This window comes from Streptomyces radicis (assembly GCF_003626575.1).
Classification (GTDB): domain Bacteria; phylum Actinomycetota; class Actinomycetes; order Streptomycetales; family Streptomycetaceae; genus Streptomyces; species Streptomyces radicis.
The window spans coordinates 56,694-106,767 of record NZ_RBDY01000023.1 but is presented as its reverse complement, the minus strand read 5'-3'; the positions used below and the strand labels follow the sequence as shown (position 1 = coordinate 106,767).

The following is a 50,074-nucleotide window of genomic DNA, read 5'->3' as shown; positions in this document are numbered from 1 at the left end:
CGAACCTGAACCACCCCGGATCCAGCCACGCCTCCCCCGCCGTCTCCTTCACCACCACCAGATACCGCAACGCGTCCTTCGCCGACCGGATCCCACCCGCCGGCTTCACCCCCACACGCCGCCCAGAGACCACCAAGAAATCACGCACCGCCTCCAACATCAGCAGGGTCACCGGCAGCGTCGCCGCCGAAGGCACCTTGCCCGTCGAGGTCTTGATGAAGTCGGCCCCGGCCAGCATCGCAAGCCACGACGCGCGCCGGACGTTGTCATAGGTGACCAGCTCCCCCGTTTCCAGGATCACCTTCAGATGCGCGTCCCCACACGCCTCCCGCACCGCCACGATCTCCTCGAACACCGTCCGGTAGTCCCCCGCGAGAAACGCCCCGCGGTCGATCACCATGTCGATCTCCGTCGCCCCCGCGGCCACCGCCGAGCGCGTGTCGATCAGCTTCGCCTCGAGCGGCGCGCGCCCCGCCGGGAACGCCGTCGCCACCGACGCGACCCCCACCCCGCTGCCCCGCAGCGCGGCCACCGCGGTCGGGACCATGTCGGGATAGACACACACCGCCGCCACCTGCGGAACGCCAGGATCCGACGCGTCGGGATGGAGCGCCTTGGCGCACAACGACCGGACCTTCCCCGGCGTGTCCGCCCCCTCCAACGTCGTCAGATCGATCATCGAAATAGCCAGATCGATCGCGAACGCCTTCGAAGACGCCTTGATCGAACGCGTCGCCAACCCCGCCGCCCGCGCCTCCAACCCCACCGCGTCCACACCCGGCAGACCGTGGAGGTAGGAGCGCCAGGCGGCGCCCGTGGCGCCGGGTCCTGGTGAGAGTGCGATGTCAGGCACGGGAACCCCGCTTCTCGATAGCCATGTTGAGGATGAGCGCGACGACCAGGATGAGCCCTGTGACGACCATCTGGAAGAAGGAGCCGAGGCCCATCAGGTTGCAGAGGTTGCGCAGCACGGAGAGCAGCAGCACGGCCACGAACGTGCCCATGACGCCGCCCCGGCCGCCGAAGAGGTTGGTGCCGCCGAGGACGACGGCCGCGATGGCGTCGAGCTCGAGGCCGTCGAACGCGGTGGGCTGGCCGATGGTGAGCCTGCTGGTCAGCAGCACCCCGGCGAGGGCCGAGAGCATGCCGGAGATCGCGAAGACGGCGGTGATGACGCCGCGCACCGGCAGCCCGGAGAGCCGTGCGGCCTCCTTGTTGCTGCCGACGGCGTAGATGTACTCGCCGAACGTCGTGCCGCGCAGGACGAGGCCCGCCACGATGGCGATGCCGACGAAGATGAGACCGGCGATCGGTATGTAGCCGATGAAGCCGCCGCCGATCAGCTGGAACGTCTCGGAGGTGTCGGCGTTGGCCGGTTCGCCGTCCGTCAGCAGATAGGCGAGGCCGCGGATGGCGGTGAGCCCGGCGAGGGTGGTCATGAACGCGGGCAGCGACAGATAGGCGGAGAGGCCGCCCATGATCGCGCCGAAGCCCGCGCCCGCCGCCAGGCTGATCGCGATGGCGAGCACGAAGTGCATGTCGTTGTCGATCAGCAAGGCGACGGTCATGCCGCCGAACGCCGCGACGCTGCCCACGGACAGGTCGATCCCGGCGGTCAGGATGACCATGGTCATGCCGATGGCGACGATGCCGGTGAGCGCCGACTGCTGGAGCAGGTTCGACATGTTGCGCGTGGTCAGGAACTCGGGCGCGAGCACGGTGGCGACCGCGCACAGCGCCAGGAAGACCAGCACCAGGTTGAACTTGACGATCAGCTCGGCGCCCCGCCGCCCGGCGAGGTTTCTGCGGACCACGCCCTCCTGCCGCTCGTCGGTGGAGGTCGCGGTGGCGGTGGTGGTCATGCGGTCGCTCCTGGGTCGGAGGTGTCGGGGGCGCCCGGCGTCGTTCCCGTGATGACGGCGTGGGCGATGTCGTTCTCCGCGGTGGTGCGGGGGTCGAAGCAGGCGACGTTGCGGCCCTCGTGCAGGACCCACACGCGGTCGGCGTTGGCGGTCAGCTCGTTGAGCTCGCTGCTGGCCAGCAGGACGGCGACGCCGTCGTCGGCCAGGCGGCGGACCTGGCGGTAGAGGTCGGCCTTGGCGCCGACGTCGAGGCCGCGGGTCGGCTCGTCGAGCAGCAGGACCCGCACGCCGCCGCGGGTGATCCACTTGGCGAGGACGACCTTCTGCTGGTTGCCGCCGGAGAGTTGGCCCACGAGCTGCTCGGACGAGGCGTGGCGGACGCCGAGGTCGGCGAGCACGCCCGTGGCGCGGCGCCTTCCGGTGCGGCGGGGGGCCAGCCAGGGCGGGGTGCCCAGGGTGGTGATGCCCGCGTTGCGGCCGACGGAGAGGCCGAGCATGAGGCCCTGCTCCTTGCGGCTCTCCGGCACCAGGGCGATCCCGGCGCGCACGGCGGATGCCGGGCTGCGCAGGGCGAGGTCGCGGCCTTCGAGGCGGGCCGAGACGGTCGCCGACGCGTCGCCGAAGAGGGCCTTGAGCAGGGTGGTGCGGCCCGCGCCGCCGAGCCCGGCGAGGCCGACGATCTCCCCGGCGCGCACGTCGATGTCGCGCACGTCGATGAGGCCCTCGCGGTGCACGCGGCCGATCTCGAGCAGCGGCGGGCCCTCGGGGCGGGGGCGGTGGGTGGTGCGGACCAGCTCGCGGGCCTCGCCGATCATGGCGGCGACCAGCTGGTCGGCGGTGGTGTCCGCGATGTCGCGCACGGCGACGGTGCGGCCGTCGCGCAGCACGGTGGCGCGGTCGCCGATCTCCATCACCTCGTCCATGCGGTGGGAGATGTAGATGACGGAGCGGCCCTCCGCGGTGAGGGAACGGATCAGGTCCAGGACCTTGCGCAGGTCGTTCTCGCCGAGGGTGGCGGAGGGCTCGTCCATGACGATGATCCGCGCGTCGCTGGTGAGCGCCTTGGCGATGGCGGTCAACTGCTGGGCGGCGATGGGGAGCTCGCGAACCTTGGCGGTGACGGGGAAGTCTCCGCCGACGCGTTCGACCGCGGCCCTGGCCAGCTCGGCGCGGCGCCTGCCGCGGACGAGGGGGCCGTAGGAGGGGGTGCGGCCGAGGAGGAGGTTCTGGGCGACCGTGAGGTCGGGTATGAGGTCGAGCTCCTGGTAGATGACCGCGATCCCGGCGGCGAGCCCGGCCTGCGGGTTGGTGATGCGCACCGGCTCGCCGTCCACCAGGATCTCGCCCTCGTCCGGCTGGTAGGAGCCGGAGAGGATCTTCATCAACGTGCTCTTGCCCGCGCCGTTCTCGCCGAGCAGGCAGTGGGTCTCGCCGGGGCGCACGGTCAGCTCGGCGTGGTCGCACGCGAGCGTTCCCGGGAAGCGCTTGACGATGCCGCGCATGGTGAGCCGGGGTATGCCGGTGGGCGGCGCCTCCCGGGGCGCGGTGTCCGTGGTGCTCATGGCGCTCACGACTCCTCGCATGGGTCGGGGTGGAGCAGGTGGTCGGCGGTGTGGTCGTCGGTGACGAGGGTGTTGCACAGCCCGCTGGTCACCACGGCGCGGCACACCGCGTGCTTGGCGGCGCCCGAGACGACGGCGACGGCGACGGGCCGCCCGCGCAGGTCGTCGAGCGGCATGCCCAACGTGCGGGCGTCGAGCGCCGGGTCGACGATCCGCCCCGCGGCGTCGATGAAACGGCCCGCCACGTCCCCCACGGCGCCCGCGTCGGCGAGGCGCCGCAGGTCGGCGGCGTCGAGGTAGCCGGAGCCGACGAGCACCGAGTCGTTCCCTATGCCGCCGGGGCTGAACAGCGCGGTGTCCGCCGCCGACGCCTGGCCGAGCACCTCGGCCACGGCCGCGTCGTCCTCGAGCACCTGCCGCGTGGTCTCCTGCTCCACGATGGCGGGGGCTGGCAGCACGGTGACGGTGCCCTGGCCGAGGTGGGCGATGCGGCTCGCCATGTCCTGCGCGGAGCTGGGCCGCCTGGAGCGGCTGAGGCCGCCGTTTATCTGCACCACGTGCACGCCGTGGGCCCAGCCGGGGGTCAGGGCGCGGGCGAGGTGGTCGAGGGTGCGGCCCCACGAGACGCCGAGGAGGCGGGGCGAGGGGCGCAGCCTCGACAGGTAGTCGGCGCCCGCCTCGGCGACGCGGGCGCGCAGCTCCTCGTCGTTCTCCGTGGCGGCGCGGGCGACCACGACGGCGTCGCGCAGGCCGAACGTCTGGGTGAGCCGCTCCTCCAGGTGGTGCACGCGGGTCTTGGGGTGCACCACCTCGATGCGCACGATCCCGGCGTCGCGGGCCTCGTGGAGCAGGCGACCGACCTTCCAGCGCGTGAAGTGGAGCTGGGCGCCGATCTGTTCCTGGGTGAGGTTGCGCTCGTAGTAGAGGGTCGCGACCTGGTAGAGCAGGGCGTCGTCCGTGGGTCCGCTCATCGGGCGCCTCCTCTCGCGGCGGCGGGCGTGGGGGCGGGGGCGGCCTGGGGCGCCGCGCCCCTGGTGCGCTCGGGCGCGCTCAGGCGGTGGGCGACGGACCTGGTCGCGGCGGTCGCGGCCAGGTAGTCGGCGTAGCCGCGCTCGTGCAGGTCGCGGGTCGCGGGGTCGGGCTCGACCAGCTCGGCCGCGGGCGCGAACCCGGCGGCGGCGTCGGCGAGCGAGTCGGCGCCGCCGTCGATGCCCGCGGCGGCGATCACGGCGCAGGCGCGCAGGGTCAGGTTGTCGCCGCGGACCAGGTGGAGCGGGCGGCCGAGGACGTCGGCGGTGGTGCGCAGCCACAGGGGGTTGTGCCGTATCCCGCCGGAGATGAACACCTCGTCCACCGGGACGCCGCCCGCCACGAACGAGTCGAGCACCTGGCGCGTTCCATAGGCGACGCCCTCGACGGCGGCGCGGTAGACCTCCTCGGGCCTGGTGCCCGCGGTGAGCCCGAGGATCGCGCCGCGCAGCCTGGGGTCGCGCAGCGGGGTGCGGTTGCCCATGAAGTAGTCGAGGACCAGCAGGCCGTGCTCGCCCGGGGGCAGCGCGGTGGCGGAGGCGATCAGCCCTGGCAGCTCGGCGCGGGGGCGGCCGAGGAGCTGCTCGCCTACCCAGGTCAGCACGGATCCCGAGGTGACCTGGCCGCCCTCGACGAGCCAGCGGCCCGCGGTCAGCGCGTCGGGGTAGGGACCCCAGACGGTGGGCGGGAAGACGGGCTCGGCGATCTCGGTGACGAACGCGGTCGACGTGCCGGAGACCACCGAGACGCGCCCGGTGCGGGGGCCGCCCACGGCGAGCAGCGACAGATGGGCGTCGATGCCGCCTGAGGAGACGACGGCCTCGCCCTCGATGCCCAGCTCGGCGCGGGCGGCGGCCGCGACGGGGGCGATCGGGTCGCCCACCGCGACGACGCGCTCGGGGAGCTTGGCGCGCAGGTCGGGAACGCCGAGGTCGGCGTAGAGGTCGTCGGGGAGCCCGGCGCCGAGCGGGTCGTGGTTCCACTTGCAGACGGCGTTCATGCGCGAGGCCGCCCATGTGCCGGTGAGGCGGAACACCAGGTAGTCGACGGCCTCGGTGACGCGGTCCGCGGCGCGGTAGACGTGCGGCTCGTGCCCGGCCAGCCACATGGCCTTGGGGACCAGCCACTCCACGGCGTCGCCGCCGCCCGCGTACCGCAGCACCGGGTGCCCGGTCGCGGCGGTGCGTTCGGACTCGGCGCTGGCCCTCGAGTCCATCCACAGCAGCGCGGGGCGCAGCGGGCGGCCTTCGGCGTCGAGGACCGCGACGGTGGACGCGGTGGTCGCCACGGCGACGCCCGCCACGCGCGGCGACCCGGCGCGTGTGACGGCGGCGCGGGTGGCGTTCACCACGGCGCGCCACCAGTCGTCGGGGTCCTGCTCGGCCCAGCCGGGGTGGGGGTAACGCGTGGGGTAGCCGCTCTGGCCCTCGCCCAGGACCGTGCCGTCACCGGCGTAGAGCGCGACGCGGGCGCTCTCGGTGCCCAGGTCGATGGCGAGGAGGGCCTCGGGTGGGGTCATGGACGTTCTCCCGTGGGCTGGCGGTCTCCGTTGGGCAGGAAGAGCACCTTGGAGCTGAAGACGGACCGCTCGCCGAGCTGGTGCATGAGCCCGGGCAGGGCGTCGAGGCCCAGCTCGTGCGTGATCATGAACTTCCAGTGCAGCCGCCCGTCGCGCATCGCCTGGGCCGCGACACGCCACTCGTCACCCGGGAAGGGGGCGGAGAAGGAGTTCCACGCGCCGTGCAGGGAGACCTCGCGGCGCAGGAAGTTGCCGAACGACGGCTTGGGCAGGACCACGGGGTCGTGCGGTATGCCGATGAAGACGGCGTGGCCGTGCCGGGCGGCCAGGGAAACGGCCTGGTCGGCGGTGGCGGGGACGCCCGCGGACTCCACGATGACGTCGTAGCCCTCGCCCGCGAGCTCTCTCGCGCGCTCGGGCGTGGTGGCGGTGTGGGTGGCGCCCGCCTCGACGGCCATGGCGGCCTTCTGCTCGCTGACGTCGATGGACAGCACCTCGGCCGCGCCCGCGAGGCGCGCCCACTGGATGGCGAACAGGCCGATGGGCCCGGCGCCGATGACGGCGACGCGGTGGCCGGTGCGGAGCTTGGTGCGCCAGATGGCGTGCAGGGCGATCGCGGCCGGGTCGAGCATGGCGGCGGCGCGCGGGTCGAGGTCGGCGGGCAGCACCATCAGGTTCCCCGCGGGCACGGCGACGTACTCGGCGTAGGCGCCCGCGCGGCGGCTGCCGAAGTAGTCGTAGTCCTCGCACAGGCTGAAGTGGCCGCGGGAGCAGGAGGAGCAGCGGCGGCAGGGGATCAGCGGGGGGACGGCGACGAGGTCGCCCTCGGCGACCGTGCCGGCCGCGGCCAGCTCGGAGCCGAGGGCGACCACGTGCCCGGCGAACTCGTGGCCGCAGATCAGCGGCAGGTGGTAGGCGCCGCCTGGCCGCAGCATGCGGTTGAGGTCGGAGCCGCACACGCCGCAGGCGGCCACGCGGACCAGCGCCTCGCCGGGTCCCGGTGTGGGCACGGGCACCTGCTCGACGCGGATGTCCCCTGGGGCGTGCAGGACCGCGGCTCGCATGGTCTCCGACATGGTGGTGTGGTTCCTCTCGTGCGTGGGGTGGTGCTCGGCGACGGGCCGGGCGGGGGTCACTCGGCCGCGGCGAAGGTGGTGTCCGCGGTCAGGTCGGCGGCGTTGTCGGGGTCGACGAGGGCGGTGCCCGCGTCGATGGACTCCTCGACGTCCTCGCCTTCCGCGATGGCGACGGCGGTCTCGACGGCCCTCTCGGCCATGGCGACCGGGTCGTTGAGGGCGGTGGCCAGGTAGGGGCCGCCCTCGGCGATGGCGTCGACGGCCTCCATCAGGCCGTCGACCCCGGCGACCATGACGTCGTCGCGGCCGTTCTCGCGGAGCACCTGGAGGGCGCCAAGGGCCATGTCGTCGTTGTGGGCGTAGACGACCTCGACATCGGGATTGGTCTGGATCAGGTCCTGCATGGCGGTGACCGCCTCGGACCGGATGTAGTTGCAGTAGGGGCCCTCGACGATCTCGATGCCGCCCACGGCGTCGATCGCCTCGTGGAACCCGGCGCTGCGGTCGCGCGCCACGGCGCCGCCCGCGTCGCCCATGATCTCGACGACCTTGCCGCCGTCGTCGCCCATGGCCTCGGCGACGCGCTCGCCGACGATGCGGCCCATCTCCTCGTTGTCCCGGCCGACATAGGAGGTGGCGCCCTCGGGGACGGGCCGGTCAACGGTGACGACCTCGACGCCCGCGGCCTCGGCGGCGGCGAGCCCGGGCCTGACGCCCTGCGGGTCGACGGGGTTGACCAGGAGAACGTCGACACCGCGGGTGATGAGGTCCTGGATGTCGTTGTTCTGCTTGGTGACGTCGCCTCCGGCGTCGGACACGAACAGCTCGGCGCCCGCGGCCTCGGCCGCGTCCTCGGCGCCCCGGCTCAGCTGCACGTAGAACGGCGACTGCTGGGTCGCCTGGCTGAAGCCGATGGTCACCGACCCGTCCCCACCTGACCCACCGCCGTCGTTGTCGTCGCCACCGGGAGTGGTCGAAACGGAACAGGCCGCCATCGCCAAAAGCCCGGATATGGCGAAAGAGGCTCTCAAGCCGTGCTTGATACGCATATGACCCTCCACAAGTCGTCCTGGCGACGGACAGTAGGCAGCGGGAGGGGTCGAAGGCAACGGATGCGGATTTTTTTGCTCACCTGAGCAGAGGCTCGGGCCGCCGGGCCAAGCACGCCGAGAACCGGGCGGGGGTGGGGTGCCCTCCGGGCGGGGGGTGGGGGCCTTCTTTGGGAGACGGGGGGTGGGGCGAGCGGGCTGCCCTCCGGGCGGGAGAACCGGACATTGAGAAACGGGCGGCGGGGGCCGGGCGAGCGGGGTGCCCTCCCGGCGGGAGCATTGGGCATGAGACAACGGGACGTGGCGGCCGGGCAAGTGGCAGAACGCCCGGGCGCGAGGGGGCTGCCCTCCCGGCGGGAAACCGGGGGCCGGGCAAGCGGGGGAACGCTCACGTGCGGGGCCCTACCGGGCGGGGGCGGAAGGCTCTCGGAGACAGGCCACCGAAGGCCGAAGCAAGCGGGCGTCGACCGGCGGGCCCGGATCATCGTGGTCACCGGGGAGGGCGCGCGGACCGTGGTGGAGAGCCAGCGCATCCTGGACTCCCTGCACCGCGAGGCGCACGCCCTGCTCTGACGGGGCGTTCGGGCCGCCCCGGGTCAGGAGCGGCGGGCCAGGACCACGCGGGCTCGGGGGCTGCCGTCGGGGCGGGTGCCGAAGCCGGGGAGCGGCGCGGTGGTCACCGCGAAGCCCGCGCGGGTCAGCTCGGCCCGCACCCGGGAGAGCGGGAACGTCCGGTAGTACATGACGAACGGCGGGCGCCACACGGCGTTCCTGACCCGCATCGCCGCGTCGAAGCCCCACAGCGCCCAGTACGCCCGCGAGCCCACGCGGGGCGGGGCGCCCACGGGGAACGCGAAGAGGCCCCCGGGCCGCAGCGCCCCGTACGCCCGCGCGAACAGCACGGGCCGCTCCTCCGGCAGGAAGTGCCCGAACGCCCCGAAGCTGACCGCCAGATCGAACGACCGGCGGAACGGCAGCGACCTGGCGTCCGCCCGCACCCAGCCCACCGATGGCCCGCCGGGCGGCAGCGTCGCGGGCACCGCGGCCCTGGCCACCCCGAGCATGCCCGCGCTGAAGTCGACGCCGGTCACCTGCCGTTCGCACAGCCCCGCGAGCGCCGCGACGCCCGCGCCCGTGCCGCAGCAGATGTCGAGCCCCGAGGGGAAAGGGCCCAGCGGGCGCAGCGTTTCGGCCACCGCGTCGATGACGGCGTCCGGGGTCCTGAACGGGGTGAGGTCGAACTTGGGCGCGAGCAGGTCGTAGCCGTGCTCGGTGGAGGACAGTGCCTGCACGGCGAGTTCGCGGAGGGAGGGACCCTGCGGAGTGAACACGGAGCTCACAGTAGTCCGTGAACGCCACCCGGGGTTCACCCGTGTGTGGTTGGGTGGCCGGGGACTTGGAGGCGCCGGTGATCTGTCCGCACTGCAACGCGAGCCTGTTGTTCAAGCAGCGCACCGGGCGACGCTGCTCCCTGTGCGGCAAGCGGTTCGCCCTGGAGCCACGGGAGAGCGCGATCCGGCTCAACGACCGGCGCGTGCTCAAGGCCGTCGCGGCGCTCACCGACGAGGGGCGGCTGACCTGCACGGTCACCCAGCTGTGGTGGGCGCTGGCGCACGAGCCCGCGCGGGTGCCCGAAACGCTTCCCTGGCGCACTCCCGTTGCCCACCGCCGCACGCCCCCGCGCCCCCCGCACACGCCCCGGTGGTACACGCGTTGGGGCGCCTTCGGCCTGCTCTCCGGCGTCGCACTGTTGGTGATCGGGGTGCTCCAGGAGAACGGCCTGCTGACCACCGCCGCGGCGGCCGCGTTCGTCTTCGGGGTGGTGATGCGCGGCAGGCGGTGGAAGGGGCGCGCGCTCCGCGTCAGCCTGGCCAAGCGCCCCTGGGCGTCCACCTACACGAAAATGACGCGGGCCACCTTCGGGGCGCAGGTCGTCGCCCCGTGGAGGGCGGTCTATGGGCGGCTGCCCCAGGGGCTCGTCGACGATGACCACGAACCCGCGCGCACGCGGGCGCGCGAGCCGCGTTTCGCGCTGCTGTGTGAGGACGCGACCGTGACCACGTGCCTCGCCGTCAACGGCGCGCCCGAGCGGCACGGGCTCGCGCTCGTCGCGCGCGTGGCCGACGTGCCCGCGGGGCTGCCGGTCGTCGTCCTGCACGACGCGGGCGCGGGCGGCGTTCTCCACCCCACGCGGGTGCGCGACGCGCTGCCGGGGCGGCTTGTGGTCGACGCGGGGCTGCCGCCGCGCGCGGTCATGGACCGGCGCGGCGCGGCGGTGACACGGGCGGTCCCACCGGGGGCGAGCACCCTGCGGCTGCTGCGGGGCCTCGGGACGCTCGACGACGCGGAGCGGCGGTGGCTGGCCGGTGGGTGGCGCTCGCCGCTCGCCGCCCTGCCGCCCAAGGTGCTGCTCGCCGGGGTGGAACGGGCGGTCGCCGAGGCGGAGGCGGCGCTCGGCGGGCGCGGCCCCTCGGGGACGCGGTCCTCCGACCTGGGGTTCCTCGACTGGCCCCCGCCGCCGGTCACCGCAGCCGGGCCGTGACCGTCTTGGGCCGCTGGTACTCGTCGAGCGCGAGCACGCTCAGGTCCGTGCCCTGACCCGAGGCGCCGCGCCCGCCGTGCGGCAGCTCGGGGGTCTGCACGAGGTGGCAGTTGAGCCACGCCTCGCCCGCGTCGAGGCGGCCCGCCAGGTCGAGCCCGGTCGCCAGGTCGCGCGTCCAGACGCTTCCCGCCAGCGCCTGCGGAACGCCGTTCGCCAGGGCCAGCGCCTCCTCGACGCCCGCCGCGCGCTGCACGGTCAGCAGCGGGCCGAAGACCTCGTCGACCACGGCGGGGTCGTCGGGCGGCACGTCGGCGAGCAGCGTCGCGGGCCGCCAGTGCCCCTCGCGCTCCCTCGGACCCGGGGCCATGCGGGCGGCGCGCCGGACGCGGGCGGCCGACGCGCCGACGATGCGGTCCCAACGGGCGGCCTGGTCCGCGTTGTTGAGCGGCCCGAAGTCGCGGCCCGCGTGGCGGCGGGCCAAGGCGGCGGTCAGCCGGGCGACGGCGGTGGCGTAGTTCTCGGGGAGGGTGATGACGCGCGCGGGCGCGGCGCAGCTCTGCCCGGCGTTGTAGGTGACCGCGGCGGCGAGGTCGTCCCAGGTGTGCTCGGGGGCGTCGGGCAGGACGAGCGCCGGGCCGTTGCCGCCGAGTTCCAGGCTGACGCGGCGGGTCCCCGCGGCCGCCGCGACCCGGGCGCCCGCGGCGGCGCTCCCGGTGAACGCCACCATGTCAACGGGCGCCGCCACCAGCAGGCGCCCTGTCTCGCGGTCGCCTGGCAGCGCCACGAGCACCCCGGCGCCCAGCGCGTCGGCGGCGTGCTCGGCCAGCAGCGTGGCCGAGTCGGGGGTGGTCTCCGCGGGCTTGAGCACCACGGTGTTCCCCGCGGCCAGGGCGGGGGCGCAGCGCCAGGCGGCCATCATCAGCGGGTAGTTCCATGGAACGATCGCGGCGACGGTGCCGAGCGGCTCCCAGCGGACCCAGCTCTCGTGGCCCTCGACCAGGCGCCCTGCGGCGGGCGCCGTGCGCGCCCTCGCGGCCCCGGCGTAGAAGCGCAGCAGCTCGGCCGCCCCCGCCACCTCGGACTCCGCCTCGGCGCTCGGCTTCCCCGTGCCCGCGCGCTCGCGTTCGACGTAGTCGGCGGCGTGCGCGTCGACCAGCGACGCCAGCCGGTCAAGGCGCCTGGCGCGCTCCCCCGGGGTGTGCGCGCGCCACGCCGCGGCCGCCTCCCTGGCCGCGGCGACGGCGGCCCCGGTCTCGCGCTCGCGCCCGAGGACCGAGGTGCCGCGCGGGCGACCGGTGCGGGGGTCGGTCAGGGTGAGGGCGGGCGCGTGCGGCCCACGCGGGTCGGCCTTGGGTGCGTTCATCAGGGCTCCTGGGATCCTGAGGTGCTCATGTCCCTCAAGTCGGTGGCAGGTCGTGGGCGCGCAGCCACAGCTCAAGGGTCAGCAGCAGCCACACCTTGGAGCCGTGGCGCGGCAGCAGCGTTCCCCGGCGGCGGGTCCACTCGCGCACGGTGGCGGCGCGGAACAGGCCGCGGGCGCGCGCCTCGCGGCCGAGCAGCAGCTCGGCCGACAGGTCGCGCAGCGGCCCTTCGAGCCAGCGCTGCACGGGGACGCGCATGCCGCTCTTGGGGCGGTCCACCACGGTGTCGGGCAGCAGGTCGCGCACGGCCTCCTTGAGGACCCACTTCTCGACCGCGCCGCTGAGCTTGAGGCGCGGCGGGGTGGCGAACGCGTGGTCGATGACGCGGTGGTCGAACAGCGGGGCGCGGCCCTGGAGTTGGCGGGAGGCGGTGAGGCGTTCGACCTTGGTGAGGATGTGATGGGCGCCCTTGGTGCGGAGGTTGCAGTGCAGCAGCTGGTTGAGCAGGGCGTTCATGCGCCCCGGGCGCAGATAGGGGGCGACGAGGCGGCGCGGATGCGGCGCCTCGGCCAGCGCCTCGGCGGCCTCGGGCGTCAGCAGGCGCGGCAGGTCGGTGTAGCACTTGCGGTACGACCTGAGGTACGCCTCGGCGCGCGCGTCGCCGTCGCCGAGGGGGCCCACGGGGTCCGGGACGATCGCCGGGTCGGCGGGGTCGGCGGCGCGGTGCATCTCGAACACGAGCATCGGGAGGTTCTTGGGGCCGCCGAAGACCGGGTCGCCGCCCTCGCCGTTGAGGACGACGCGCAGCCCTTCGTCGGCCGCCGCCTCGGCGAGCATGAGGTTGGGCACGGTCAACGGGTCGCCCACCGGGGCGTCGAGGAGCGCGACCGTCTCGGCCAGCCGCTCGGCGACGGTGCGGCCCGGGACGGTCAGCACGCGGTGGCGGGTGTGGCAGTGGGCGGCGACCAGGCCCGAGTAGCCGAGCTCGTTGGGGAGTTCGGCCCCGAAGCTGATGGAGTAGGTGTGCACGGGGTGGGCGTGCCGCTTGGCGGCGATGGCCGTGACCAGGGAGCTGTCGATGCCGCCCGAGAGCAGCACGCCGACCGGCTCGGCCTCGGGCAGGCGGCAGGCGACGGCCTCATCGAGCAGGGCGCGCAGGCCCAGGACATGGGGCTCGGGGTCGTCGGCCGCGCGCCCCGAGGGGGGCGTCAGGCGCTCCTCCGGCTCCCAGTAGCTCTCATCGGTGGTCGAGCCGTCCGCGGCCAGCCGCAGCACGCGCCCGGGGAGCGCCTCGTGGACGCCGGTCAACAGCGTTTCGTCGCCCGGGAGATAGGCGAACGTGAGGAACGAGCGGACCGCGGCGAGGTTCAGGCCCGTGGCGAGCGCGGGCCAGCGGCGCAGCGCGCGGAGCGAGGTGGCGGCGGCCCAGCAGCCGTCCGCGCGGGCGTAGAAGGCGGTGCGCGCGCCCGCGTGGTCGCGGATCACCACCAGGTCGCCGCCCTCGACCACGAGCAGCGCGAACATGCCGTTCGCGGCGCGCAGCCCCGCCGCGCCGAGCCGCGCCCAGCAGCGCAGCAGCAGCTCGCCGTCCGCGCAGCCCGGCGGTGCCGGGGCCCCGGCGGCGGCGAGCGCGGCGCGCAGCTCGGCGGCGTTGTGCAGCGTGACCTCGCCCACGGCGGCGCGGCCCTCGGCGGTGAACGGGCCCGTGGCGTGGCCGGGTTCGCCGTCGAGCAGCGCGAGGGCCGAGCCATCCGGGGGCACGGTGGCGCCCATCGCGACGAGGTGGTCGCGCAGGCGGTCGGGCGGCGCTTCGCCCGCGCAGGCGCAGCAGCGGGGCATCAGCCGAAGTCCTCCGACCAGTCGGCGTCGGACGTGCCGGTCCAGGCGTCGACGACCAGCACGGCCCCGACGCCGCCGACGCCGCGTTCACCCCGCTCGCCGCGCTCCTCGGCGCGGTACTTGCGGCGCAGCCGCTCCTCCTCGTCGGGGGTGAGGCGGGTGGGCGGCAGCAGCCCGGGGCCGAGGGCGCCGGGGCCGCGCCCCGCGCGCAGCCGGGCGCCGGGGCCGGTGGCGGCGGCGGCGCGGTTGACGGTGACGCGGGCGCCCCCGTCCCACACGGTGCGGCCGTAGCCGATGTCGCGGCCGTACTCGACGCGGCCTTCGTCGTGGGTCCGCTTGACGAGCCGGTCGCCCAGCGGCTCGTCCGTGCCGGAGCCGCCCCGGTCGTCGCGCCAGCGCACGGACCCGTCGGGCGCGCGCGTGCGCCACTCACTGCGGCCTTCGTCGTAACGGCGGTGCACGGTGCCGTCGGCGAGCAGTTCGTCGGTGTAGGCGATCTCGCGGGGTCGCTTCGCCATGTCCATGGATCGGGTCCTCGGTGTCCTGGAAGTGCTCGGGCGGCTCGGGGAGTTGAGGTGGTCGTCGGCGGCGGAGCGGTCGGCGCGTGGGTCGGGGTCGGCGCGGGGGTCGGGTCACCGCGCGGGCCAGGTGAGGAAGCCGGTGTCGCGCGGGGCCTCCACTCCCCCGGGGGCGGCGCCCGGCGGTGGCGCGCCGCCGTCGCGCACCAGCCGGTGGAGGGTGCGCAGCAGATGGGCGGGGTTGACCGCGGCGACCTCGGCGTACCGGCCGCGCGCGAGCCAGCGCAGCTCGCGCCGGTCGAGCGACGCGGCGGGCAGCGCGGGCCCGGTGGCCCGGCCGCGGGTGAGGTGCAGGGACGCCGCGTGCCGCGGGGTGAGGCCGAGGGCGGCCACGCGGGGTGCGTCGGGGCCGAGTTGGGCCCTGACACGCCCCGGGAGCGCGGTGCCCTGGGCGCTGGCGTCGTGCAGCACGTGGACGACCGCGTCGGGGACGCGGCCGAGCGCGGCGGTCAGCCGGGGGTCCAACGGCAGGTCGTCGGCGGCGAGTACGGGGCAGGCTGCCTCCAGGTGCCAGTCGTTGGCCAGGAGCATGCGGGCGATGGCCGGGTCCTGGCACACCAGCAGCCGCGGCAACCCGTAGTCGTACAGGTCGGGTTCGGCGGGCGCGCCGCGTCTCGGCCGCCGGTGCGGGGGCGCGGCGAGCAGCCCCGGAACGTCGCCGAGCCGCCCGAGCGCGGCGGCGAACCGCCCGTGGCACAGCGGCGGCGCGAGCGTGAACGGCAGCCGCCGCGGCAGGAGATGGGCGGGCAGGAGAACGCGGCACAGCTCGAAGTAGAGCTGCCGCTCCGTGAACTTGAGGTCCCCTGGCGCGGCGGCTCGCGCGGCGGCGACGCGCAGGGCACGTTCGAGCAACCCCGACCTCACGGACACCCCCCTCGGGAACAGCCGGGCCACCGCGGGCTGGTCCCCGGCGGCGACCACACCGTTACGGCGGCGCGAGAAGCGCGTGAACGGCCCCCCGCGGTCAGGAGGTCGGCCCCGGCGCTCAACGGGGGCGCTCCAGCGTCGTGGCCAGGTCGCGCAGGCGCGCGGCGAGGCGTTCGCGGATCCGAAGCGCCCCAGGGCCCGCGCCGCCCTCGCGCCCCAGGGAGCGCAGGGCGGCGGCCAGCGGGCCGAACTCCGGTGCGGCGGCGGCCCGTTGCTCCGCGTCGCGGGCGGTGATGGCGTAGTCGTCGTGGTCGATGCCATAGCCGGTGTTGGCGGCGAGGATGTGCAACGGGCGGCGGCCCCGGTTCCCGAACGAGTGCGGCATCAGCTCGGGTATGCGGATCATCAGCCCCGGCGGCAGCGCGATCGAGGCCGCCCGGCCCTGCGCGGCGTCCCACAGGCCGCACTCCGCGTGCCCGAGGCTGAGGACGATGTGCTCGCCGCCGTGCGCGTGGGGCGTGAACGCGCTGCGCGGGGCGACGACTCCGAGCTTGTAGGTGGCGTTGGACGGGCGCCCAGGGGACGTGGCCGCGTCGCCGACCAGGTAGTGCGCGAACTGGCCCTCGTCGATGAAGCGCCGCATGCCGTCGGGCGGGCCGAGCTCCCTGGCCCCCTCGCGGTCGGCGACCAGGGCCCGCCCGTCCGCGCCCAGGGCGTACAGCCTTACCCCCTCGGGCAGTTGAGGGCAGAGTCTGGCCAGGTGGGTGAGCCGCCGCGGGCTGGTCCCACCGGAGCGGTCGACCACCCGTGCCCCCTCGGTGCGCTGTGCCTGACCGCCACAATAGCCGCCCGGGGCGCCCACGCCGAGATCGTCTCGGCCCCGCCGCCACTTGGCGGCGAGCGGCGCGGGCAACGCCCCGGGGCGGCAAGGGAGTTGGGGGTGACGTCGGGCTGGGGCCCGATCAGCCGATGCGGTCGCGGATCCAGACGCCCGCCTCCTTGAGGGCGCCGGGGTCGGCCCAGTTGCCGCTCGAGCACGTGCCGGTCTCGAAGACGGCCCCGGTGCGGAAGTCGTCGGAGTAGTTCCAGTTGGTCCAGCTGATGTTCTTCTCCGCGAGCAGGTCGAGGTAGCGCTGGGCGGACGCGAAGTCGTCGGGCCCGTCGCCCGTGTACTCCTGGGTGCCGAACTCCGTGACGAACATCGGCAGTTGGTCGGCCGCCCGGCTGAGCGCCGCCAGGTAGGCGTCCTGGTGCGAGGCCGCGTAGAAGTGGAAGGTGTACATGATGTTGTCGGCGTTCACGGGGTCGGCCACCACCTCCGACTCGTCGGAGCCCTCCGAGACGCCGAGCGAGGACCAGGCGCGGGTGCCGACGAGGACGACCGCGTCGGGGTCGCCCGCGCGGACCACGGGGACCATCTCCTCGGCATAGCTCTTGATGCTCGACCACGGAACGCCGCTCGGCTCGTTGGCGATCTCGTAGAGCAGGTTGTCCTGGTCGCCGTGGCGGGCGGTGATGTCCGTGAAGAACCGCTTGGCCAGGTCGGTGTTGGCGTTGGGGTCGCCCGGGCTCAGCATGTGCCAGTCCACGATGACGTACATGCCGCGCTCGGTGGCCTGGTCGATGATCCGGCTCGCGAGGTCGGTGAAGTACTCGGGATCGGTCTCGTAGCCGTCCTCCTGGACATAGGTGGACACGCGCAGCACGTCGGCGCCCCAGTCGTTCGCGAGCACGTCGAGCGAGGCGGGGGTGACACAGTGCTCGAACCACTGGGTGCCATGGGTGCTCATGCCCCGCAGCTGAACGGGCTGCCCGTTCTCGCCGCACAGGGTGGTCCCGCACACCTCGAGGGCGCCGTACTGGGCCAGCGGGCTCACCTCGGCGGCGGCCTGGGCCGCTCCGGGCGTGGCGGCGGTGGCGGGTGCGGTGGCGGCGGGCGCGGTCGGGGCGGTGACCGCGGTGGCCGCGCACACGGCCAGCAGTCCCGCGGCCGCGAGCAGGGCGCGACGGCGGCGGGATGGGCGGGCGGACAGGGGTGTCGCCATGGCCGTCCTCTCGTTCGCCAGGGGCATGACACCCCTGGGTGGGGGCGAGTGGGTGGGGGTGCAGGGGTCGCTGTGACCGTAGAAGGGGCCTGACGCGGGGTCAAGAGGTCCACACCACTGGAGTGGAGATCCGGAACCGGGCCGGGCGGCGCGAAGGCCGCCCGGCGTCCGGGCCGTTGGGGCGCGGCGGTCCGTCCGTCAGCGCGGGGTGGCGGGCGCGGGCGCCGCCTCGGGCTCGGGCGCGGACTCCGCGTCCGACCTCGTGTCCGGCTCCGTCCCCGGCTCCGTCCCCGGCTCAGCGACGCGCCGCACCGTCCACGGCAGGTGGGCCCCGATCGGGAGGCACAGGAGGAGCAACGCCCCCCACATCACCAGGACGAAGCTCCACAGGCCCATGACCAGGCCGATCCCCAGGTGGAGCGCGAAGCCGCCCGCGAGGAGCAGGCGCCTGGCCCGCGGCGGCATCAGCAGAGAGATCGCGAGCGCGAACTCGATCACCAGGGGCGACCAGGTGAGCAGGGCCAGGGACGGACTCCACCCGACGAGCGGCCCGAGCAGCGGCGCCAGCCAGTCCGCGGCGCCGAAGGCCACGTCGTTCCCCCAGTAGTACATGGCGGTGCCGTCCGCCCACTCCTGGTGGCTGAGCTTGGCGATGCTGGACTGGAAGTAGATCCCGGCGACCTGGAGTTGGGCGGCCAGGGTGAACGCCACGGCCGCCGTGACCGCCCACGCGCGGGCGCCCCCGGCCTCGCGGTGACGCGCGGCCGCTCCATCCGGGAGCCGTTGCCAGTGCGAACGTCGGGGATCGGCCAGGGTCACCGGGATCAGCAGGAGCGTCAGGACGACCGCGACCTGGTCGCCGCCGTCGGGGATGGAGATGCCGTTGTGGACGCTGAACGCCACGTACCAGTGCGCGACGCCCGTCCAGCGGGGCCGCCAGCCCGAGGCGACGAGCAGCAGCACCGCGACGCACAGCCAGCGCGCGAGGCCGAGCTGCCCGTCGGGCGCCACGCAGAACGCGCCAGCCCGCTGGATGCCGTCGCAGTAGGGCGCGGGGTCGCGGCCCACGACGTGGCTGAACAGCGTTCCCGTGCCGCTGAAGGCGAGCGTGCCCGCGGTGCCGAGCGCGATCAGGGTGCGGGCCAGGCCGTAGACGGTGCCCCAGGGCAGCGCGGCGCGCACGGTCGGGGCCTGGCCGGTGGTCTGGGCCGTGCTCTGGGCCTGGGTAGAGGTCTTGGCCGGGTCCTGGGCCGGAGGCTGTCGTTCGCTCATGCCGGGCACTCCACGTCGATCCTCAGCACGCGCTCCGCGCGGTGGGTGTCGTCGACCAGGTCGCGCCAGGCCCATGGCTGGGGTTCGAGCGCGATCACGAAGAGGTCCCCGCACAGGGTGGGCGAGGGCACGCCGTTGACGACGGGCCGCGCGGGCAGGGACGGGTCGGCGCACGCCTCGACCTCGGTGGTCGGGCAGTCCCGCCAGGCGTCGAGCGGGAACTCCGCCAGTAGGAGCGCGTATTCGGTACCTTGGGTCCTCGACTGCCGGTCGAACCCGAACGCGTTGTGCGGGGACGAGTGCGGGGTGAGCGAGGCCATGACGACGTCGCCCGTCTCGTCGAGCCGGTGGATCTGGAAGGACGGGTCCCGCGGTGACTTGGTGAAGAACGCCCATCCCTGGGGGAAGACCCTGGGCGCCTGCGCGCGCAACTCCTGGCCCGCGCCCGGCAGGCGCAGGGCCGACTGGGGCAGCTGCGCGTGGATCCCGTAGAGGGCGAGAAGGGCGATCACGGCGCCGACGGCGAGCGACCTGGCGCGGGAGAGCGGCAGCTCCGCGGCGGCCGTGGAGGCGCGGACGACGGCGAACTTTCCTGGTGTGCTGATCCTCAACTGGACTCCTTGCGCTCCCTGCGCTCCGTGGACGACTCGACGAGAGGCGACCGCGCGGGCCGGGGTGAGGCCGGTGCGGGGCGGGCTGCCTCCCCGCCCCGCACCGGCCGGTCACGAGGACCGCGCGGTGGGCGTCAGAGCTGGAGCGCCGAGGTCACCTGGGCGATCGCGGCCTCCTGGCTGAGCCCGTCGGTCCCGCCCGCGGGCGCTGACCAGAACCAGTTCGCGGCCACGACGAAGTTCACCGCCGCGGCGACGACGGCGGCGTTGGCGACGCCGGCCACGTTGACGGCCGCGACGACGCTCACCACGTAGATGCAGGTGGCGCCGCCGTCGATCTCCGTCTTCTCGATCTCCAGGGCCTCCAGGTCCTCCTGGGAGGCCAGGAGCGCGGCCTCGACGCGCTCCGGCGCGCCGGAGCGCAGCTCGGCCGAGAACGACGCGAAGTAGGCCGCGTCATCGCTCTCCAGCAGGTCCAGGACCGCCGCGCCCCCGGCGAGGGCCTCCTCGGTGTTGTTCTCGGCGTAGAAGTCGCCGACGGCCGAGAAGAGTTCGCCGTCGCGCTCGGCGAGCGCCTTGGCCGTCCCGCCCTGCCCGAAGAAGATCGCCCGGAACAGCTCGCGCCCGTCCTCGGCGGAGCCCGGCGCGAACGCCGTCCTGACGGCCGCCGCCTGGGCGGTGCCCGAGCCGCCGCCGACGGCGTAGGCCGTCGAGGCGCCACCGGCGACGATCGCGACGGCCGCGATCACGGCGGCCGTTCTGGAAGGCTTTCTCAAAGAACTCACTCCCTCATTCGGTGAAGCCCGGCCGAAGTAACCGCGCAGCCCGCGTCCAACGGACCGCACGCCCGTTATCGGGAAAACAGATGGAAGTCTTCGACCAAGCCCCTGATGGTCGCCAGGAGATTAGCAACAGGGCCTCGGCTGAATTCCGCGAATAAGCGGAACATTACAATCAGCAATGCGCGCAACTCGGACATTGGCCGACGAAGAGGAAGCGACGGCGTTCCCTCGCCCGAGAGGGCGGGTGACGAACGTCACTACAACCCCTCTCCGTTACATCCGCGCCACAGGAGAAGCGCGGCCACTTCACCCTGAGCCCGCCGCCCCTTCACCAACTCCCCTTGAACGGGCGGCACTTCGCAGGTGAGCGCGCCGCGAGGTGACGACGCGCGGCCCGTTGGCCGCCGTTGACCGCCGACCGGAGCCGGGCGACACGGAATCCGCATTCCGGAACGGCGGGCCCTGGAAAGCCAGCCGCTTTCCCCGCGGAAATGCCGCCCGGATTCCGCGACGCCGTTCACGAGCGCATTCGTTCCCTGCGCACATCGGGGCATTCCCTGGCGATATCGCGCCGTGCATCGGACCAGGCGGGGTCGGGCGGCGATGCGGCGCGTGGGCGGCTTCCCCGCGCGGGGAGCGGGAACGCGCCGACGCCCCGCCGCGCGGGCGCGCTACGGGGCGTCGGGGGCCGAACGAAGGTGGGGCCGGGATCAGGAGTCGACCCAGCCATGGGAGTGGGCGAGCTGGATCAGCCGCTGCCGGATCGCCAGGATCTGCTCGGAGGTGGCGGTCGGAGCGGCGCGCAGCAGGGCCTCGGTGATCTCCTCGACGAACTCCCGGGCCGACAGCACGTCACACAGGTCGTCGCCGGGGACGCCGGAGGAGCCGCGCGACGGCGGGGACACGTGCCGGTCGGCGCCCTCCTGGAGCCGCACATTGCTGGCCTTGAGCCCTCGGTCCCCCTCCTCGACGTCGAACGTCACCAGCATCCCTGGACCGAGGAGCCGCTTGTCGAACTCCAGGTCGTTCACATGGATGAAGACGTCCTCGCCCCCCGTGTCGGGCGCGACGAACCCATAGCCTCGGAGCTCGTCGAACCGCACTACCTTGCCCGTGACCATCACACACATCCAATCCCAGCCAACGCATGAACCCACATGCCGGCTTCGGGCGCCAGGGCGGCCTCGCCGGCGGGCCCATCATCTCACCCGCGGGGGCATGGGGCCCCGACCCGGGTCAGGGCACCCCGCACAGGCGCAGCACCGCGGTGGTGGCCGCCGCGGCGATGACGACGAGCGGGAAGGGCGTGCGCCGCAGGGCGAGCGCTCCCCCGGCGAGCACGCCCGCGGGACGGGCCCACCCGGCGAACGCGGCGCCCTCGGTGGCGGATCCGTCGGCGAGGGACGCGGTGGCGACGAGCGCGACCAGCAGCACGGCCGCCGCCACGCCGAGGCGCCAGTGGGTGCGCTCGCCGATGCGCAGCCGGTCCCCGAGCGCGGGGCCCGCGAGGCGGAACGCGAAGGTCCCGGCGGCGAGCAACAGGATGGCGTAGAGGGGCATCAGGGGGCTCCCGGCAGAGGCTCGCGCGCCGGTCGGGGGGGTATGAGGGGGCCGCGCCCGGCCACGAGCACCCCCAACAGCGCGCAGAGCACGGGCAGTCCGGGCGGCAGGAACGGCGTCGCGGCGACCGCCACGGCGGCGCCGACGAGGGCGGCGCGGCGGGTCGCCCGGTCGGCGAGCGAGGGCAGCACCAGGGCGAGCAGCACCACGGGGAAGGCGGCGTCGAGGCCGAGCGCCCCGGTGTCCTCGATGCCACCGCCGACGAGGGCGCCGATGAGCACCGCGCCGTTCCATGAGACGAACAGCGCGACGCCGCTCACCCAGTACGCCGCGCGGCGCGCGCCAGGCTCCCGCTGCCTGAGGGCGAACGCGACCGCCTCGTCGGTCATCAGGTGCGCGCCGACCAGCCGCGTGCGTATGCGCCCGCCGCGCCCGCCGAAGAGGTCGGCGACCGCGAACCCGAAGGGCAGCAGCCTGGCGTTGAGCACGAGGGCGGCGAGCACGGCGGCGAGCACGCCGCCCCCGGAGAGCACGACGGCCACCGCGGCGAACTGCGCGGCCCCGGCGAAGACCACGAGCGACATCACCACGGGCACCCAGGGCGGCAGGCCGCCCGAGACGGCGATGGCGCCGAAGGAGGCGGCCACGAGGGCGTCGGCACAGCAGACCAGCGCGATGTCGCGCAGGGTGGTGCGGTCAAGTGTTCGGCAGAACGAACGCATGACCGGTATAGTGAACCCCAAGGTGCCCGTTCGTCAAGCCGAACGGGTGGACGTCTGGAGCGAACACATGGGTACGGGGAACGGACCGGCCGATCCGGCCGAGCGGCCCGCGAGCGGGCTCATCACGCTGATCGCGACCGCCATCCGACGGGAGCGGGAGGGCGCGGGGCTCTCGCTGACCGAGCTGGCCAGGCGCGCGGGCATCGCCAAGTCGACACTCTCGCAGCTGGAGTCGGGCAGCGGCAATCCGAGCGTCGAGACGCTGTGGGCCCTCGGGGTGGCGCTCGGGGTGCCGTTCAGCAGGCTGGTCGACCCGCCGAGGCCGCGCATACGCGTGGTCAGGCGCGGCGAGGGCCCGGTGACGCACTCGGATCAGGCGGACTACTCGGCGGCGCTGCTGGCCGCGGGGGCCACGCACACGCGGCGCGACCTCTACCGGATCGACGCGAGCCCCGGGCGGCCCCGCCTCTCGGAGCCGCACCTGCCGGGGACCACGGAGCATGTCGTGCTCTGCACGGGCCGGGCGCTCGCCGGGCCGACGGAGGAGCCGGTCGAGCTCGACCCCGGCGACTACGTCGCCTACCCGGGGGACGCCCCGCACCTCTTCGAGGCCCTGGCGCCCGACACCACGGCGGTGATCGTGACGGACCACATCTGACCGACCCGTTCGGCCGCCGCCCCCGACGCGGCCTTGGCAACGGGCGCGGGCGCTCGGCACACTCGCGCTGTCAGGAGCATGCCCGATGGCATGCCCACCACCTCAGGCCGGAGGACACCATGACACCCCCACACCCCGCCCCAGGACCCGGCAGACGCGGGGCCCGCTGGGCCAGGCCCCTGGCGGCCGCCGCGTGCGCGCTCGCCCTCGCCGCCGCCGTCGCGCCGGGCGCGACGGCCCACCAGGCGGACGCCGCACCGGAGTTCGGCCCCGAGCGACTCGCCGCCGCGAGCGAGGCCGTGCGCGCCGCCGACGTCCCCGGCACCGCGTGGACGGTGGACGCCGCGACCGGCAGCGTGCTGGTCACCGCCGACTCGACGGTGTCGCCCGAGGAGATCGACCGGATCGAGCGGAGCGCGGGCGAGCTGGCCGGGGCGCTCACGTTCGAGCGCGCGCCGGGCGAGCTGCGCCCCCTGCTGGCCGGTGGCGAGGCCATCTTCACCGCGGGCGCGCGCTGCACCGCGGGGTTCAACTCCGCGGCGGGCGGCGCCGAGTTCGTCATCACCGCCGGGCACTGCACAAGCCTCGGGGGCACGTGGTACGCCGACCCGTCGGGCACCACGACCATAGGACCCACCGCGGGCTCCAGCTTCCCCGGCAACGACTACGGCGTCATCCGGCACGCCAACGCCTCGCTGCCGCGCCCCGGTTCGGTGATATGCAACGGCGAGGAGATCGACATCGTCGGCGCGCGGAACCCCACGGTCGGCGACGTGCTCTGGATCGCGAGCCCCACCGGCTGCACGAGCGGCACGGTCACCGCGCTCAACCAGTCGGTGAACTACGGCGGGGGCGACGTGGTCAGCGGCCTCGCCCGGTCCACGGCCTGCTCCGAGCCGGGCAGCAGCGGCAGCCCCGTGTTCACCCTGGACGGATACGCCGTCGGCATCGTCTCGGGCGGCTCGGGGAGCTGCTCGTCGGGTGGCACCACGTACGTCCAGCCGATCCTCGAGGTCCTGAACGCCTATGGGCTGACGCTCACCTGACGACCCGATGCGCCGCCGGGGACGTCCCGCGATGTCCCTGGCGGGCGCGGCGCCGACCGGATTACGCTTTCGTTCGGCGCCGCGGGCGCCCATCACACGGGGGAGTCGACACATGCGCGCACGCACGGCCGTCCTGGTGGCCGTCCCTGTCACGACGGCGGCGCTCCTGCTGAGCGGCTGCGAGACGCAGCCCGAGCGGGACCGCACCGAGATCAGCACGTTCACCGACGAGCACGGCCGGGCCTGCACCGCCGCGGTCGTCACCGAGTCCGACGACGGCGACCAGGAGGTCCAGGCGCTGGACTGCGCGTACCCCCCGCAGGGGCGCGAGCCGGGCCCGGACTCCTGGAACCCCCTGCCACGTTGACGGCGGACACGGCCGCCGCGCCCCAAGGGGCGGACGGGCGGCGGCCGTTCATTTATTGCGCCGTTCTGTCGCGGATTTGCGCACGGTGGGTGGACGAGGCACGGAGCCGCTCATAGTCTCTGGGCGCTCGGGCAAGACCCCCACCGCCCCTTACCCCCGTAAGGACGTGAGCTCGTGACCCCCCGTCCCACCCCGTCGTCATCCCCGCCGTCCTCGTCCCCGCCGTCGGCCACGCGGCGCGCCGAGGTGAGCCGACGCCGCCTGCTGGCCCTCGGCGCGGGCGCCGCCACCGCGGGCATCGCCTGGAACGCCATCGGCTCGGCACCGTCCGCCGCCGCACAGCCCCCGCCCGCCAACTACGACGTCCACTTCTTCTACTACCCCTGGTACGGCACCCCCGAGGTGTCGGGCGGCTGGCGCCACTGGCAGCAGGGCGGCTTCGAGCCTCCCGAGGCCATCGGCGCCGACTTCTACCCCGCGCTCGGCCCGTACGACGCGGGCGACCCCGCCGTCGTCGACCAGCACATGGCCTGGGTGCGCAGGGCGGGCGTCGGCGTGGTCGCCACCACTTGGTGGGGCCAGGGCGGCTTCGAGGACCGGCAGGTGCCGGTGCTGCTCGACGCCGCGGCCGCGCACGGCGTGCGCGTCGCCTGGCACCTGGAGCCCTACGGCGGGCGGACCGCGGCCTCGACCGTCGCGGACATCCGGTACATCGACGCCACCTATGGCGCGCACCCGGCGTTCCACCGCGACGCGGGCCATGGCGACCGGCCGGTGTTCTACGTCTTCAACAGCCTCTCGATCGCCGACTGGTCGCCCCTGTCCGCGGTCGCCCAGGACGCCATCGTCCTGACCCAGACCACCGACATCTCGAAGGCCACCCACTTCGGCGGCCTCTACAACTACACCAACTTCGGCGACATGACCGGCTGGCAGGGCATCGCCGACTGGTGCCGCGCCAACGGCCGGATCTGGGCGCCCTCGATCAGCCCCAGCTATCTGGACGACCGGGCCGTCCCGGGCAACACGACGCCGGAGCTGCCCCACAACGACGGCGAGACGTACGACCAGCAGTGGTCGGGCGCGCTGGCCCCGGAGAACGGCGGGCTGCCCGACTGGGTGTCGATCACATCGTTCAACGAGTGGCACGAGGGCTCGATGGTGGAGCCGGTCTCCTCCGCCCCGCCCGCAGGCCACGGCTACAAGACCTTCGAGGGCGCCTACGGCACCACGGGCGCCGCTTCGGAGACCGCGTATCTGGATCGCACGGCCCTCTGGGCCGCGCGGTTCGCGGCGGCCCGCGCCGAGGGCCGCCGCTGACCGCACCGGCACCGGTGTGAACGGCCCTCGGCCCGGGGGCCGTTCACACCGGGACGCGGGCTCAGGCCCAGGGGTCGAACGGGATGCCCGAGGGCTTCGCGCGCTCCAGGTGGCTGCCGAGCGTGTCGTCCTTCAGGCCGAGGACCGCGCTGCCGAAGTCGGCCTGGCTGAGCCGGTCGCGGTAGTCGGAGGGGAAGCCGTTCCAGCCGACCAGGTCGGGGAACTGCCAGCTGCCGTAGTGGTTCTCCGGCGGCTCGTCGTTGCCGTTGGCGAGCCGGAACGCATGCGTGCTCAGGCCGTCCTTGTGGTAGACGATCTTGGGGTGCGTGCCGTCGAAGAGCACCGAGGACCGCGGGTGGATGTCGAAGCCGCCGTGCGCCGAGGTCGCGACATACTGGACCTCGTCGTTCCGCACCCAGACCACCACATGCTCCCAGTCGTGCCGGTGGCCGATGGCGCCGGGGCCCAGGGTGGCCTGGTCCTTCTCGAAGTAGAGGCCGTAGATGATCGCGCACCAGCCGTTGTTGCACTTCTCGCGCGCGTAGCCGTTGGTGTTGTCGAGGTCCCACTGGTCGCGGCACTGGCCGTTGACGTCGCCGCCGAGGGCGAGACCGGGGGCGATGGTGCCGTCGGCGCCGATGGCCGGGGTGGGGTAGCAGCCGTCCCCGTCATAGTCGTAGGCGGGCTGGAAGGTCTGCTCCAGGCCGCTGGCGTTGGCGGGCAGTGCCTGCGGCGGGTCCGCGAGGGCGGTCCCGGGGAAGCCGATGAGCAGCGCGGCCGCGGCGCATCCGACGACCGACATCCGGCCGAGCCGCCTGCGCCGCGAGGGCGCGGCCGACAGTCTGAGGTTCACGACGGTGTCCTCCTGGGTCGGCCCCGGCGTGGGCCGACGGGTTGTGGGGGGGAGACGTCCTCCGAGACGGAGAACCAGGACGGAGAAACTAGCCGGTGACGTTATCCCAAGCCCCTTGCCCTGGTTAAGGGTTGGCGAACGTCTCCCCCCACACGACCCCACACGACCCCGCACGCGGCGGGCGCCACGCGCTACCGCAACGTGATCACATTGCCCGTGATCAGGGATGCCTCGTCCGAGGCCAGGAAGGCGATCACCTCGGCGACCTCCTCGGGGGCCGCGACATGGAAGTGCGTCGCGCTCGACGCCACGAACTCCCTGACCTCGTCCGTGACCCAGCCCGTGTCGGTCACGGGCGGCAGCACGACGTTGGCCGTGATGCCGAGGTCGCCGAGCTCGAACGCCGCGGACATCGTGTAGTTGTTCTGCGCGGCCTTCGCCGCGCCGTAGGACACCTCGCTGGGAAAGCCCATGTCGCTCCCGGACGTCAGGCCGATGACGCGGCCCCAACGGGCGCCGCGCGCCCGGCTCCTGCGGGCCAGCTCGCCGATCAGGAGGGCGGGGGACATCGCGTCCACCGCGAACTGGCGCGACCACGTCTCCGCCGACACCGGCCGCATCGGGCGGCCGAGCGCGTCGACCGCGTCGGGGGTGAAGGTGTCCTGGACCCAGCCGGAGGCGTTGTTGACGAGGATGTCGACCGGGCCGAGCCGCTCCTCGGCCGCGTCGAAGAGGGCCGCCGCCGACGCCGGGTCGGTCAGGTCCGCCTCGAACGCCGCCGCCCTGCCGCCCGCGCGCCTGATCTCCTCGGCGACCGCCTCGCCGTCGGCCGCGCGGGCCTCGGCGTATCGCTCGCCCTGCTCCGCCTCCTCGGGGTCGCGCAGGCGCAGATACGCGCACAGGACGGCGACGCCGCGCACGGCGAGCGCCCTGGCCGTCGCGGCGCCGATGCCCTGATTCGCGCCCGTGACGATGGCGACATGGTCGCTCACCGTGGTGGCCTGTGGTGGTGATGGGGTGTCAGTCATGCCCCACTGTCTAGCAAACGCGCCCGCTCAGCGACAGTCGCAGCCCGACGCCGCGGGCGAGGACAGCGCCGGGGGCACGCCCGCGAGGCGGCACACGGCGATGTAGAGCAGCAACGGGTGCGTGTAGGGCGTCACGTCGTCGTCGGGCCAGTGGATCAGCCGGGGCACCAGCCTCGACAGACGGCTCCTGCGCAGCGGCCCGGGGCGGCACGCGCCCGGCCAGTACCGCGCGGTCGAGGGCCACGTCAGGCCGACCTGCGACTCGGAGGGCACCACCCACCACCACTGGAACCCCGTCGCGAACACCGCGCCCGCGCGCGGCAGGCTCGTCATGATCGAGCGCCCGTGCTCCTCGGAGACGCCCACCGCGTCACCGGGTCTTCCGTCGGGCATGGTGACCGGCAGATACAGATGGGAGCTGACACGTGGTGGGGTGCTGACTCGTGGTCGATCCATGCTGGCGTCCCGTCAAGGGCGCCGGAGCGCGACCGTCCGGACCGACCGGCGGGCGCCGTCGGCGGGGTCGGCCACGCACCAGGCGGTGCTGAGAAGTGGCCCGGGTGAAGGGGACCACGGCACGGCGAACCGATCCTGCACCGATACCGGCTCGCCGCGGCCGAGGGGTCGCGACCGGGCAGGGCCGGAGGGAGGCGCCGTGGCGGGAAAAGCCATGCTGCCGCCTTTCGTCTGGCCGATGAGCCGCGCACCCGTTCACTCAGGTGAAACGCGTCACTTCACTATGTCACTGCCAAGTTCAGGTCGCAACAGGAACTTTGAGAATTGCAGGGTGCGGGATGCGGAGTAGCCGTGGCATCGGGACGGGACACGCACGCGTGCGCCGTTCCGGTTACCGTGCGTGGCCGGGGCGGGCCCCCGGCGTCTACTGTGCCCATGGCCGCAACGCCCCCGACGCGCCCAGGCGCGGTCCCCGACGCGATCCCGCCGATGCTGGCCATCGACGCCGAACTCCCCACCGGCGCATGGGCGTACGAGTACAAGTGGGACGGATACCGCGCCTGCGTCCGCGTCGCCCGCGACGGCACCACGCGGCTGACCAGTCGCAACGGCAACGACCTCACCGCCACCTACCCCGAGCTCGACGATCCGCCGGGGCGGGCGCTGCGCGGCAGGGCCGCCGTTCTCGACGGCGAGATCGTGGCGCTCGACGAGGCGGGGCGCCCGGACTTCGGGCTGCTCCAACGCCGCCGCCGACGCGGCCGCGAGGGCGGCGGCTCACCCGTCACCTACTTCGTGTTCGACGTCCTGCTGCTCGACCGGGACACCCTGCTCGACGAGCCGTACGAGCGGCGGCGCGCGGTCCTCGAGGAGTTGGCGGCCGAGGTGGAGGGGCCGGACGCGGCGGCGCGGCTGGCGTTCCCGCCGAGCTACTCGGGACCCGACGCGCGCCCCGACGAGCTCTTGGGGGTGGCCCAACAGCACGGCCTCGAGGGGCTGATGGCCAAGCGGCTCGACTCGCCCTACCAGCCGGGCCGCCGCTCCAAGCTCTGGATCAAGAAGCCGCTGATCAGGACGCAGGAGGCGATCATCGGCGGCTGGCAGCCGGGCGAGGGGCGCCGCGGGGGAACGCTGGGGTCGCTGCTGCTCGGGGCGTTCGACGAGGGCGGCGCGCTCCGTTACCTCGGCCATGTCGGCACGGGGTTCCGCGCGGCGGCGCTCGGGGACCTCATGGCCCGGCTCGCCCCGCTGACCCGCCCCACCAGCCCCTTCGCCGACCCGGTCCCCCGCCCGCACGCCCGCACCGCGCGCTGGGTGGAGCCGCGGCTCGTCGGCGAGGTGGCGTTCCGCAGCTGGACGCGGGACCGGCGGCTGCGCCAGTCGTCATGGCGGGGGCTGCGGCCCGACAAGGACCCGGAGGAGATCGTGGTCGAGCGGCCCTGACCGGCCCCCAGCGCGCCGCCGGGCGGGGCTGAGCCGACGGTCTTGTGGTTGCCGAGGTCCAGACAGACATGGACGTGCGGCAGCGCGCGCGGCTCGACGATGGCGACCACGGGGTTGATGGGAGCGCTTCCAAGGTGGCGGCGGGGAACGGGGAAGGAAAGACTCGGGGCATGGAACTCACGGAGCGGGCCCAGGCGATCGAGGCGGCACGGGCGCTGGTGCGGGAGGACCGGCGCGCGGTCCTCGGCCTCGCGGGGGCGCCAGGGGCGGGGAAGTCCACGCTGGCGCGCGCGGTGGTGGACGCGCTGGGCGAGGCGGCGGCGTATGTGCCGCTCGACGGCTTCCACCTGTCCAACGCGCAGCTGGATCGGCTCGGCCTGCGGGACCGCAAGGGGTCGGAGCCGAGCTTCGACGTGTGGGGGTACGCGGCGCTGCTGCGGCGGCTGGCGCGGGACGACGGGCGGGATGTGTACGTCCCCGACTTCGACCGCGACCTCGACGAGCCGGTGGCCGCCAGCCACCGGGTGGCGCCGGGGGCGCGGCTGATCGTGACCGAGGGGAACTATCTCGCGTGCGACCTCCCCGGCTGGCGCGAGGCGCGGGCGCTGATGGACCGGCTGTGGTACGTGGACGCGCCGCCCGATGTGCGGGACGCGCGGCTGATGCGGCGCCATGTGGCGCATGGCCGCACGGAGTTCGCGTCCCGTGCGTGGATCGATGCGAACGATGCGCCCAACGCCGGGCTTGTCGAGGGGGTGGTGGTGGGGTGTGATGCGTGGGTTCGTCTTGGGGGTGGTGGGGTGGGGTAGGGCGCGGGTCGTTCGGGTGGGGCGGCTAATGGCTGGACGTCCTCCCGCCCGCCGTCTGCCGGTTGGTCGGGTTCGTGGTGGGTGCGGGTCAGGGCTTGCACCTACGGGGGAGGGGGCGTCGGGTGACCGGCCGCCCCGGTAAACGGTCGGTCTCGTCGCTGGCCTGGACCGTTCGCCGAACGGGCGCAGCCGCGAAGGGTTTGCGGGCGGCCGTTTTCCCGGTGGTCGGCTGAGGTGGCGCGCACCCTTCGGGCCTGCCCTGGCCGCCCGAAGCGTTTTCAATCCTGATGTCCGTTGAGCTCAGGTAGCGCGCCGTCTCGGCGGTGCGGCGTTTATGTGGTGCTTATGCCGGGTCGGGGTCTCTTTTCAAACGAGGCACGTTTTGTTCAACACAAAGTGTGCGCCGTTTCAGAAGAGACCCCGACCCCGGGTAAGCGGCGGATAAAGAACCGGCCCGCTACCTCAGCTCAACGTGCGCGCGGTGAACGACGAGAGCGGCGGCCAGGGCAGGCCCGAAGGGTGCGCGCCACCCCGGCCGACCACGCGGAAGTCGGCCATCCGCAAACCGGTATCCGCTGCGCCCGGCTGGCGAACGGTCGCAGCCCACAACGAGACCGACCGGTGACAGAGACGGCCGCACACCCGACGCCCCCTCCCCCGTAGGTGCCAGCTCTTACCCGCACCCACAACGAAAGCAGCACTCGGCCGACGGCGAGCGGGAGGACGTCCAGCCCGTAGCCGCCGTCGCCCTCATCCCCCATCCACCGATCGGCTGATGCCGGGACGAGCGACTTGGCCGATGTGACGACAGCGGGCCCGGCCGCACGCTGACCCCATGGCAATCATCGAAGTGGCCGGGCTGCGCAAGGCGTACGGGGGCCGCCCCGTCGTCGACGGGGTGTCGTTCTCCGTCGACGACGGAGAGATCTTCGGGATCCTCGGCCCCAACGGCGCGGGGAAGACCACCACCGTCGAGTGCGTCTCGGGGCTGCGGGTGGCCGACGAGGGGCGGGTCAGGGTGGCGGGGCTCGACCCCGTGGCCGAGCGTGAGGCGTTGACCCGCGTGGTCGGGGTGCAGCTGCAACGCAGCGAGGTGCAGGAGAAGCTCACCGTGCGCGAGGCGTTGGAGCTGTATGCCGCCTTCTACGAACGGCCCGCCGACTGGCGGGAGTTGGTGGAGGAGTTGGGTCTTGCCGACCGGATCGGGGCGCGGTTCGGGAAGCTGTCGGGCGGGCAGCGGCAGCGGCTGTTCATCGCGCTCGCGCTCATCGGGCGGCCCCGCGTGGTGGTGCTCGACGAGCTGACCACCGGGCTCGATCCGCGCGGGCGGCGGAACACGTGGCGGCTGATCGAGCGCGTGCGCGACTCGGGTGTGACGGTCGTGCTGGTCACACACTTCATGGAGGAGGCGCGGCACCTGTGCGACCGGGTGGCGCTGATCGACGGGGGCCGGATCACCGCGCTCGACACCCCGGTGGGGCTGATCGGGCGGGCGGCGGGGTCGACGGTGATGTCGTTCGTGCCGTCGGGGCCGTTGCCCGAAGGGGAGTTGGCCGCGCTGCCGGGCGCGACGGACGTGGCGCGCAAGGACGGCCGCGTGACGGTGCGCGGGAGCGAGGAGACCGTGAACGCCGCGATGGCGCTGATCGCCCGGCGCGGGCTCACCGCAGGGCGGCTGCGCGTGGAGAGCGCGTCGCTCGACGACGCCTATCTCGACCTGACGGAGGGGGACAGGCCATGACCGCCACGACCGTCGTGCTGAGGACGGAGGCGCGCCTGTTCGCGCGGGAGCCCGGCGCGCTCTTCTGGATCGTCGCCTTTCCCGCGCTGCTGCTGACCGCGCTCGGCCTGGTGCCCGCGTTCCGCGAGGTCGACGAGGAGCTCGACGGGCTGCGGGTGGTCGACCTCTATGTGCCGATCGCCGTGCTGCTCGCCATGATCATGGCGGGGGTGCAGTCGATGCCGGTGGTGCTCAGCGGGTACCGGGAGCGCGGCATCCTGCGGCGCCTGTCCGCCACGCCCGCGCGCCCCTCGTCGCTGCTGGCCGCGCAGCTCGCGGTGCACGGGGGCGCGGTGCTGGTCGCGGTGGCGCTCACGCTGGCCGTCGGGTGGCTGGCGTTCGACGTCGAACCGGCCGGGCAGCCGGTGGGCTACGGACTCGCCGTGCTGCTCGCGGCGTTCACGTCGCTCGCGCTCGGCGGGATGATCGCCGCGCTCACGCCGAGCGCCAAGGCAGCGCAGACCCTGGGGCTGGTCATCTTCTTTCCCGCGATGTTCAGCGCGGGCGTCTATGTGCCGGTGAGCACGATGCCGGGGCTGCTCGGGGACGTGGTGGAGCTGACGCCGTTCGGGGCCTCGGCCGCGGCGCTCGACCGGGCGGCCGCCGGGAACTGGCCGCACGGCCTCGACGTGGCGGTCACCGGGGTGTGGGGGCTGCTGTTCCTCGGGGTGGCGGCCCGTTGGTTCCGGTGGGAGTAGGGCGCGGCATGCTGGGGGGCATGGAGGGGACGGAAGGCACGCCCGCGGGGCGCGACGGCGTCGACCGGTGGTGGCGGCGCTTCTTCCGCCATGGCCCCCATGCGCTGCTGGGCCTGGGCACGGCGCTGTCGGCGGCGTCGAGCGAGGCGCTGATGACGACGGGCGACAGATGGGCGGCGGTGCCGCTGCTCGCCGCGGCCGTGGCGTTGCAACGCTGGTGGTGGCGGACGTCGGACGACCCGGCGGCGCCCTCCCCCGCGGGGCGGCTGTACTACGCGCTGCGGACGGGGTTGGCGTTCGCGCTGTCCTGGCTGAACCCGTTCTTCGCGATCTACGGCCTGATCGGCTACTTCGACGGGGCCCACATCCTGAGCGGGCGGTGGTTGTGGGTCGGGTTCGGGGCGACGGCGGTGACGATGGCGGGGTCGCAGTCCGGCGGGCTGCCGCCCCAGGAGGCGACGCAGTGGGTGGTGTTCGGCGCGCTGTTCGCGCTGCACGTCTCGCTCACGACGATCTTCGGAACGCTGGGGCTGCGGGAGGAGGAGCGTTCCAGGGCCAAGGCGGCCACGATCGAGGCGCTCGGGCGGGCCAACGCCCGGCTCGAACAGGCCCTCGCGGAGAACGCGGGGCTGCACGCCCAGCTCCTCGTGCAGGCCAGGGAGGCGGGGGTGCAGGACGAGCGGAACCGACTGGCCGCCGAGATCCACGACACCATCGCCCAGGGGCTCGCCGGGGTCGTCACCCAGCTCCAGGCGGCGCAGGACACGCCGGACCGGGACGCGGCGCGCGCCCATGTGGCGCGGGCGGCCGCGCTGGCGCGCGAGAGCCTCGGGGAGGCGCGCCGCTCGGTGCGGGACCTCGGCCCGGCCGCGCTCGAACACGACGCGCTGCCCGAGGCGTTGCGGAAGATCGCCGCGGTGAGCGCGCGGGCGGCCGGGACGCCGGTGGAGTTCACGGTGACCGGCGCGGTCGAGCCGCTGCACGACGAGATCGAGGCGACGCTGCTGCGCATCGCGCAGGAGGCCCTGGCCAACGCCGGGCGGCACGCGGGCGCGAGCCGGATCGGGGTGACCCTGTCGTACATGGAGGACGAGGTGACGCTGGACGTGCGGGACGACGGGCGCGGCTTCGACGTCGCCGCGCTGCCGCAACGGGCGGGCGGCGGCGGGGGGTTCGGGCTCGGCGGGATGCGGGCGAGGGCGGAGCGGGTCGCGGGCAGCGTGGACGTCGAGTCGGAGCCGGGCCAGGGCACGGCGGTGTCGGCGCGGCTGCCCGTGGTGCCGGTGGCGGCGGGGGCGCGCCATGGCTGAGGCGGAGGGCGGGCGGGTGATCACGCTGCTGATCGTGGACGACCACCCCGTGGTGCGGGACGGGCTGCGCGGCATGTTCGCGGCGTCGCCCGGGTTCGCGGTGCTCGGCGAGGCGGCGGACGGGGTGGAGGGGGTGCGGCTCGCGGTGGCGCTCGACCCGGACGTGGTGCTGATGGACCTGCGGATGCCGGGCGGCGGCGGGGTGGCGGCGATCAGGGAGCTCGGCCGGTCGGGGGTGCGGGCGCGGGTACTCGTGCTGACGACGTATGACACGGACTCCGACACGCTGCCCGCGATCGAGGCGGGGGCGACCGGCTACCTGCTGAAGGACGCGCCGCGCGACGAGCTGTTCACGGCGGTGCGGGCGGCGGCCGACGGGAGAACGGTCCTCTCCCCCGCCGTCGCGTCACGCCTGGTCTCCCGCGTGCGGGGCCCGCGGAACGAGCCGCTGAGCGCGCGTGAACGCGAGGTGCTGAGGCTGGTCGCCAAGGGCACGTCCAACCGCAGGATCGCCGCGGAGCTGTTCATCAGCGAGGCAACGGTGAAGACGCACCTGGCGCACGTGTTCGCGAAGCTCGGCGCCAACGACCGCGCGGCGGCGGTGGCGGCGGCGTACGACAGAGGAATCCTCGGCTGAGGCCCCGGGCGTTGCCCGGGCAGCACCGCTCAGGCGCGGGCCCGGGGGCCCTCCGGCCCCCCGGGGCGGGTCCGCCCCCTGCGAGCGAGGGCACCTCGCGACACCGGCCCCGGACAACGAACGGGCCCCTCGGAAGGCCGCCGGACAACGCCCGGGCCCCGCAACCCCGCACCAACTCCGCCCCGACCACCGGACAGCCCGCCACTCCGCACCAGCCCCGGGACGGGCCCCCGCGCAGCCGAGCCAGGGCCCGGGGCCCGCCGAAGGCGACCGGACAACGTCCGGTGCTCGCGGCAGCGCCAACTCCGCCCCGACCACCCGGACCGCCCGACGGCAGGTCGCCGCTCCGCACCGACCCCAACGCCGAAGGCCAAGGTGCCGGACCGCGTCCGGGAGACCTCGCCGGAGGCGACGGAGCGGCGGAGCCGCGGAACGGCGGGCGCGGGGCGCGGGGTGCGCCAGCACCCCGCACCCACCCCATCGCAAGGCACGGCGAGACGTGGCGTGGCTGGGGTCACAGCGACCGTAGCGTTCTGCTTTGGGGCGCGTTTAGCCGCGCGGCATAGAGTCGGTGCATGACGGTCGTGACTGATGAGGGGCTCCCGCTGGCCGCCGAGTTCCCCGAGGCCACCCGCGAGCAGTGGCAGCGCCTCGTGGCCGGGGTGTTGCGCAAGGCGGGCAAGGGTGAGCTGGCGGGGCGCGCGGTCGAGGACGCGCTGGCGACGCGGCTGGAGGACGGGCTCGTCACCCGGCCGCTGTACACCGCGGAGGACGCGGTGGACGACCCGGGATTCCCCGGCTTCCCGCCGTTCGTGCGCGGGGGCGGGGCCGCGGGGACCGCGGTCTCGGGGTGGGACGTGCGGCAGCGGCACACGGACCCCGATCCGGTGCGGACCAACGAGGCGGTGCTCGCCGATCTCGAGGGGGGCGCCACGTCGGTGTGGCTGACGGTCGGCGCGGGGGGCGTTCCCGTGGCCGACCTCGGCAGGGCGCTCGACGGCGTGCTGTTCGACCTGGCGCCCGTCGTGCTCGACGCGGGCGCCGAGACGGAGGCGGCGGCGCGGGAGCTGATCGCGCTGTTCGCGGCGCGTGGCGTCGCGCCCCAGGACGCGCTCGGCCACCTGGGCGCCGACCCGCTGGGCCTCGCGGCCCGCACGGGCGACACGTCGGACCTCGCCGAACGCTCCGCCGCCGCGGCCGAGTCGGCCGCCCGGTACCACCGGGAGCTGCCCAGGGTGACGGCGCTGACCGTCGACGCGCTGCCGTACCACGAGGCGGGCGGCTCGGCGGCGCAGGAGCTCGGCTGCTCGCTGGCCACCGGCGTCGCCTATCTGCGGGACCTCACCGCGGCCGGGCTGCCGGTGGACGCGGCGTGCGCGCTGCTGGAGTTCAGGTACGCGGCCACCGCCGACCAGTTCCTGACGATCGCCAAGCTGCGGGCCGCGCGGCGGCTGTGGGCGCGGGTCGCGGAGGTCTGCGGGGTGGCGCCCGCCGGGCGGGCGCAGCGGCAGCACGCGGTGACGTCGCCCGTGATGATGGCCCGCCGCGACCCGTGGGTGAACATGCTGCGCACCACCGTGGCCTGCCTGGCCGCGGGGACGGGTGGCGCGGACGCGGTGACGGTGCTGCCGTTCGACGACGAGCTCGGCCTGCCCGACGCGTTCGCGCGGCGCGTGGCCCGTAACACCTCGGCCGTGCTGATGGAGGAGTCGCACCTGGCGCGGGTCATCGACCCCGCGGGCGGCTCGTGGTACGTGGAGCGGCTGACGCACGATCTGAGCCAGGCGGCGTGGGCGTGGTTCCAGGAGATCGAGGGGGCGGGCGGCCAGGCCGCCGCGCTCGGCTCGGGCCTGGTGGCCGCGCGGCTCTCCGACACGTGGGAACGGCGTTCGGCGCGGCTCGCGACCCGCCGCGAACCGGTCACCGGCGTCAGCGAGTTCCCCGAGCCCGAGCAGGCGCCCGTGGTGCGCGAGCCCGCGCCGAGGCCGCCGGGCGGCGGGCTGCCTCGGGTGCGCAGGGACGAGGCGTACGAGGCGCTGCGGGCGCGCACCGACGCGCACCTGGCGGCGACGGGCGCGCGGCCGAGGGTGTTCCTCGCGGCGCTCGGCTCCCCCGCGGCGCACACGGCGCGCGCGACGTTCGCCGCGAACCTCTTCAAGGCGGCGGGCATCGAGCCGGTGCACGAGCCGGTGACGGTGGACGCCGCGTCGGCGGCCGAGGCGCTCGCGGCCAGCGGGGCCACGGTGGCGTGCCTGGTCTCGAGCGACGCGCTGTACGCCGAGCGGGCCGAGGCGGTCGCCAGGGCGCTGACCTCGGGCGGCGCGAGCCGGGTGTTCCTCGCGGGTCGGCCTGGGGACGCGCGGGAAGCCTATGAGAAGTCCGGTATCGACACGTTCGTCTTCGCGGGCTGCGACGCGGTCGCCGTCCTCACCTCCGTCCTCGACCACCTGGGAGTGGCGTGATGCAGATCCCCGACTTCGCGGGCATCGGCCTGGGCCCCGCGACCACCGAAGGCACGGCGGAGCAGTGGCGTTCCGCCGTGAAGGAGGGCGCGGGCCGCAGTGTCGAGGACCTGCTGTGGGAGACGCCCGAGGGCATCTCGGTCAAGCCGCTGTACACGGCGGAGGACCTGGAGGGCCTCGACTTCCTCGGCACCTACCCGGGCGTGGCGCCGTATCTGCGTGGCCCCTACCCGACGATGTATGTGAACCAGCCGTGGACCATCCGGCAGTACGCGGGCTTCTCGACGGCCGAGGAGTCCAACGCGTTCTACCGCAGGAATCTGGCGGCGGGGCAGAAGGGCCTGTCGGTGGCGTTCGACCTGCCGACGCACCGCGGCTACGACAGCGACCACCCGCGGGTGACGGGCGACGTCGGCATGGCGGGCGTGGCGATCGACTCCATCTACGACATGCGGCAGCTGTTCGACGGGATCCCGCTCGACCGGATGTCGGTGTCGATGACGATGAACGGCGCGGTGCTGCCTGTGCTCGCGCTGTACATCGTCGCGGCCGAGGAGCAGGGGGTGCCGCCGGAGAAGCTGGCGGGGACCATCCAGAACGACATCCTCAAGGAGTTCATGGTCCGCAACACCTACATCTATCCGCCGCGGCCCTCGATGCGGATCATCTCCGACATCTTCGCGTTCACGTCGCAGCGGATGCCGCGGTACAACTCGATCTCGATCTCCGGGTACCACATCCAGGAGGCGGGGGCGACGGCCGACCTCGAGCTGGCGTACACGCTGGCCGACGGCGTGGAGTATCTGCGGGCGGGCCTGGACGCGGGGCTCTCGGTGGACGCGTTCGCGCCGCGCCTTTCGTTCTTCTGGGCGATCGGGATGAACTTCTTCATGGAGATCGCCAAGCTGCGCGCCGCCCGGCTGCTGTGGGCCAAGCTGGTGCGGCAGTTCGGCCCCGAGAACCCCAAGTCGCTGTCGTTGCGCACCCATTCGCAGACCTCGGGCTGGTCGCTGACGGCGCAGGACGTGTTCAACAACGTCACCCGCACGTGCGTCGAGGCGATGGCCGCCACCCAGGGGCACACGCAGTCGCTGCACACCAACGCGCTCGACGAGGCGCTCGCGCTGCCGACGGACTTCTCGGCGCGCATCGCGCGGAACACCCAGATCCTGCTCCAGCAGGAGTCGGGCACCACGCGCGTGATCGACCCGTGGGGCGGCAGCGCCTATGTGGAGCGGCTCACGCACGACCTGGCGCGGCGGGCCTGGCAGCACATCGAGGAGGTCGAGGCGGCGGGCGGCATGGCCGCGGCGATCGACGCGGGGCTGCCCAAGATGCGGGTCGAGGAGGCGGCGGCCAGGACGCAGGCGCGCATCGACTCGGGCCGCCAGCCGGTCATCGGCGTCAACACGCGGCGCGTCGACGCCGACGAGCAGATCGAGGTCCGCGCGGTCGACAACTCCGCGGTCCGCGCCCAGCAGGTCGAGAAGCTGCGGCGGCTGCGCGACGAGCGCGACGACGAGGCGTGCCGCTCGGCGCTCGCCGCGCTGACGGCCGCCGCGGGGGACGCCTCGGGGCGCGGCGGCCTCGAGGGCAACCTCCTGGCCCTCGCCGTGTCGGCGGCGCGCGCCAAGGCCACCGTGGGCGAGATCTCGGACGCGCTCGAGAACGTCTTCGGGCGCCACTCGGCGCAGATCCGTACCATCACCGGGGTGTACAGGGAGGAAGCGAAAGAGGCGCCGAGTGTGGACAGGACCAGGCGTCTGGTGGCCGCGTTCGCCGAGGCCGAGGGGCGGCGCCCGAGGATCCTGGTGGCCAAGATGGGCCAGGACGGGCACGACCGCGGCCAGAAGGTGATCGCGTCGGCCTTCGCCGACCTGGGCTTCGACGTGGACGTCGGCCCGCTGTTCCAGACCCCGGCCGAGGTCGCGCGGCAGGCGGTGGAGGCGGATGTGCACGTGGTCGGCGTCTCGTCGCTGGCCGCCGGGCACCTGACGCTGGTGCCCGCGCTGCGCGAGCAGCTGGCCGAGGCGGGCCGCGACGACATCGTGATCGTGGTCGGCGGGGTGATCCCGCCCGCGGACGTGGCGACGCTGCACGAGATGGGCGCCGCCGCGGTCTTCCCCCCTGGCACGGTCATCCCCGACGCCGCGCACGACCTGCTGATCACCGTGGCGGCGGCGTTGGGCCACGAGCTGTAACGGCGCGGCGCGGGGATGGTGTCAGGGAGGAACGCGTCCGAGGAGCCGAGGGTGCCGCGCGGAATCGACATCGACGCCTATGCCAAGGGCGTCCTGGAAGGGTCACGGGCCCATGTGGCCAGGGCCATCACGCTGGTGGAGTCCACCAGGGCCGACCACCGGGAGCTGGCCCAGCGGCTGCTGCTCGACCTGCTGCCGCACGCGGGGCAGTCGCGGCGGATCGGGATCAGCGGGGTGCCGGGCGTGGGCAAGTCCACGTTCATCGACGCCTTCGGCTCGATGCTGACGGGGCTCGGGCACCGGGTGGCGGTACTCGCCGTCGACCCCTCGTCCACCAGGACCGGCGGATCGATCCTGGGCGACAAGACCCGCATGGAGCGGCTGGCCGTCGACCCGGCGGCGTTCGTCCGGCCCTCCCCGAGCGCGGGGACGCTCGGCGGGGTGGCGCGGGCGACGCGCGAGAGCGTCGTGGTGATGGAGGCGGCGGGGTACGACGTGGTGCTGGTGGAGACCGTGGGCGTGGGCCAGTCGGAGACGGCCGTGGCGGGCATGGTCGACTCGTTCCTGCTGCTGAGCCTGGCGCGCACCGGGGACCAGCTCCAGGGCATCAAGAAGGGCGTGCTCGAGCTGGCCGACGTCATCGCCGTCAACAAGGCGGACGGCGAGCACCTCCAGGGCGCCAAGGCGGCGGCGCGGGAGCTGGCCGGGGCGCTGCGGATGATGCACCCGGCCGAGGAGGGCTGGACGGTGCCGGTGCTGACGTGCAGCGCGCTGACATCCGCGGGGCTCGACACGGTGTGGGAGCGCTTGGAGAAGCACCGGGCGACGCTGGACGCGTCGGGGCGGCTGGCCGCCAAGCGGCGCGAGCAGCAGGTGGACTGGATGTGGTCGATGGTGCGCGACCACGTGCTCGGCGCCCTGGAGCGGCACCCGGGGGTGGCGGAGCTCGCGCCCGTGGTGGCGGAGCGGGTCAGGGAGGGCAGGCTGACGGCGACGCTGGCGGCGGAGAAGCTGATCGAGGCGTTCCTCGGCGAGCGGTGAGGCGTTGGGGTATCAGCCGTCGAGAACGGCGGCGGGTCCGCGTTCCGCGCGGACAAAGGCAGGGAACTCCCCCGGACCGCACCGGACTTCGCGCCAGCCGGGGCCGCTGAGCGGCGGGCAGCCGAGCAGCGGGGTCCAGTCGCCTTCCGGCACCCACAGGGCGCGGTGGCCGCCCGGCTCGAGGACGGGCGCGACCAGCACGTCGGGCCCGAAGAGGTACTGGAGGTCGGCGTCGCGCGCGGCCCTGTCGCCCGGGTAGGCCAGCGGCATCGGCCGCATGAGCGGCGGCCCTTCGGCGGACGCGCGCGCGATGTAGGAGCGCATCCGGTGGCGCAGCCGACAGGCGGCGACGGCCGCGCCGCGCGCGGGCTCGGGGTAGGCGGTGGGCTCGCGGCGGCCCGTGCCGTGGAAGCGCATGATCGGGGAGAACGCCGCCCACTGCGCCCAGCGGCCGTACAGCTCGGGCTCCACGTCGGCGGGGACCCGGTAGGGCTCCATGGTCCTCCGCAGCCGCCCGGCGAGCGCGTAGGAGTCGGGGGTCCAGTAGCCGCCCGCGTCATAGGTGACCACGCCGACGCCCGAGAGCGCCATGGAGAGCACGGCCCGCAGGGTGGAGACCATGCCGCCCCATGTGGAGGGCAGGTCGCCCGCCCAGTGCGCGGGGTCGCGCTGCGAACCGGCCGTGCCCGAGCGGGAGATGGCGAGGAAGTCGCCGTCGCGCGCGGCCAGGCCCGCCTCGCTGATGGCGTCCTGGTAGATCAGCCCGTAGCTGTTGCGGCGCTCCCAGCCGAGCGTGCCGTCGGCGAAGACGGCCTCCTCGGGGATCTCCTCGCCGAAGTCGGCGAGGAACGCCGCGTTCCCCTCCTCCTCCAGGGTGTGGGCGACGCGTCGGCCCCACCAGGCGCGGGCGGCGGCGTCGGTGAAGTCGATGACGAACGTGTCGGGGTTGTCGGCGGTGGGCACGGGCGCCCCCTGCCCGTCGGTGACGAGGAAGCCGCGGTCGGCGAGGTCGTCGGCGAGGGGGGTGCCGCGTTTGACGTACGGGTTGATCCACAGGCTGGTGCGCACGCCGCGCTCGGCCAGGGCGCGGGCCCAGCCCCTGGGGAAACGGGCGCGGTCGGGCGCGGTGCTCCAGGCGGCGTCGTCGAGGACGGACTCGGAGAGCCACTCGTCGACGTGGATGACGTCCACGGGGCAGCCCGCCTCGTGCAACTCGTCGACGGTGGCGACCACTTCGTCCGCGGTGAAGTAGGAGGAGCGGCTCATCCAGACGCCGAAGGCCCACGCGGGCAGGTCGCGGGGGCGGCCCGTGAGGGCCTGGTAGCGGTCGAGGATCTCGGTGGCGGTGCCCGAGAGCAGGAAGAGGTCGAGGCTGCGGGAGCCGATCGCGACCTCGGCGGCCTCGGAGTGGGTGGCGCCCAGGTCGGCCTCGACCGAGCCGCCGGTGTGGGCGAACAGGCCCCAGCCCGCGTCCGACCAGATCAGCGGCACGTTGAGATAGGCGGAGTCGCGGCCCGCGGCCCTGCTCTCCTCGGTGTTGCGCAGCCTGCGGTGCCTGCCGCGCAGGTTGATGCCCTGGTAGCTCTCGCCGCCGCCGTAGACGGCCGCGTCGGGCGCGAGGTGGATGGTCTCCACCCAGCGGCCCACGGGGTGGCCCGGCGATGGCGGCTCGTATCCGGCGCTGAACGGCACGGTGTCGGCCGCCGGGTCGGCGAACCGCTCGTACGCGCCGAACCGCAGCCCCTGCCCGCCGCGCCACGTGGCGCGCACGCCAGGCCCGGTGATCTCGACGCCGCCGGGGACGGCGACGACGCGGGCGGGGCGGGTGGCCACCGGGGTCATCACGGGCGAGCCGTCGTCGGACGTGGCGTCGGGGCCCTCCTGGCGCAGCCGCAGCACCCCGGTGACGGGGATCGTGCACGCGAACCGCACCGCGCGCCCCGAGGCGAGGGTGACCCGCAGACACGCGCCGTCGGTGGCGTCGGGGTCGGGCTCGACCGCCGCGTAGGGGTCCGTCCGTGGCGTCGTGTCGCTCACCGCGCGTCACCTCCCTCGGGTGTCCCTCGCGTGTCCCCCGTGTGTCGCTTGAGCCGCCCGAGTACCCGCCGCTGGCCTGCGGAAACGGGCCACGCGCCCTCAAGGCGCCGGGGGCGCGCGCCGATGAGACGTGAGGGGTTCCTTCGAACGGCGGACCGTCGCGCGCATGGCCGCCGCCGGGGTGGGAACCTCCAGGAGTCGCCGGCCACGCGCGTGTCCCAGATCCGGAACAGGGGTGATTCGGTGTTCGAGGTGCTGCTTCTCCTGGTGGCCCTGCTGCTCACGCTGGCCTGCGCGGTGTTCGTGGCGGCCGAGTTCTCGCTGACGACGGTGGAGCGAGGCGATCTCGAACGGGCCGCCGCCGCGGGCGAGCCCGGCGCGAGCGGCGCGCTGCGGGCGGCGCGGGCGCTGACGTTCCAGCTGTCGGGGGCGCAGCTCGGCATCACGGTGACCTCGCTGGTGATCGGCATGCTGGCCGAGCCGTCGTTCGCGGTGCTGCTGCGCGGCCCGCTCGAGGCGGCCGGGCTGCCCGAGGGCCTCGCGTCCTCGCTCGCGGTGGGGCTCGGCGTCGCCGCGTCGACGGTGGTGCTGATGGTGATCGGGGAGCTGGTCCCGAAGAACTGGGCGATCTCGCGGCCGCTGCGGGTGGCGCGGGCGGTGGCGGGTCCGCAGCGGGCGTTCACCGCGGCGTTCGCCCCGTTCATCCGGCACCTGAACGAGACGGCGAACCGGCTGGTGCGGCTCGTCGGCCTCGAGCCCACGGAGGAGCTGGCCTCGGCCCGCACCCCGCAGGAGCTCATCGCGCTGGCCCGGCACTCGGCCGAGGAGGGGGTGCTGCCTTCGGACTCGGCGGAGCTGTTCGTGCGCACCCTGCACCTGGGCGAGCTGACCACGGAGAACGTGATGACGCCGCGCGTGGACGTGCACGCCCTGCGCAACACCGCGACGGCCGCCGACGCGGCCAATCTGACGCTGGCCACGGGCCTGTCCCGGTTCCCGGTGTACGACGCGGGGCTCGACGACGTGATCGGCGTCGTGCACATCAAGGACGTGCTGGCCCTCGACGAGGCGGAACGCTCCACCACGACCGTGGAGCGGCTGGCGAGCCCGCCCGTGCTCGTGCCGGACAGCCTGCCCGTCGACCGGCTCCTCGAGCGGCTGCGGGAGCGGCACTCGATGGCGGTGGTGGTGGACGAGTACGGCGGAACGGCGGGCGTCGTGACGTTGGAGGACATCGTCGAGGAGGTGGTCGGCGAGGTGCGCGACGAGCACGACCCCGAGGAGGGCCCGGGGCTTGCCCGCACGGGTCCCGGCACCTGGGAGGCGGACGGCGGCGTGCGCCTCGACCAGCTGGCCGCCCTGGGGATGCCGGTGCCCGACGGGCCCTACGAGACGGCCGCGGGGCTGCTCGCCAACCGGCTGGCCCGGATCCCGGCCACCGGGGACCATGTGACGATCGACGGCTGGCGGCTGACCGTGATGTTCACGGCGAGGCACCGCGCCGAGCGGGTGCGGATCGCCGCGCCCGCCGAGGGGCTTCAGGCGCCATGACGGCGCTGCAACTGGCGCTCGGCGCGCTGACACTGGTGACCAACGCGTTCTTCGTGGCCGCCGAGTTCGCCCTGATCTCGGTGCGCAGGGACCAGGTCGAGCCGCGCGCGGAGGCGGGCGAGCGCGGGGCGCGCACCGTGCTGTGGGCGCTGCGGCACCTGTCGCCGATGATGGCGACCGCGCAGCTCGGCATCACCGCGTCGTCGCTGGTGCTCGGCGCGGTGGCGGAGCCGGGCGTCGCGCACGTGCTCGAGCCGCTGTTCGACGCGATGGGTGTGCCGGGCGGGGTGGTGCACCCGATCTCGTTCGCCATCGCCCTGTCCCTGGCGACCTATCTGCACATGCTGGTCGGCGAGATGGTGCCCAAGAACATCGCGCTGGCCGCGCCCGACCGGGCCGCGCTGCTGCTCGGGCCGCCGCTGGTGGCGGTGACGCGGGCGCTGCGGCCCGTGGTGTTCGCGATCAACGCGGCGGCGAACGGGCTGCTGCGGCTGATCCGGGTGGAGACCAGGGACGAGGTGGCGTCGGTGTTCACGGACGACGAGCTGGCGCGGCTCGTGCAGGACTCGAGCGACGCGGGGCTGCTGGAGGCGCGGGAGAGCAGGCGGCTGCGGGACGCGCTGGAGCTGGGCAGCAGGACGGTCGCGGAGATCGTCGTCCCGCTGAGCCGCATGGTGGCGGTGGACCACCGGGTGACGCCGCGGCGCCTCGAACGGGTGTCGGCGGAGTCGGGCTACTCGCGCTTCCCCGTGACCGGGCCCGGGTCGACCGTGCTCGGCTTCCTGCATGTGAAGGACGCGCTCGGCGCGGCGGCGCGGGACCGGCCGTTCCCGCGCGAGGCGCTGCACCCGGTGGTGCGGGTGCGGCCCGACACGCCGCTCGACGACGCGCTCACGACGATGCGCGCGGCCGTGACGCACCTGGCCGCGGTCACCAGCGCCCGGGGCAGGCTGCTCGGCTTCGTCACGATGGAGGACGTGCTGGAGGAGCTGGTGGGCCCGGCGGCGAACGCCCGCTGAGCGCGCCACGGGGCGAACGCCGCTCACCGGCGGGGGCGTCCACCGTTCCGCCGGGGCCCCGCGTCCCGTGGGAACCCGTTGTTCTTGTTCCGCTCGCCCTCGGCCTGGGACGGGGGCCGTCTGGGGTGCGGCTGCCCGCGGTGCCTGGGCTCGGTCTGGTCGTCGTTCTCGCGTTCGCCCTCGGCCTGCGAGGGGTCCTGGTCACTCATGCCCCGCGGGTATCCGGGAGCGGCGAACACAAACGGCCCGCGGGCCGCATGGACCGGTGGTCGCCGGGTACGTGGATCAGGCCGCGGCGGCCAGCGGCGCGGGCGCCTGGGCCGCTGGCGCCTTGGGCGCGTTGGTCGCCTTGGTCAGGGACACCGCCGGGGTGGCGGGGGTTGTGCGGCGGCTGTGGACCAGGAGTCCCGCGCCCGCCGCGGTGGCGATGACAAGGCCGCCGACGACCAGGGCCGCCCTGGCTCCGGCCAGCTCCATCAGCAGGCCGATGGCGGGCGGGCCGATCAGGCCCCAGCCGGTGGACAGGCTGCGCCAGACGCCGAGCACGCGCCCTCGCATGTGCGCGGGCGGGTCGGTCTGGAGCACGGTGGTGCCCGCGGTGTCGGACACCGACTCGACCACGGCCATGGGGATGACCAGGGCGATCAGCAGCGCCAGCGTCGGGGTCAGGCCCGCGGCGATCTGGAGGACCGCGCCGATCCCGGCCAGCGCGGCGACCATGCGGACCGAGGGCCGCTGGAGCACACCGGCGAGCAGGGCGCCCACGATGCCGCCGACGGCCAGGGCGGTGGAGACGGTGCCGAACGCGCCCGCTCCGGCCGCCAGCGGACCGGTCACCAGCACGGCGAGGGTCAGGGCGTAGTTCCGGCCGAAGACCGCGCCGAGCCCGGTGATCGCGGCGAGCGCGACCAGCCGGGGGCGGCGCATGAAGTACCGCAGCCCCTCGCGCGCGGTGCCGTCGGAGCCCTCGGGCTCGGCCTCGGCCGTCTTCTCGGCCGTCTTCTCGGCGGGCTTCTCGGCGGTCACGGGGCGGGCGCCGGGCTCGCCGCTCTTGTCGATCAGCCTCAGGAACGGGATCACGCTCGCCACGAAGGCGAAGGACAGGCCGTTGGCGACGAACGCCGCCGCGGGGCCGAAGGCGACCATGGCGACACCGGCGAGGGCCGTTCCGGCGAGGCGGCCGACGCTGTGCACGGCGGAGCCGAGCGCGATGGCCGAGGGGACGTCCTTCGTGGGCACCAGGTCGTTGCCCAGCAGGGCGGTGGCCGGGGCGTCCACGGTGGCGATCACGCCGGTGACGGCCGCGAGGGTCAGCAGCGCGGGCACGGAGAGCGCGCCGAACGCCACGAGGCCCGCGGTCACGAGCGCGACCGTGCCGAGCCCGGCCTGGCTGAGCGTGGCCGTGCGCTTACGGGGCCAGCGGTCCACCGCGGCGCCGCCGAGCAGGCCGAGGAGCAGCCCAGGGCCCGCCTGGACGGCCAGCGAGAGACCGGTCATGGCGGCGGACCCGGTGACCTGGAGGACCAGGAGGTTCTGCACGGTCAGCTGCATCCAGGTACCGGCGTTGGAGACGAGGTTCGCCGCCGACCACCAGCGCATGCTGGGGGTCCGCAGCGAACGCCACGGGCTGCGCGAGCCTGTCGTCAGGGCCGCGGGCGAGAGCCGCGGCAGCGAGGGAACGAGACGCGAGGCAGGAGAGGCCATGGGAGGAAGGGAGGGGGTCGGGGGTCGGCGCGGAAGGCGCGCGCCGGACGACGTGGCCCACCATGGCAAACGCGGCGAACCCCCGGAAGACCAAGATCGTCCCGGGCCCCGGGGTGACGCCAGGATCCCTTGCCCCGTCCGGCGTCCACGCGGTGCGTGGAATGGGTCACACGCCCTCGGCGGCGACCGCGAGCGCCACGACCGCCAGGGTGGCGCAGCCGAGCAGCGTGCAGAGGGCCACGGCGAGCAGCCGCACGCGGAGGCGGCGGTAGCGCTCGCCGTACTCGGCCTCGAGGGCCGCGCAGCGCTCGGCGACGCCGGTGAGCACGCGGCGGGCGAGCCTGACGCGCTCCTCGGCGTAGCGCTCGGCGATGTCGGCGCGCTGCTCCTCGGTCAGCCAGGTGAGCCCGGCGGCGAACGACGCGCCCTCGGTGCGGGCGTTGGACAGCTCGGCCTGCCACAGCAGATAGCCCTCGATCTTGGCGATGCCGAGGGCGGCCTCGCGCCGGGTGGGGGTCGCGGTCATGTCAGCGACCCTCGCTCTCGCCGCCGTCGGGGCCCGGCGCGTGGTCCGGCGCCTCGGTGACGTACCGACGGTCCCTGTGCCGTGCGTGGTCGGTCCTGATGATGTCCGGGTGGTGCAGGTCGAACGCGGGCGACTCGGAGCGGATCCGGGGCAGCGCCACGAAGTTGTGGCGGGGCGGCGGGCACGAGGTGGCCCACTCGAGGGAGCGGCCGTAGCCCCAGGGGTCGTCGCCGTGGTTCTTCGGGGCGTTGCGGTGGGTGTGCCAGACGTTGTAGAGGAACGGCAGCGTCGAGAGGCCGAGGAGGAACGCGCCGATGGTGGAGATCATGTTGAGCGTGGTGAACCCGTCGGCGGCGAGGTAGTCGGCGTAGCGGCGCGGCATGCCCTCGGCGCCGAGCCAGTGGTGGACGAGGAACGTTCCGTGGAATCCGACGAAGAGCGTCCAGAAATGGATCCTCCCGAGGCGCTCGTCCAGCATTCTCCCGGTGAACTTGGCCCACCAGAAATAGAATCCCGCGAACATCGCGAACACCACGGTCCCGAAGACCACATAGTGGAAGTGGGCCACCACGAAATAGGTGTCGGTGACATGGAAGTCGAGCGGCGGTGACGCGAGCAGGACGCCGGTGAGGCCGCCGAAGAGAAACGTCACAAGAAAGCCGATCGCCCACAGCATGGGCGTCTCGAAGCTGAGCGAGCCTTTCCACATCGTGCCGATCCAGTTGAAGAATTTGACGCCCGTGGGCACGGCGATGAGAAACGAGAGCAGCGAGAAGAACGGCAGCAGCACCGCGCCCGTGGCGAACATGTGGTGCGCCCACACCATCATCGAGAGCCCCGTGATCGCGATCGTCGCGGCGACCAGGCCGATGTAGCCGAAGATCGGCTTGCGGGAGAAGACCGGCAGCACCTCGGTGACGATCCCGAAGAACGGCAGCGCGATGATGTAGACCTCGGGGTGCCCAAAGAACCAGAAGAGGTGCTGCCACAGCAGGGCGCCGCCGTTGGCCGGGTCGAAGACATGGGCGCCGAAGATCCGGTCGGCGCCGAGGGCGAAGAGCGCGGCGGCGAACACGGGGAACGCCATCAGCACGAGCACGCTGGTCAGCAGGACGTTCCAGGTGAAGATCGGCATCCGGAACATCGTCATGCCGGGGGCGCGCATGCAGACGATGGACGTGATGAAGTTGACCGCGCCGAAGATCGTTCCGAAGCCGGAGAGCGCGAGGCCCATGACCCACAGGTTCGGGCCGTGCCCGGGCGCGTAGCGCTCGTCGGTCAGCGGGCTGTAGGCGAACCAGCCGAAGCTGGCGGCCCCCTCGGGCAGCAGGAGCGCGCCGACGACCATGATCGCGCCGAAGAGGTAGAACCAGTACGCCAGGGCGTTGAGCCGCGGGAACGCCACGTCGGGGGCGCCGATCTGCAACGGCATGATCCAGTTGGCGAACCCGGCGAACAGCGGCGTCGCGAACAGCAGCATCATGATCGTGCCATGGATCGTGAACGCCTGGTTGTACTGCTCGGCGGAGATGATCTGCATGCCGGGCCTGGCCAGTTCGGCCCGCATCACCATCGCGAGCAGGCCACCGACGCAGAAGAAGAAGAACGCCGTGGTCAGGTAGAGCGAGCCGATCTGCTTGTGGTCGGTGGTGGTGAGCCACGACACCAGGATCTGCCCCGGCGTCCTGGGCGCCGGAGCGTCCTCCTCAGGGCGCGTTTCGGTGAGGGTCGCCATGAACGGTCCTTTCGTGGGTCGCGCCCGTTTGTACCGCCGGGGGGACGCGATGCCCTGGTTTGACTCGTTCGTGGGCGTGTGCGAACGCGCAGGTGGCGCTCGGCCGTTGGCGCCGTTGATCAGGGACCGCTCAACGGCTTCTCACCGAGACCCGCCAGGGGCCTCGCCGGGGGCCTCGACCGATGACTCCACGACGCGGGCGAGATTGCGCAGCATGAGGCGGTGGCGCAGCTGGAGCGCCGCCTCGAACAGGGGGTTGTGCAGGTGCCGGATCGCGCCGGTGAGGGGGTGTTCGTCCACGGTGACCAGGGTGGCGTCCCGGCCCCATGGCAGGACCTCGATGGCGATGCGCGCGGTGCCCGCGGGGCGGCTCCGCGCCTCGAGCTCGATGCGGCGGCCCGGCTCGTGGAAGCGGACGACGGTGCGGCCCCGCGCGCTCAGCGGGCCGAGCCTGACGACATAGCGGATGGCCGAGCCGACCGCGGGCCAGTCGTCGTCGAGCGGCGCGGAGTCATGGGTGCCGACGACCCAGTCGGCGAAGCGGCGGCCGTCGCACAGGACGGCCCAGACCGCGGGCGGCGGGCGCCGGATCAGGATCGGCCGGACCGCCATCGCGGCCTCCTCGGCGGGGCGAGGCCCGCGAGCGGGAGCCTGGCGCGCAGCGCGGCGCGGGCGGCGTTCGCCCCGCACGCGCCGTGCACGCCACCACCGGGGTGGGCCGACGACGACGCCAGGTACAGGCCTGCGACGGGGGTGGCGGGGCGCCCGGTGCCCGGGACCGGGCGGAAGATCAACTGCTGGTGCACCGCGGCCGTTCCGCCGTTGACCGCGCCCCCGTGGAGGCTGCGGTTGTGCCGCTCGAGGTCGCCGGGGGCCATGATCCGGCGGGCGGCGATGGCGTCGCGGAAGCCGGGCGCGTAGCGCTCGACCTCGGCCTCGAGCCGGTCGGCCAGCGCCTCGGGCGGCGCGGGGGCGGCGTTGCCGCGCGGCAGATGGGTGTACGCCCAGGCCGACTCGGTGCCCTCGGGGGAACGACTCGGGTCGGACGTCGTCATCTGGCCGAGGACGACGCAGGGCCGCTCGGGCGGGGTGCCGGTGACCAGGTCGGCGGCGTAAC

Annotated in this window: 46 protein-coding genes (1 of these 46 running past the window's edge); 16 read left to right on the top strand and 30 right to left on the bottom strand. The window is 74.2% G+C overall.

Going from position 1 to position 50,074, the window contains the following annotated elements:
* The 8 genes from deoC to D7318_RS24060 form a co-directional block, all read right to left on the bottom strand.
* On the bottom strand, positions 1 to 853 hold an 853-nt coding region (deoC, locus tag D7318_RS24095), incomplete at its 3' end, for a deoxyribose-phosphate aldolase (protein WP_220729776.1).
* Positions 846 to 1,862 (bottom strand): ABC transporter permease, encoded by a 1,017-nt coding sequence (locus tag D7318_RS24090; protein ID WP_120699282.1) that lies wholly within the window; start codon positions 1,860 to 1,862, stop codon positions 846 to 848. The genes D7318_RS24090 and deoC, both read right to left, overlap by 8 nt.
* Positions 1,859 to 3,424, bottom strand: coding sequence for a sugar ABC transporter ATP-binding protein (locus D7318_RS24085; RefSeq protein ID WP_120699281.1), 1,566 nt, complete (start codon positions 3,422 to 3,424; stop codon positions 1,859 to 1,861). Before D7318_RS24085 ends, D7318_RS24090 begins: the two co-directional genes overlap by 4 nt.
* A gap of 5 nt (positions 3,425 to 3,429) precedes the next feature.
* The gene (locus tag D7318_RS24080; RefSeq protein ID WP_120699280.1) at positions 3,430 to 4,395 is read right to left on the bottom strand and encodes a sugar-binding transcriptional regulator; all 966 of its coding nucleotides are present in this window, start codon (positions 4,393 to 4,395) and stop codon (positions 3,430 to 3,432) included.
* Positions 4,392 to 5,972 carry an FGGY-family carbohydrate kinase gene (locus D7318_RS24075; protein ID WP_120699279.1) on the bottom strand — a complete coding sequence of 527 codons (1,581 nt, stop codon included), beginning with the start codon at positions 5,970 to 5,972 and terminating at the stop codon, positions 4,392 to 4,394. Before D7318_RS24075 ends, D7318_RS24080 begins: the two co-directional genes overlap by 4 nt.
* Positions 5,969 to 7,048: a galactitol-1-phosphate 5-dehydrogenase gene (locus D7318_RS24070; RefSeq protein WP_220729774.1), complete on the bottom strand. Its 1,080-nt coding sequence runs from the start codon at positions 7,046 to 7,048 to the stop codon at positions 5,969 to 5,971. Before D7318_RS24070 ends, D7318_RS24075 begins: the two co-directional genes overlap by 4 nt.
* Positions 7,049 to 7,104: 56 nt before the next feature.
* A complete protein-coding gene (locus D7318_RS24065) occupies positions 7,105 to 7,968 on the bottom strand; it encodes a substrate-binding domain-containing protein (protein ID WP_220729772.1) in 864 nt (287 codons plus the stop codon).
* A 725-nt stretch (positions 7,969 to 8,693) separates the two neighbouring features.
* Positions 8,694 to 9,428 carry a class I SAM-dependent methyltransferase gene (locus tag D7318_RS24060; RefSeq protein WP_120699294.1) on the bottom strand — a complete coding sequence of 245 codons (735 nt, stop codon included), beginning with the start codon at positions 9,426 to 9,428 and terminating at the stop codon, positions 8,694 to 8,696.
* A gap of 53 nt (positions 9,429 to 9,481) precedes the next feature.
* Between D7318_RS24060 and D7318_RS24055 the strand changes: the two genes are divergently transcribed.
* Complete coding sequence (locus D7318_RS24055) at positions 9,482 to 10,639, top strand: C1 domain-containing protein (protein ID WP_120699277.1); 1,158 nt, start codon at positions 9,482 to 9,484, stop codon at positions 10,637 to 10,639.
* Here D7318_RS24055 and D7318_RS24050 read toward each other — a convergent pair.
* The 12 genes from D7318_RS24050 to D7318_RS23995 form a co-directional block, all read right to left on the bottom strand.
* Positions 10,620 to 12,002 carry an aldehyde dehydrogenase family protein gene (locus D7318_RS24050; protein ID WP_120699276.1) on the bottom strand — a complete coding sequence of 461 codons (1,383 nt, stop codon included), beginning with the start codon at positions 12,000 to 12,002 and terminating at the stop codon, positions 10,620 to 10,622. The two genes, D7318_RS24055 and D7318_RS24050, sit on opposite strands and share 20 nt — an antisense overlap.
* Positions 12,003 to 12,036: 34 nt before the next feature.
* A complete protein-coding gene (locus D7318_RS24045) occupies positions 12,037 to 13,839 on the bottom strand; it encodes an asparagine synthetase B family protein (protein WP_120699275.1) in 1,803 nt (600 codons plus the stop codon).
* A complete protein-coding gene (locus tag D7318_RS24040; RefSeq protein WP_147437796.1) occupies positions 13,839 to 14,357 on the bottom strand; it encodes a hypothetical protein in 519 nt (172 codons plus the stop codon). The genes D7318_RS24045 and D7318_RS24040 overlap by 1 nt, the downstream gene beginning before the upstream one ends.
* A gap of 114 nt (positions 14,358 to 14,471) precedes the next feature.
* Positions 14,472 to 15,281, bottom strand: a complete 810-nt coding sequence (locus D7318_RS24035) for a hypothetical protein (protein ID WP_120699293.1) — start codon at positions 15,279 to 15,281, stop codon at positions 14,472 to 14,474.
* A 121-nt stretch (positions 15,282 to 15,402) separates the two neighbouring features.
* Positions 15,403 to 16,089, bottom strand: coding sequence for a cupin domain-containing protein (locus D7318_RS24030; RefSeq protein WP_230424017.1), 687 nt, complete (start codon positions 16,087 to 16,089; stop codon positions 15,403 to 15,405).
* A gap of 157 nt (positions 16,090 to 16,246) precedes the next feature.
* Positions 16,247 to 17,329: a glycoside hydrolase family 5 protein gene (locus tag D7318_RS24025; RefSeq protein ID WP_120699273.1), complete on the bottom strand. Its 1,083-nt coding sequence runs from the start codon at positions 17,327 to 17,329 to the stop codon at positions 16,247 to 16,249.
* A gap of 198 nt (positions 17,330 to 17,527) precedes the next feature.
* Positions 17,528 to 18,601, bottom strand: coding sequence for a sporulation-delaying protein SdpB family protein (locus D7318_RS24020; protein WP_120699291.1), 1,074 nt, complete (start codon positions 18,599 to 18,601; stop codon positions 17,528 to 17,530).
* Positions 18,598 to 19,212, bottom strand: coding sequence for an SdpA family antimicrobial peptide system protein (locus tag D7318_RS24015; RefSeq protein ID WP_230424016.1), 615 nt, complete (start codon positions 19,210 to 19,212; stop codon positions 18,598 to 18,600). Before D7318_RS24015 ends, D7318_RS24020 begins: the two co-directional genes overlap by 4 nt.
* Positions 19,213 to 19,346: 134 nt before the next feature.
* Complete coding sequence (locus tag D7318_RS24010) at positions 19,347 to 19,988, bottom strand: hypothetical protein (RefSeq protein ID WP_147437794.1); 642 nt, start codon at positions 19,986 to 19,988, stop codon at positions 19,347 to 19,349.
* A gap of 716 nt (positions 19,989 to 20,704) precedes the next feature.
* Positions 20,705 to 21,115: a cold-shock protein gene (locus tag D7318_RS24005; protein WP_120699271.1), complete on the bottom strand. Its 411-nt coding sequence runs from the start codon at positions 21,113 to 21,115 to the stop codon at positions 20,705 to 20,707.
* A gap of 115 nt (positions 21,116 to 21,230) precedes the next feature.
* Positions 21,231 to 21,554 (bottom strand): AzlD domain-containing protein, encoded by a 324-nt coding sequence (locus D7318_RS24000; protein ID WP_120699270.1) that lies wholly within the window; start codon positions 21,552 to 21,554, stop codon positions 21,231 to 21,233.
* Positions 21,554 to 22,276, bottom strand: a complete 723-nt coding sequence (locus D7318_RS23995; protein WP_120699269.1) for an AzlC family ABC transporter permease — start codon at positions 22,274 to 22,276, stop codon at positions 21,554 to 21,556. The genes D7318_RS24000 and D7318_RS23995 overlap by 1 nt, the downstream gene beginning before the upstream one ends.
* A gap of 67 nt (positions 22,277 to 22,343) precedes the next feature.
* On the opposite strand from D7318_RS23995, the gene D7318_RS23990 reads away from it, so the two are divergent.
* The 4 genes from D7318_RS23990 to D7318_RS23975 all read left to right on the top strand — a co-directional run bounded on the left by D7318_RS23990 (position 22,344) and on the right by D7318_RS23975 (position 25,667).
* Complete coding sequence (locus D7318_RS23990; protein ID WP_183091579.1) at positions 22,344 to 22,934, top strand: XRE family transcriptional regulator; 591 nt, start codon at positions 22,344 to 22,346, stop codon at positions 22,932 to 22,934.
* Between the two features lie 119 nt (positions 22,935 to 23,053).
* Entirely contained in the window at positions 23,054 to 23,980 is a 927-nt protein-coding gene (locus tag D7318_RS23985; RefSeq protein WP_120699268.1) for a S1 family peptidase, read from the top strand.
* Between the two features lie 112 nt (positions 23,981 to 24,092).
* On the top strand, positions 24,093 to 24,347 hold the full coding sequence (locus D7318_RS23980) for a hypothetical protein (protein WP_120699267.1): 255 nt from the start codon (positions 24,093 to 24,095) through the stop codon (positions 24,345 to 24,347).
* A gap of 174 nt (positions 24,348 to 24,521) precedes the next feature.
* Complete coding sequence (locus D7318_RS23975) at positions 24,522 to 25,667, top strand: glycoside hydrolase family 99 protein (RefSeq protein WP_120699266.1); 1,146 nt, start codon at positions 24,522 to 24,524, stop codon at positions 25,665 to 25,667.
* A gap of 61 nt (positions 25,668 to 25,728) precedes the next feature.
* Here D7318_RS23975 and D7318_RS23970 read toward each other — a convergent pair whose 3' ends face one another.
* From D7318_RS23970 to D7318_RS23960, 3 genes are all read right to left on the bottom strand, one after another.
* A complete protein-coding gene (locus D7318_RS23970) occupies positions 25,729 to 26,469 on the bottom strand; it encodes an NPP1 family protein (RefSeq protein ID WP_120699288.1) in 741 nt (246 codons plus the stop codon).
* 242 nt (positions 26,470 to 26,711) lie between these two features.
* On the bottom strand, positions 26,712 to 27,548 hold the full coding sequence (locus D7318_RS23965) for an SDR family NAD(P)-dependent oxidoreductase (RefSeq protein WP_120699265.1): 837 nt from the start codon (positions 27,546 to 27,548) through the stop codon (positions 26,712 to 26,714).
* A gap of 27 nt (positions 27,549 to 27,575) precedes the next feature.
* Positions 27,576 to 28,004, bottom strand: coding sequence for a hypothetical protein (locus tag D7318_RS23960; protein ID WP_147437793.1), 429 nt, complete (start codon positions 28,002 to 28,004; stop codon positions 27,576 to 27,578).
* A gap of 435 nt (positions 28,005 to 28,439) precedes the next feature.
* Between D7318_RS23960 and ligD the strand changes: the two genes are divergently transcribed.
* The 9 genes from ligD to meaB all read left to right on the top strand — a co-directional run bounded on the left by ligD (position 28,440) and on the right by meaB (position 40,385).
* Positions 28,440 to 29,447, top strand: a complete 1,008-nt coding sequence (gene ligD, locus D7318_RS23955) for a non-homologous end-joining DNA ligase (protein ID WP_220729770.1) — start codon at positions 28,440 to 28,442, stop codon at positions 29,445 to 29,447.
* 170 nt (positions 29,448 to 29,617) lie between these two features.
* A complete protein-coding gene (locus D7318_RS23950; RefSeq protein WP_120699262.1) occupies positions 29,618 to 30,256 on the top strand; it encodes a nucleoside/nucleotide kinase family protein in 639 nt (212 codons plus the stop codon).
* 835 nt (positions 30,257 to 31,091) lie between these two features.
* Entirely contained in the window at positions 31,092 to 31,997 is a 906-nt protein-coding gene (locus D7318_RS23945; protein WP_120699261.1) for an ABC transporter ATP-binding protein, read from the top strand.
* Complete coding sequence (locus D7318_RS23940) at positions 31,994 to 32,734, top strand: ABC transporter permease (protein WP_120699260.1); 741 nt, start codon at positions 31,994 to 31,996, stop codon at positions 32,732 to 32,734. The genes D7318_RS23945 and D7318_RS23940 overlap by 4 nt, the downstream gene beginning before the upstream one ends.
* 20 nt (positions 32,735 to 32,754) lie before the next feature.
* Positions 32,755 to 34,044 carry a sensor histidine kinase gene (locus D7318_RS23935; protein WP_120699287.1) on the top strand — a complete coding sequence of 430 codons (1,290 nt, stop codon included), beginning with the start codon at positions 32,755 to 32,757 and terminating at the stop codon, positions 34,042 to 34,044.
* Positions 34,037 to 34,681: a response regulator gene (locus D7318_RS23930; protein ID WP_120699259.1), complete on the top strand. Its 645-nt coding sequence runs from the start codon at positions 34,037 to 34,039 to the stop codon at positions 34,679 to 34,681. Before D7318_RS23935 ends, D7318_RS23930 begins: the two co-directional genes overlap by 8 nt.
* A gap of 575 nt (positions 34,682 to 35,256) precedes the next feature.
* Positions 35,257 to 37,143, top strand: a complete 1,887-nt coding sequence (locus D7318_RS23925; RefSeq protein WP_120699258.1) for a methylmalonyl-CoA mutase subunit beta — start codon at positions 35,257 to 35,259, stop codon at positions 37,141 to 37,143.
* On the top strand, positions 37,143 to 39,344 hold the full coding sequence (scpA, locus tag D7318_RS23920; protein WP_120699257.1) for a methylmalonyl-CoA mutase: 2,202 nt from the start codon (positions 37,143 to 37,145) through the stop codon (positions 39,342 to 39,344). The genes D7318_RS23925 and scpA overlap by 1 nt, the downstream gene beginning before the upstream one ends.
* 51 nt (positions 39,345 to 39,395) lie before the next feature.
* A complete protein-coding gene (gene meaB / locus D7318_RS23915; RefSeq protein WP_120699256.1) occupies positions 39,396 to 40,385 on the top strand; it encodes a methylmalonyl Co-A mutase-associated GTPase MeaB in 990 nt (329 codons plus the stop codon).
* Between the two features lie 12 nt (positions 40,386 to 40,397).
* On the opposite strand, the gene D7318_RS23910 is transcribed toward meaB, so the two are convergent.
* Positions 40,398 to 42,422: a glycoside hydrolase family 31 protein gene (locus tag D7318_RS23910; RefSeq protein ID WP_120699255.1), complete on the bottom strand. Its 2,025-nt coding sequence runs from the start codon at positions 42,420 to 42,422 to the stop codon at positions 40,398 to 40,400.
* Between the two features lie 243 nt (positions 42,423 to 42,665).
* On the opposite strand from D7318_RS23910, the gene D7318_RS23905 reads away from it, so the two are divergent.
* Positions 42,666 to 43,973 (top strand): hemolysin family protein, encoded by a 1,308-nt coding sequence (locus tag D7318_RS23905; RefSeq protein ID WP_120699254.1) that lies wholly within the window; start codon positions 42,666 to 42,668, stop codon positions 43,971 to 43,973.
* On the top strand, positions 43,970 to 44,992 hold the full coding sequence (locus tag D7318_RS23900; RefSeq protein WP_120699253.1) for a hemolysin family protein: 1,023 nt from the start codon (positions 43,970 to 43,972) through the stop codon (positions 44,990 to 44,992). Before D7318_RS23905 ends, D7318_RS23900 begins: the two co-directional genes overlap by 4 nt.
* A gap of 23 nt (positions 44,993 to 45,015) precedes the next feature.
* On the opposite strand, the gene D7318_RS23895 is transcribed toward D7318_RS23900, so the two are convergent.
* The 6 genes from D7318_RS23895 to D7318_RS23870 form a co-directional block, all read right to left on the bottom strand.
* Positions 45,016 to 45,201 (bottom strand): hypothetical protein, encoded by a 186-nt coding sequence (locus tag D7318_RS23895; protein WP_120699252.1) that lies wholly within the window; start codon positions 45,199 to 45,201, stop codon positions 45,016 to 45,018.
* A gap of 76 nt (positions 45,202 to 45,277) precedes the next feature.
* Complete coding sequence (locus D7318_RS23890) at positions 45,278 to 46,696, bottom strand: MFS transporter (protein ID WP_120699251.1); 1,419 nt, start codon at positions 46,694 to 46,696, stop codon at positions 45,278 to 45,280.
* Positions 46,697 to 46,862: 166 nt separating this feature from the next.
* Positions 46,863 to 47,222 (bottom strand): hypothetical protein, encoded by a 360-nt coding sequence (locus tag D7318_RS23885; RefSeq protein WP_120699250.1) that lies wholly within the window; start codon positions 47,220 to 47,222, stop codon positions 46,863 to 46,865.
* Between the two features lies 1 nt (position 47,223).
* On the bottom strand, positions 47,224 to 48,957 hold the full coding sequence (ctaD, locus tag D7318_RS23880; protein WP_120699249.1) for an aa3-type cytochrome oxidase subunit I: 1,734 nt from the start codon (positions 48,955 to 48,957) through the stop codon (positions 47,224 to 47,226).
* Between the two features lie 141 nt (positions 48,958 to 49,098).
* Positions 49,099 to 49,569: an SRPBCC family protein gene (locus D7318_RS23875; RefSeq protein ID WP_120699248.1), complete on the bottom strand. Its 471-nt coding sequence runs from the start codon at positions 49,567 to 49,569 to the stop codon at positions 49,099 to 49,101.
* Positions 49,548 to 50,074 carry the end of a phytoene desaturase family protein gene (locus D7318_RS23870; protein WP_120699247.1) on the bottom strand. The gene runs 1,063 nt beyond the window's last position, so 527 of the gene's 1,590 nt are visible here — the last part of the coding sequence; its start codon lies off the right edge, out of view; its stop codon occupies positions 49,548 to 49,550. Before D7318_RS23870 ends, D7318_RS23875 begins: the two co-directional genes overlap by 22 nt.

Excerpts from the sequence above, each read along its gene's own strand:
- D7318_RS24090 (WP_120699282.1), bottom strand. The coding sequence starts at position 1,862 with ATGACCACCACCGCCACCGCGACCTCCACCGACGAGCGGCAGGAGGGC.
- D7318_RS24085 (WP_120699281.1), bottom strand. The coding sequence starts at position 3,424 with ATGAGCACCACGGACACCGCGCCCCGGGAGGCGCCGCCCACCGGCATA.
- D7318_RS24080 (WP_120699280.1), bottom strand. The coding sequence starts at position 4,395 with ATGAGCGGACCCACGGACGACGCCCTGCTCTACCAGGTCGCGACCCTC.
- D7318_RS24075 (WP_120699279.1), bottom strand. The coding sequence starts at position 5,972 with ATGACCCCACCCGAGGCCCTCCTCGCCATCGACCTGGGCACCGAGAGC.
- D7318_RS24070 (WP_220729774.1), bottom strand. The coding sequence starts at position 7,048 with ATGTCGGAGACCATGCGAGCCGCGGTCCTGCACGCCCCAGGGGACATC.
- D7318_RS24050 (WP_120699276.1), bottom strand. The coding sequence starts at position 12,002 with ATGAACGCACCCAAGGCCGACCCGCGTGGGCCGCACGCGCCCGCCCTC.
- D7318_RS24045 (WP_120699275.1), bottom strand. The coding sequence starts at position 13,839 with ATGCCCCGCTGCTGCGCCTGCGCGGGCGAAGCGCCGCCCGACCGCCTG.
- D7318_RS24040 (WP_147437796.1), bottom strand. The coding sequence starts at position 14,357 with ATGGCGAAGCGACCCCGCGAGATCGCCTACACCGACGAACTGCTCGCC.
- D7318_RS24025 (WP_120699273.1), bottom strand. The coding sequence starts at position 17,329 with ATGGCGACACCCCTGTCCGCCCGCCCATCCCGCCGCCGTCGCGCCCTG.
- D7318_RS24020 (WP_120699291.1), bottom strand. The coding sequence starts at position 18,601 with ATGAGCGAACGACAGCCTCCGGCCCAGGACCCGGCCAAGACCTCTACC.
- D7318_RS24005 (WP_120699271.1), bottom strand. The coding sequence starts at position 21,115 with ATGGTCACGGGCAAGGTAGTGCGGTTCGACGAGCTCCGAGGCTATGGG.
- D7318_RS24000 (WP_120699270.1), bottom strand. The coding sequence starts at position 21,554 with ATGCCCCTCTACGCCATCCTGTTGCTCGCCGCCGGGACCTTCGCGTTC.
- D7318_RS23995 (WP_120699269.1), bottom strand. The coding sequence starts at position 22,276 with ATGCGTTCGTTCTGCCGAACACTTGACCGCACCACCCTGCGCGACATC.
- D7318_RS23990 (WP_183091579.1), top strand. The coding sequence starts at position 22,344 with ATGGGTACGGGGAACGGACCGGCCGATCCGGCCGAGCGGCCCGCGAGC.
- D7318_RS23985 (WP_120699268.1), top strand. The coding sequence starts at position 23,054 with ATGACACCCCCACACCCCGCCCCAGGACCCGGCAGACGCGGGGCCCGC.
- D7318_RS23980 (WP_120699267.1), top strand. The coding sequence starts at position 24,093 with ATGCGCGCACGCACGGCCGTCCTGGTGGCCGTCCCTGTCACGACGGCG.
- D7318_RS23970 (WP_120699288.1), bottom strand. The coding sequence starts at position 26,469 with ATGTCGGTCGTCGGATGCGCCGCGGCCGCGCTGCTCATCGGCTTCCCC.
- D7318_RS23965 (WP_120699265.1), bottom strand. The coding sequence starts at position 27,548 with ATGACTGACACCCCATCACCACCACAGGCCACCACGGTGAGCGACCAT.
- D7318_RS23960 (WP_147437793.1), bottom strand. The coding sequence starts at position 28,004 with ATGGATCGACCACGAGTCAGCACCCCACCACGTGTCAGCTCCCATCTG.
- ligD (WP_220729770.1), top strand. The coding sequence starts at position 28,440 with ATGGCCGCAACGCCCCCGACGCGCCCAGGCGCGGTCCCCGACGCGATC.
- D7318_RS23950 (WP_120699262.1), top strand. The coding sequence starts at position 29,618 with ATGGAACTCACGGAGCGGGCCCAGGCGATCGAGGCGGCACGGGCGCTG.
- D7318_RS23945 (WP_120699261.1), top strand. The coding sequence starts at position 31,092 with ATGGCAATCATCGAAGTGGCCGGGCTGCGCAAGGCGTACGGGGGCCGC.
- D7318_RS23940 (WP_120699260.1), top strand. The coding sequence starts at position 31,994 with ATGACCGCCACGACCGTCGTGCTGAGGACGGAGGCGCGCCTGTTCGCG.
- D7318_RS23935 (WP_120699287.1), top strand. The coding sequence starts at position 32,755 with ATGGAGGGGACGGAAGGCACGCCCGCGGGGCGCGACGGCGTCGACCGG.
- D7318_RS23930 (WP_120699259.1), top strand. The coding sequence starts at position 34,037 with ATGGCTGAGGCGGAGGGCGGGCGGGTGATCACGCTGCTGATCGTGGAC.
- D7318_RS23925 (WP_120699258.1), top strand. The coding sequence starts at position 35,257 with ATGACGGTCGTGACTGATGAGGGGCTCCCGCTGGCCGCCGAGTTCCCC.
- scpA (WP_120699257.1), top strand. The coding sequence starts at position 37,143 with ATGCAGATCCCCGACTTCGCGGGCATCGGCCTGGGCCCCGCGACCACC.
- D7318_RS23900 (WP_120699253.1), top strand. The coding sequence starts at position 43,970 with ATGACGGCGCTGCAACTGGCGCTCGGCGCGCTGACACTGGTGACCAAC.
- D7318_RS23895 (WP_120699252.1), bottom strand. The coding sequence starts at position 45,201 with ATGAGTGACCAGGACCCCTCGCAGGCCGAGGGCGAACGCGAGAACGAC.
- D7318_RS23890 (WP_120699251.1), bottom strand. The coding sequence starts at position 46,696 with ATGGCCTCTCCTGCCTCGCGTCTCGTTCCCTCGCTGCCGCGGCTCTCG.
- D7318_RS23885 (WP_120699250.1), bottom strand. The coding sequence starts at position 47,222 with ATGACCGCGACCCCCACCCGGCGCGAGGCCGCCCTCGGCATCGCCAAG.
- ctaD (WP_120699249.1), bottom strand. The coding sequence starts at position 48,957 with ATGGCGACCCTCACCGAAACGCGCCCTGAGGAGGACGCTCCGGCGCCC.
- D7318_RS23875 (WP_120699248.1), bottom strand. The coding sequence starts at position 49,569 with ATGGCGGTCCGGCCGATCCTGATCCGGCGCCCGCCGCCCGCGGTCTGG.